The sequence below is a fragment of the Wolbachia endosymbiont (group A) of Eristalinus aeneus genome (genome assembly GCF_964026915.1).
Classification (GTDB): domain Bacteria; phylum Pseudomonadota; class Alphaproteobacteria; order Rickettsiales; family Anaplasmataceae; genus Wolbachia; species Wolbachia pipientis.
Genome location: NZ_OZ034712.1, coordinates 288,357 through 346,027, shown reverse-complemented (window position 1 = coordinate 346,027; position 57,671 = coordinate 288,357). Strand labels below are relative to the sequence as shown.

The following is a 57,671-nucleotide window of genomic DNA, read 5'->3' as shown; positions in this document are numbered from 1 at the left end:
GTATTACTTCACTATAGCTTTTCCATATAATTTATCTATCACATTAGTGAAATATTTCAGCTCTTTATACCCTCCATGTTTAACTTTATTATGCTCTATATATGATTTATCATCGTTAAGCTTGATGAAAAATATTGGAGTGGCTGTGATACCAAGTTTATTAATTGCCAGTGATTTATCATTTACGATTTTATCCATTATTTTCTTATCATTAATGCATTGGTTAAATGCATCTTGCTTTAAGTTGCTTAGTGCAGCAATTCTTTGTAGTAAAGTCAAATCACTTAAATTGTAGTAATTCCACGAATCTATTGAGTTAAAAACAGCTTTGTTAAAATTAAAGTAGTCTTCTTGTTTTTCGTAGCAATGACTTAGCATTGCAGCCTTTAGCCCTCTGTAATCCAAAGGAAAATGACGAAATATATATAACATCTTACCTGTGTCTATATATTTCTCTTTAATTTTAGGAAAAACATTCCTATGAAAAAGAGAGCAGTGATAACAAGTTAATGAAGCATATTCTATCATTAGAATTGGTGCTTTTGGATCTCCTAATAATTTATCATTAGGTAATGGCGATAATAGCTCATTTGATGTTATTTCATTGGGTTTTTTTTGAATGTATTGGTTATCGGATAAATCTTGCTTAACAACTGCATAAGAATTAACACTTATGAAAATTAATAAAAACAATAGTCTAAAAATCATTACAATATAAACACTTAACTTACTAAAAAAAATTATACATTTATATTAATAATGTCAAGATAACTTTTGTTTAGCAAGGCTTTCAGCCCTATCTTTAAATGCAGCAATTATTTTACTTTGTGTATACTTATATACTGAGTTTAATAAAGTGGAAAATGAGTTGGACTTAAACTTAAACTCTATATAAAACTTTACCATAGTTTTATTTTCATCTATGGGAATGAATTGCCATTCATTGTATAGATGTTTAAATATTCCATTTGATGATACAGCTTTTATCCAACCTTCATTTGTTCCACTTGGAGAAAGAGAAGTAACTTCTGATGTATATCTACCTTTAATTCCATGAAAAGCTGCGAGGAGATCCACAACCATTTGGTTGTTAATTTTTTCTTTTATATAAACGGCTTTGCACCAAGGAACAAAATCAGGATACCTTTCAACATCAATTACAATTTGGAATACTTCATTAGGCAAACATAGGAAAACACCCTGTTCTTTGTATTGATGAAGCATAAATGTTAAACCAATCAAAATAGGATCCGTATCTACCGTCAGCCTTAGTAGATTCCTGAGACTAAAGTTAAGGTGGGCATCGCGTATCAATTTCAACGAAATTAACAGAGGCAATTCCCTTGACTAGAAATTATCGCTCGGGAAATTTAACTTAACTCATAACGCATAGAACAGACCCTTAATTAATTGTAGATGATTTATACAAGGTGTGTCTATAGATATATTAAAGCTAGCGATTATTATTTAATCTTTATTAAACTTTGCATTCTAAGTATCATAGCTAATAAATATATCTTATGAACATTACTAAAGTTTTAACTATCATTGTTTTTATTGTAATTTCTTCAAGTGCTTACACTAATTGTACAGATCACAAAATTTTTGTGCATACTATGAAGCAACAAGTGGATGGTATATCTACAAAGGAGAATAAAAAAAACCGGGAATGTGTGCAAAAAAAGCTTCAGGAGGTCATTCAAAACAATGTTAACCTCAAAGGAATATCGCAATTCGTCATAGGAAAACATTGGGCTTTAGTTAAACAAAAAGAAAAAGAAGATTTTTTAAGAGAGTATGAAGTGTATCTTACGCGTTTGTGCGTTAAAATTTTATATAAATACATGCATGATAGTGAAATGATCATAATGAGTACAAAAGCAGTTGACGATGAAACTTGCTTAATTGGTACAAGATTTTCTTACGGTGATGAAGAATTTACAAATATTGATTTTAAAGTTACTAAAAATAACAGTTCTTTCTTGATAAGTGATGTTGTAATGAGTGGAATAAGTATTGCTATTAATCAACGTTATCAATTTAGTGAAAAAATCGACACGCATGGCATAGCAAGCGTTATAGCTGAATTAAAATGCAATAACAATCCATGATATATATGCCTCATTGGCCTAAGCCACTTGGTAGCAGGCCGAATGATTTTTCTCTTGATCGCATAAAAGGCTTTCTTAGCAAACTAGATAACCCCGAGAAAAAAGTGCCTCCCGTAATTCATATAGCTGGAACTAATGGGAAAGGCTCAACACTAGCATTTATAAGATATATAATGCAAGCAGCAGGGTATAAGGTACACGCATACACTTCTCCACATTTAGTGAGTTTTAATGAGAGGATAGTGATAGCCGGCAGCTATATCGACGATAATGAATTATATAGCTTATTAGAAGAATGTCGTGCAGTAATTGCAGAACAACCTATCACTCTGTTTGAAGCTGCAACTATTGCAGCTTTTTTAGCTTTTTCTCGTCATAAAGCCGATATAACTTTAGTTGAAGTGGGTATGGGTGGAAGGCTTGATGCAACAAATGTTATAGATAATCCGATTTTAACAATAATTACTTCCATTGCACTTGATCATACGGAATATCTTGGCCCTACTGTAGAAATTATAGCAGGTGAAAAGGCTGGAATAATGAAACCTAATGTTCCTTGCGTAATAGCACCGCAAGAAAAATCTATAGTGAACACGCTAGAACACCACGCAATAAATAAGAAATCTCCCTTGTATAGAGGAGGTCTTGAATGGAATTGCAAAAAAAAGAACAACAAAATGGTTTTTCAATCAGCTATTCAATCAATAGAATTTCCTTTGCCATCTTTAAAGGGTGATCATCAGGTGATTAATGCAGGCAATGCTATTGCAGCATGTAGTATTTTAAGTGGAAAGTATGAATTTGATATTGGAGAAGAGGATATCACTTCAGGTTTACAGTGCACTTATTGGCCTGCACGGCTAGAGTCTATAAAAGAAGGTAATTTAATTTTCCTACTACCGAAAGATTGGCAATTATTTTTAGATGGTGCACACAATAATGATGGTGCTAGAGTACTATCTCAGTGGGTAAAAGATAATTTTGCTGAAGGTATTTATATGGTTTTTGGCGTTACTAGTAACAGAAATGTGGAAGAGTTCTTAGAGCACTTAAAGCCATATATCAAGCTACTATGTGCGGTTTGTGTTAAGTCTGAACCTAAAGCAACAAATACAAATTTGATTAGGGAAAAAGCCAATAACATAGGAATAAAAGCAGTTGAATGTGAATCAATTGGCGATGCAATATCAAATCACATATTAAAAGCCTCTACCCAAAACGTCAAAACCATACTAATCTGTGGCTCATTGTTCCTAGCTAGAGACTTCGCTATGGAGAATAGCTAACTTTGATGATATTAACTGACCGATGGGGAAATAACTTTGATTGCTCATAGTACTGCTTGGCTTTTCGTTATCGACTTCTATAAACTGATCATCACCTTTAAATTGCTCCTCAATTGAATTTATAGCTGTCTTTTTGAGAATATAATTACTTGCAGCATTTAAAATAGGTGAAGTAACAATTAAAAGCGTGAATGGTAATGAAAGTAATAAGCCGGATAACATCATAGAGTTAGTTATACCAAAGCCGTTGGCAACTAAATCTAATCCCACACCGAAAAACATTAAAGATGTACAGATTGTGTTGCTCAAAATAACTGAATTTTTTAGCCACTTTAATTTAGTCCTATCACTCTTTGAAAAATTTTCGCATTCTTGGTCAAAGTTAAACAATAATAAAATATTAGTCTGATGATTAAACTCTTTCCCATTTCTAGTATAAATGCTCTTAACAGCTAGACTCAAAATAGATCCTGCTAACAAGGGAGCAAGAAAACCTACTGCTATTGGTACATTAGAAGAAATTGTAAGTTAAAAACGTGATATAAAAGAGATAAGAGAGAAAGATAACCCTGCTCACTAGGAATAGCGGGCGTGCGCGACCGAAAGGAAATTGGTATTACAACCGTTGGTATCAAGGTACGCTAGCCCTATCTCTCGATACGTTTGAATAGTTGCTTGGGACATATATATGCACCCGTTTACAATCTTAAATTAACTAAAACTATCGAGGTTTATTATGGTTACATCTTATCAAAATTTTATTGGCATTGACATCGGAAAATTTAAAAATGTCGTTGCAATTCACAAACAGAAGAATGCTGTCGAATTTGATAATAATGCTTCTGGTTGGCAACAATTATTTCAAGAGTTTTCAGATATTCTACCTAATGCTTTAGTGACTTTAGAAAATACAGGGAAATATGAGCTTGGCTTATCACATTTTCTTACCGACAAAAATATTGCCGTGCATCGAGCTAATACTCGTAAAGTAAAAAGCTTTATTTTATCTCACGGAACTTTAGCAAAGTCTAGATGCAAGAGCTCTTGCTCAATATGGATTTGAACGCCATAGAACTATCTCTCTATTTGTACCTACCTCTACAGAACAATCAACTTTGGCTGCACTTTGTCAACGTCGTGATGATATTACGCAAATGAGAACTCAAGAAAAATGCAGACTTGAAGCACCGGAAAATGATCATATAAAAGAAAGCTGTCAAAAGACCATTGAGTTTTTCGATAGTCAAATAAACGAACTCAATGATACTATACAAAAGATTATTGATGAAAGCCGCGAATTACAACAACGCCAAAAAATTCTTAAAACAGTTCCTGGAATAGGTAAAAAGTTATCACAAGATTTTTTGTGTTTAATGCCAGAGCTTGGTTACTTAAACAGAAAAGAAGTAGCAAGTCTTGCCGGAGTTGCACCGCATCCAAAAGAAAGTGGTAAAGCTGTTGGTTACCGAAGGATTACAGGTGGTAGAAGTAACGTTCGTTCAAAGCTCTTTACAGCCGCTATGGCTGCTACAAGGTCGAAATCTATACTTGGCGCCTTTTATTCTAAGCTTGTTGAAAGTGGTAAGAAGAAGATGGTGGCTATAACAGCCCTAATGCGTAAAATTATAGTAATTGCTAATACAAGACTTAAAGAAGCAATTAATTTGCATACTTAAAAATCTTCACAACGGTAACTGAAATTGGCTAATGAATATGTGCGTCCACACAGACTTAAAGCACATATTCATTAGCTTAAGCAGAAATTGCTGTGGTAGCTGTTTGATATAAAATTCTATTTCTATGACAAACGGGTTTTTATTGCCCATATAATTTGCAAAATTACACAAATAAAAAAATTTTTAAAAAACATAGTTGATAGCACTGACAGAAAATATCGTGGCTATGAGCAAACGAGAAAATTGCACGTAATGTTGAATATAAACAACAAAAAAGCCATAGCTGTAAAATACAGTAACGGCTGATCACTATGGAGCTTGTGATTTGCTAAAAGAAGTTGATTTTCAGCATGCCATAAAAGCACTATATGCAGATAGAGCATGTGATAGGCACAAGTTTTATAAGTTGTGTAACGAATATGATATAAAGACAAAAATTCCACCAATAAACAATGCGGCAGAACATCCAGAAATAGATTATATGTCTAACAGGAATGCTGCTATTAGGTTAATAAAATTATACGGTGAAGATGGCATGAAAGAATGGAAAAAAGAAGTAAATTATGGGAAAAGATCTTATATTGAAGGGTTTTTCTCAAGATTAAAGCAAATATTCGGATTTAGTTTTAGGAATAAATCTGAGATAAATCGAGAAAAAGAACTGCTAATCAAATGCTATTTGCTTAATAAATTCACTGATATTGGTATGGCTAAATTTGAGATAGTTACATGAATTTACCATAAATCACCATCTCATAAAGTGTGATGCAACAAAGCCATCCCAGTGTCTGGGCACTGGGATGACAAGAAGAGAGCACTGGAATGACAGGAGAAGGAGGGCTACTACCGTCATAAAGGAACCAGTGTCAGTTACTCGGATGATACCTTTTTCTACTTAATTTGGGTTATGCAAGAAGTCTATTCGCGGTATAGATTCCGCTAACAAGTAGCGGGATGACGGTTGTCGGTAAATCTAAGTCAGTTTAGCTATATGCTTTTAATTCCCCCAAAAGGAGAATTAAATATGTGAAGTTCTAGTTGATATGACTTAATGAATGGTTAGTTTAAATTACTAATTTATTTAAGAGATTTTGATAATATTTAACCCACTCGCTTTTCTATTTTCCATATCACGATGTGCTTGAATTATTTCATCAAATTTATATTTTTTATTGATCCGTACAGTTAAAAGTTTTTTTCTTATCATCTCGAAGATTTCCATTGTGGTAAGCACTAATGTGAATCTATCATGCTTATAATGGTATATTGAGGTTCCAGTTGCAAATAACGAACGTGAACTAAGTAAAGAAAAACTAATAGGAGCGTTACCTGATATCTGCCCATAGGAAACGTATATGCCGAACCTGCCTAAAGATTCAAAAGAGAGCTTGCTTGTAGCGTAACCTATGGGGTCATATACTGTACCTACTCCTCTGTTTTGCGTAATCTCCATAATTTTAGAAACGAAGTCTTTATCATTGTAGTTTATTGCGTATGTGCAGCCACTTTGTAAAGCTATCTTCATTTTTTCATCAGAGCTTACAGAACCTATCACTACACCTTTTTTATCCTTTGCCCATTGGCATATTATTTGTCCTAAGCCACCATTAGCCCCATGAACTAGCACGAAAGCACCAGGCCTGATTTTATAAGATTGATTAACTAAATAGTGAGCTGTCATACCTTTAAACAGCACTGCAGCAGCAACTTCATCAGATATGTCATCTGGAATTTTTATCAGATATTTCTGGTGTATAATGCGCTTTTCACAATATGCCCCTGGAGGAGCTGTGCAATATCCAACTCTATCTCCGACCTTCAACCCATCACTGATTTTTTTACCAAGCTTTTCAATAACTCCCACTGCTTCCACTCCAAGCACTGATGGTAAATTTTTAATTTTGCGTGTACCTTTTCTGTGCTCTAAATCATAACGATTTAAGCCGATAGTTGTGTGACGCACTAAGACTTCCTCGCCTTTTGGCTCACCTATGCTCTTATCTACAAATTCTAATACTTCTGGTCCCCCAGTTTTTTTAATTTGTATAGCTCTAACCATGATGAATATTAAGACAAAAACTTTGATTATGTTATCTAACAATTAATATTTTGCAAAGTTATTGTTTTCACAATCAATAGACTTCTTGCGTTACCTCCTGTCATTCCAGTGTCAGCTACTTGGATGACACCCTATTGATTACTGAAATGACATGGTTTGCAAACATTCTGTTACTTAAGCTTAAAAAACGTGTATGACAGTGTTATTTCGCTCAAATCTTTTGTATTGTTATCAAGCATTATCTCAGGATCTATATAAAAAGATACGGGCATAGCTGCTTTTTGTTTTGGTAGCAACATTTGTTCTTCAAAACAAAAGCATGCAATTTTATTGAAATACTTACCTGCTTTGAAAGGCGTAACGTTATACACCGCCATTCCAAATGAAGGCTGATCAGATAGATTTTTTGCGTAATAAAACGCTAAACTTTGTTCTCCTATGTTTACGTCAACGTAGTTAGTTTCTGATTTAAACTCCCAAGGTAGATCGGACATTATATCAGCATTGAAATGGACCCTGATCTTTTGGTTAGTTATATTTGTTGTTGTGTTAGTTACTTTTCTTATTGTGCCACCATACCCAGTAGCTTTACAGAAAATGCTATATAGAGGTACCGATGCATATGCAAGACATATCATCGACACAACTAAAGATACTAAAAAGAAAACTATAGAATTCTTACTGCCTTTCCTTAAAAAGGAAAACATCTAATCCCTATTGTTGAACAAGTTAAGTAACCTGAGTAGATTGAGAAACATATTAATAAAGTCAAAATAAAGATTAGTTGCACCGAGTATTGCCAATTTAGTAGTAGCAACTTCTGATCCGTCATTATGTTTATAATAAACGTCCTTGATTCTTTGAGCATCATACGCAGTCATTAAGGTAAAGACTATTACTGATATGAACGATATTGCAAAGTGGAGAGGACTACTTCCAAGAAATAAATTTACTATAGACGCAATGATTAACCCCCAAACTCCCATAATCAAGAAAGAGCCCATACTTGTAAGATCTCTTTTTGTAGTATTGCCATATAAAGCCATAGAGCCAAACATGATTGATGTAATGAAAAACGCCCTTGCTATATTTTCTGCAGTATAAACTATAAAAACATAAGATAAGGAAAGCCCCATTAACACTGAGAACGAGAAAAATATAGTAACGGCAGACTGAGCACTTAGGTGTTGAATTCTATAAGACATGTAGAACACCAATGCAACCGGAGATAACATTACCACAAGCGATAGAACGGGATTAGAATAAATTACTTGAAAAAGACCAGAAAATACTGTTAAAAATGCAACAAGCCCTGTGACGCCCAAAGCTAAAGCCATGTAATTGTATACTTTAGTTAGGTAACTTCTAAGCCCAGCGCTATAGTAAACGCCTTGAGAGCGAATATCCTGTTCATTTCTCATATAAGACATAATATAACTCCTTTTGTCCATTATTTAACACATTATAATATAAAACCACATTTTTATCAAGTGTTTTTATTATAAACAGCTATGCGCTGGCATTTGTTTTAATATAAATAGAATATAGGCCTATTGCTGCTGCATTTGAAACATTTAAGCTGTCAATTACGTTTGATATTGGGATCTTTAAAAGATAATCACAATTTTCTTTAACTAACCTCCGCATTCCTTTCTCTTCAGAACCAAAAATAATTACTCTTTTTTTCTCAAGACTCTTTATTTCATCTATATTTTCTTTAGCATTGCAATCAAACCCGTAACACCAGTAGCCGACCTTTTTTAAATACTGCATAGTTTTTACTATATTTGTAACGTATATTAGCGGAACAATATCTAAAGCCCCACTTGCTGCTTTTGCAATAGATGCATTTTCACTCGGTGAATGGTTATGTGGTAAAACCAATGCGTCGACATTAAAACAAGCTGAAGTTCTTAAAATTGACCCAATATTGTGCGTGTCAGTGACTTGATCTAAAATGACTATAGTAGAGCTGTCGTTTGAGCTTTCAGCTACCTCTTCGATGCTTAAGTTATAAAGAATAGGGGCAACATTTAAAGCAATTCCTTGATGGTTAGCACCTTTAGATAAAACGTCATTAAGTATTTTGTTTTCTACTAATCGAACTTTAATGCCCTTACTATTTACACATTGCCTAATTTCTTTTTCATGTTCTCTATAGAAATTTTCTGTTACTAACAGTTCTATACACCGCCTATTTTTATTCTTCAGTGCTGACATGCAGGTGTGCTTTCCATACAGCCAAAAATTCTCATTAGTTTTTGACGATTTCATCGTATTATCGAAAATCGGGTTTTTATAGAATAAGCAACATTTTACTATGTTTGGATATTGTTGTAAAATTATACAATTCGATTAATGCGTTTATGTCGGACGATGAGTTAGATTGGCAAAAAAATGTTAAGCCAATAGAATGTGGAAAAGTTACTTTGAAAGTTGATCATAAAGTAAATATAAAGTCTATGGTTGATAAAGGTACCTCCGACTTACAAAGGAATTTTCTTAATACCAATAATGGTCACTCATCATTTTGTCTTGACAAAAACACAAAATCAAAAGTTGATAGGGGTAAATATTTTATAAGCGATAAGCTCGATTTGCACGGCTATAGTATAGAGGATGCTTACTGTAAATTGATAGATTTTATTATCAAAAATTATCGAGCAGGAAATAGATGTTTATTGGTAATTACGGGATACGGCAGTGCAACAAATAAAACAGACACTATAAAGAGTAACTTAAATAAATGGTTAAATGACACTAAAATCCAGCATATGGTTCTATACTACCAACAAGCTACGAAAAAACATGGTGGTAAAGGGGCTTTTTATGTTTTATTAAGAAGGCTTAGGCCCTATTAGCTGCTTAAGTTTCCTTTTAAGCCTTAATTTTTCTTGTATAACCATACAGTGTTCGGCAGCGCGTGACGCACAACTGTGCGAACATTGTGATTTGGGTCTACCAGGAAGGATGTCTCCCAGTACCTCTTTTCCCGTCATCCCGCTACGTGTTAGCGGGATCTCATTTCACTTTATGAGGGTGTCATCCGAATAGCTTGACTACTTGGATCCAGATTGGATACTGAGTTGGTGAGTATAAAAGTATAGCTTCTACGTCATACCGCCGCGGTATCTCAGCCGCTAACAAGTAGCGGGGTGACGAGTTACTATACCGCTGCGAACCGTCATACCGCGATTTATTCCATAGCTGTACGAACATTCATTTTTGAAGGTAAACTGCACAGCAAATGGTGTCATTCCAGTGCTTGACACTGGAATCCAGCCGGCTTTGTTGCATCGCTAGCTATGATGGATTAAAGATAAAAAAGGTGGAGAATATCAGTAGCTTATTATTCTGGTATTTATAACAAGAACGGTCAGTGAATACCTAAATTTGAGTAAAAGAAATTTCACTACCACTCACTAATCCGGCTAAAATTCAAGAATTTCAATGCTTTAGCTATTTTCAATAGAATTAAATTTATTAATATAAATAACAAATTACTATTCTTAAATTTGATCAGATTGATTGCAAAAAAACAAGATTTTCAATAAGTTGCTTATAATCCTAATTATAGTTAGCCTTTCATAAGTAGCGATGCAACAAAGCCATTCCAGCGTCACGCGCTGCCATGTGATATACAATTTCCTTCGAATTACAACGTACGTGCGCTCTATATGCACTTGATTGACAAATGCTCTCTTATCAAAATCTCAAGAATCTGCACTATATTTAATGCTGCGCCTTTGCGCAGGTTGTCAGCCACTATCCACATATTTAATCCGTGCTCAACAGTATTGTCTCTTCTAATACGCGATACATATACAGCATTCTCCTGTACAACATCAATTTGAGTTATGTATTCACTATCTTCACGCCTGTTGTACACTAAAACTCCACTATCTTCGGCTTCACTTAGCACTTCACGAGCTTGTTCTTCAGTGATATGTTGATCAAATTCCACATTTACTGCCATAGCGTGACCGATAAAGACGGGTACCCTTACACAAGTTGCAGTAACTTTTATATCTTCCTCTAAAATTTTTTTTGTCTCCTCTTGCATTTTCCATTCCTCTTCTGTAGAGCCATTTTCCATGAATTCTCCTACATGGGGAATGCAATTGAATGCTATTTGCTTAGAGAATATCTTGGGTTTTTTAGCTTCGTTCATAAAGATTTTTTTTGTCTGGTCATAGAGCTCATCCATTGCTGCTTTGCCTGCACCAGAAGTTGATTGATAAGTTGAAGCAACGATTCTCTTTATTTTTGCTTTTTGGTGTAATAGATGTAGTACTAGCAGCATCTGTATTGTAGTACAGTTTGGATTGGATATTATGTTGTGGTTTTTATATTCCATAATTTTTTCTTTATTAATCTCTGGAATAATGAGTGGCACACCCTCTTTCATTCTAAAATGGGAACTGTTATCTATCACGATGCATCCAGCCTGTGTTGCAATTGGTACATACTCTTCAGAAACATGAGATCCAGCACAGAAAATGGCTACATTAGTTCCAACGAAGTCATAATCCTCAAGGCATAAAACTGTTAACTCTTTGTCACCAAAGCTCACCTTCTTCCCTTCTGATTTTTTCGATGCAAGTGCAATAACGCAATCTATCGCCTCATCTTGAAATTCAGCAAGCGTGCTTAATACCTCACGCCCTACTCTTCCGGTTGCTCCAATAACAGCAATTTTGTATCTCATATAGATGAACCTCTAATTTTAAAGTTCTATTATATTTTTACTGACAAAATTTACAATTGTTTTAATATTTTACCTTGCAATTAATTGTAATTTAGCTATTATTATGCAATATTAGTAATATTACATAATGAAATGAAAGATGAGTAAGGAATACGATGAAACTAAGGTTAAACCTGCAATGTCTACACCTCAAGGGCCTGAAGGAACCAATGGATCAAAGGCCCAAAGTGTTCTTTCGAATAAAAGAAAGCCTACAATAAATTTTGATGATAAAAAGTATGGTGTAAAAACCTCTAAAATAGACCAACAGTCTCTAAACAAAAGACAAGAATCTTCAAAGCTAAGAGATCTCTTAAGGTCAATACCAATAATAAGGAGATTTTTAGCAAGGATTTTCACACCTGAAAAAATAGAAATCATCAGTAACCCTATATATGACAACATGGAAGCATATAAAAAATCGCAGGAAGATTACCCTAGTAAGATAAAAGATGAAACTAGTATAGATGATGAACACACAAAAGAAGTAGATAGTAAACTTGAGAAGGGTAATGTTGAACAAGTGGACAACAAGAAAAGTCGTAGTTCATAAATATCAATCATTTAAAAATTATCTCTAGTTATAACATTGTATCTGTTCAGATGCATGGCTCATGTACAAATATTGAAACAAAAATTCCAGTGCTCCTTTCTCGTCATCCCAGTGCGTGACACTTGTATCTTTATGATGTGAGGCATTAGAGCTAAAATACCTCACAGGGAGGGTGAAGCTGATGCGACACTAATGCCATTAAGCCAGATTTTGCTTCCCTCCCATAGAGTTAAAGACTGAACAGTATCTTTTGGAATTATATCCCGTATTACAAGGTTAGTCTAAACTCTCAGTTTATTTATAGTCTTGGAGGCAATTTTATGCAAGTAAATGCTATTTTGGGTGTGGATATTTCAAAAAAGAAATTTGATGTTTGTTTGTTAGTGGACAGTAAAAAACGACACAAAGTCTTTCAAAATAATCAAGATGGTTTTGCAAAACTTGTAGTTTGGTGCAATGGCCATGGAGCAAATCTTACTCATTTATGTCTTGAAGCAACTAGTTGGTATGGAGAAGATTTGGCTACTTTTATGCACGATTTAGGACATAATGTCAGTATAGTAAACCCAGAAAGCTTTTGGCAAAAGTGAGCTGCTCAGAGGTTGTCCGGAAATAAGTAAAAGGCTATAATATCTGAAATTTTAGTACGGGGTAAAGATGAGAAAAAAGTATCCAACAGATCTAAGCGAAAGGGAATGGGCAAGAATAGAAAAACACTTCAGAGTATCATACAAGAAAGGAGGAAGGCCGCCAAAGTATAGCAAAAGAGAAATATTAGAAGCAATTTTCTATGTATTGCGTACAGGGTGTCAATGGCGGTATTTACCAAATGATTTTCCGCTATGGAAGACTGTGTATGAGCAGTTCAGGCAATGGAAGAAGCAGGGAATTTTTGAGAAAATGAATTATGAAATTACAAAATATAGTAGAAGAAAAATAGGAAGGAATGAGCAGCCGAGTGCCTGTATAGTAGATAGTCAATCTGTAAAGACTACAGAAAAGGGGGGATCAAAGGCTATGATGGAAGTAAAAAAGTAAAGGGTAGAAAAAGGCATATAATTACAGACACTCAGGGTTTTATACTAGGTTGTTACGTAGGCGCTGCTAACGAAAATGATAGAGATGGTATTAAAATAGCATTAAACAATATGAGAACAAAATATACTAAAGTTAAAAAAATGTGGGCTGACATGGGATACCAAGGAAGAAATTTAAAGAATCACATAAAGGAAGAATATGACATAGATATTGAAATTGTTAAAAGGCCTCCATGTAGATTTTGGGTGCACAAAGATACGCCACCTGAGCTACTACCAACAAGAGAACAAGGGTTTAAAGTACAGCCAAGAAGATGGGTTGTAGAAAGGACTTTTGCTTGGGTTAATAGGAATAGAAGGCTATCGAAGGAGTATGATTTACTCACAACATCCACTGAGAATTTCATATACCTAGCTATGAGTAGGGTTATGTTAAAGAGGGAATATGCTTGAATTTACTAGTTTCCGGACAACCTCTATCATGCGCCATGGATGCACTACGGGATAAATGGTAGAGAATTTGTTAATGGTTTAACGAGAGAACGATCCTTTAAGCCTGGTGAATTGCATAATGATCAAAAATCCATGCTACAAAATTGGGCAATTTCTATTGTTAATGAGCAAGGTAGCTATACATATGGGCAAGTCTGGAAAGATATAAACAATCCTGATATTACCAGAGGGGAATTCTTAGATGGTACAGTAAGCACAAAATTAGTATTCACAGAAGCAACACAGAAGGATATTCCAACTCTTAAAAACAGTATCTCTTGGACTAGCTATATTAATCAATCTGAAAAAGGAACTCCAAAGGTATTTAAGCAACTGAGATTATTTCAAATTGACTTTTTAGTCAAAGATAAGAGATCAGAAGAAACAGGATGGGTTGCAGGTACGTTTATTTATGATTGTACCATAAATAATAAAAATCCATGGTTGAATATGAAGTTAATGGGTATTGCTTGGGGTAACGACACTAATTATTTTACGGCAGATTATATAATCGGAAAAAGGTTATTAGAATGTTGGATAAATCCCGATGTGATGAAAAGTTCTTTAGGATATTTAGGTAGACTTAATGGTCCAATAGATAATAAAAAATCTTCATGTTTGTCATGCCATAGTACAGCACAACATCCTGAGAAATCTTCATCAGTACCACCAAAGCATGCAAAGGAACAAGAAATAAAACATTGGTTTAGGAATCTAAAGGAAGAATCATTTGATGATGGAGCATTTAATTTTGATTATTCCAAGCAGTTGAGCCATGGCATTAGAAACTACTATAGTGCTAAAAAAGAAAATGATCCTATTGGGTGTAATGCCTTTAATTATAAAGATATCACTCAAACTCCAATCAACTAATACAGTTTATGGCTTATTTATAATGGTCTTTTAAACGTGTGAGGGTGAAACTGTCAGATGGAAAACACAACAAGGCAATATCTTCTTGTGGATAGAATACCTTTGAAAGAAACACCTAACTTTAGCGTCACAAAAAATTTCATTATTTACTTTCTTCAAAAACACGAAAAAAGTACGTATATTTGTGAGAACAATTTAAACAAAAGCGGCGTTGTGAAAATAAAAACATAAAATTACTGCAACAAAGCTAGGCAAATTAATTCGTATATAAATGTGGCTAAAGTAGGCTAATATAGCTGGTTTTACGATATAGTAGAATTATTATATAGAAAAGTTCGCACGTATTGAGTGATAGACCAACGCACCCCAAAACAAAAAGTTCTCACGGTTATTATTTTTAATTAAACAAAAGCGACCATATTATTAATTTAATGACAAAAATATTGAAATAATGTTATTAGTTATAAAAAGATAACTTTACTTTGTTGATTTTTTCAACTATAGTACTTCCCAGAGTAAATGATAAAGGTATAATAAGCTATTTGAGTTATAATGGCGTATAGTGTGGATTTAAGGGAAAGGGCAGTATCGATGATAGAAAAAGGGAAGTCAAAGGTTGAGGTGGCAGAGCTTTTGGAGATAGGAATAGCAACTCTGTACCGCTGGTTAAGAAAGAAAGCCGCTGGTGAAAGCCTAAGGCCATCGAAAAACGGCAGCTTTATTCGAAAAATAGACCCAAAAATACTCGAAGAATATGTTAGAGGTTGTCCGGAAATAAGTAAAAGGCTATAATATCTGAAATTTTAGTACGGGGTAAAGATGAGAAAAAAGTATCCAACAGATCTAAGCGAAAGGGAATGGGCAAGAATAGAAAGACACTTCAGAGTATCATACAAGAAAGGAGGAAGGCCGCCAAAGTATAGCAAAAGAGAAATATTAGAAGCAATTTTCTATGTATTGCGTACAGGGTGTCAATGGCGGTATTTACCAAATGATTTTCCGCTATGGAAGACTGTGTATGAGCAGTTCAGGCAATGGAAGAAGCAGGGAATTTTTGAGAAAATGAATTATGAAATTACAAAATATAGTAGAAGAAAAATAGGAAGGAATGAGCAGCCGAGTGCCTGTATAGTAGATAGTCAATCTGTAAAGACTACAGAAAAGGGAGGATCAAAGGCTATGATGGAAGTAAAAAAGTAAAGGGTAGAAAAAGGCATATAATTACAGACACTCAGGGTTTTATACTAGGTTGTTACGTAGGCGCTGCTAACGAAAATGATAGAGATGGTATTAAAATAGCATTAAACAATATGAGAACAAAATATACTAAAGTTAAAAAAATGTGGGCTGACATGGGATACCAAGGAAGAAATTTAAAGAATCACATAAAGGAAGAATATGACATAGATATTGAAATTGTTAAAAGGCCTCCATGTAGATTTTGGGTGCACAAAGATACGCCACCTGAGCTACTACCAACAAGAGAACAAGGGTTTAAAGTACAGCCAAGAAGATGGGTTGTAGAAAGGACTTTTGCTTGGGTTAATAGGAATAGAAGGCTATCGAAGGAGTATGATTTACTCACAACATCCACTGAGAATTTCATATACCTAGCTATGAGTAGGGTTATGTTAAAGAGGGAATATGCTTGAATTTACTAGTTTCCGGACAACCTCTAATAGTAAGAGCACTCTAGAAAAGTCAGATTTTGTTACTAGAGAACCTATTTCCATTTTCAGTGGGATAAAAAATGCAAAGAATGAAGAGGAAAAAAAGAAGCTTAATCAACTTTTAGAGACACTAAGGAAGAAATTGCCTGAGGGCTTTAAGATAGGAGCTGCTATAGGTGAAGGGGATTGTTTCTTTGATTCCATAGCTCAAGGATTGAACGAGCTAAAAGATAAAGGTCTGATTGCAGGTAGTAAAGGATTTAGTGTAAAGTCTTTGCGGGAAAATTGTAAGCAATATGCACAACAAGTTAATCAATCAAAAAAAGGTTCATGGTTGGGTAGTGCTTTAAAAGGAGAAGGTGAAAAACTTTGTGAATATATTCCGCGTATTGAATTTACTGCAGAAGACATTGAAAATACAAGCTCTGATTCAGAAATAAAAATTCTAAAGTTGGAAAACGCTATATGGGGAAGACCTGAAGTTGAAGGAAAAATGATATGCGAAAAGTATGGCGTGAAAGTTAGGACTATAGAATTGAGAGATAAAGAGATAGATGGATTACATGTTACTAAAGGTAAGGTAGGTACAGGTAATAATATTATTTACATAGTGAATTACAGGAACCATTTTGTACCACTTCTTAGTAATATTGAAAAAGATATAAAGAGAAGCATAAAAGTTTCTAGAGAGGAAGCTTACGGTAATGTGGTAGGTTCAAATTCAAACAATATTTCTCAATCTTACATTTCTACACCATTACAAGATATAGAAAACTCCTCGCATAAACAAGGTAGTCATTCAAGGGGTCCAGGTAAGAAAAATCATAAAACAAGTAGAAAACGTGGGCGTTCTGTTATGGATAAAGATAATAAAGCACCAAAAAGGGCGCGCATGGATGTAAATGTTGCTAGTAATGAAGATTTAGAATCTCCTAGTGATTTACAAGATGAACCTAGACAGAATGAATTAGATAATACTTGTCAAACTAAGCAATACATTCCTCATCATTTGATAGGGCTTATGTATCGATTAGACTTGTCAGTGCTTTGCTCACTTAGAAAGTCTACGTATGAACATAAATATCCTTCATTGTCATTAGCGTTTGAAGATTCTGAAATTGATATTTTTAGTAATATTGTTCTTCGTTACGAAAAGAAGTCTATTCATATACGAATTGAAAATGTAGACGAATATTATATAGATAATGATATTAGCTATGCTAAATTATTTACTAAAGAAAGACGAAGTTCTTCTATTAATAGTTACTTTGGTAGTTTTGTTAAACATCTAATCTCTAAATCAGATAGTTTATCAAATAATGTAGAATATCTTATTGTCTATACTAATTCAGGCTTGGATCTTACAGAAAAAAAGGAATTAAAAAAAGGACAGTTGAGAAATTTTTATCCTTTTAAATTTGATAGCATAAATACAGAGGAATGTGACATTTTAAAAGACTTTTTGTTTACAAATGATAATACGCAAGGGAGTGGTTTTTATCAGTTTTTGCAGGATGATGCAACAAGAGAAGAACTTTTAGGACAATTAGAATTTTCTCCTGCTATGCAAAAAGCAATAAAAGGGAGAAAACTTTCTCAAGAGTTTGAAAAAGAAACAAAAAAAGCATTTTTAGATAAATTAGTACTTGCAGTTAATCAGCCTAATAGAGAAGAACTGAACAACATCGTTAAAAACGAAATAAAAAAAAATAGTAAAGTTCAAGACGATTATATAGCATTACAAGAAAGAATATTGTGTGATTTAACAGCTCCAGAAAAGGATAAAAAACTTAAGAATTATATATCTGGAGTTATATATGAATTCAATTTATTAATACTCTTCTTGCATGAAATGTTCTTGAATAAAAACATGCTTTCCATAAGTTTTGAGGAAAGAAGCTATGATACATCTAATAATATTACTATTAATTATAAAGATAGAGTTACTTATGTAAAAGCTCATAATGCAGATAGTAATATTGGTTATGATCAGTTATTTCCCTCCAAAAGACAGGAAAGAAAGAATACGTTTTCTATTAATAAATATTTTACTCTTTTCATTGAAAAATTAGAAAATGATAAGGATATAAAATATTTTATTATCTATACTGATGCAGATCTAGACCTTACAGAAGAAAAAAAATTAAAAAAAGGGCAATCTAAAGATTCTTATCCTTTAAAATTTGATAGTATAGATATTCGAGAAAAAAGATATAAAATTTTAAGAAATTGTTCGTGTATAAATGGGAATGGTCTTTATCAATTTGTGCAAGAAGGAACAACAAGAGAGAAACTTTTAAGTCTATTAAAGCTTCCACCTTCTTTGCAGAAAGAAGAAGAGAAAGGAAGACTCTCTGATGAGAATGAAATAGAAATAAAAGAGAAATTTTTAGATAAACTAATACTTGCAGTTAACCAACCTAATAGGGAAAATTTGAATAGTGTTATTAGAAATGAGATAGGTAAGTCTGATATTCCATATAATTACGAGAAATTACATGAAGTAGCGTTACGTTGGTCAGAATCTCATGAATTTGGCCCTATTACGAAAGGAATAATGGAAAAGCTTTTGGAAGATATAAAAAATAATAGATCTAGTTATCAGAAAATTCAAAATAAAAACATTGATGAAGAAATTAAATTTGCTAAAAGTGTGGTTGGTAAAAAAGGAACACCTGCATTTAATCAGTTCTTAAGTTTTTTAATTAAAGGAGAAGGAAAAAAATATCTGAAAGTCATGAAAAAAGAAGGAATAAGCTTAACTAATGTGTCCAGTATCTTAGGCGGAGCGAGAGGTAAAGCTCCTACAGCATTTAAAGGCTTATATCGTCTATGGTTTGATAAAGAGGGAAACAAAACTCAATATTTAAAAACCCTAGAAAAAGAGGGAATAAATCTAGCTAATATATCTAGTATTTTGAATAGAGCAAGAGGTAAAGCCCCCACAGCGTTTAAAGACTTATATGATCTGTGGTTTGATGAAGAAGGAAATAAAACTCAATATTTAAAAACTCTAGAAAGAAAAGGAGTAAATTTGGCTAGCACGTCTAGTATTTTAAGTGGAGCAAGAGCTAAAGCTTCTACGGCATTTAAAGACTTACATGATCTATGGTTTGATAAAGATGGGAATGAAACTCAATATTTAAAAACTCTAGGAGAAGAAAAAATAAATTTAACTAATATGTCCAGTATTTTAAGTGGGGCTGGGGCTAATGCTGCAACAGCATTTAAAGGCTTGTATGATCTGTGGTTTGATGAAGATGGGAATAAAACTCAATATTTAAAAACTCTAGGAGAAGAAAAAATAAATTTAACTAATATGTCCAGTATTTTAAGTGGGGCTGGGGCTAATGCTGCAACAGCATTTAAAGGCTTATATGATCTGTGGTTTGATGAAGATGGGAATAAAACTCAATATCTGAAAACTCTAGAAGAGGAAGGAATAGATCTAACTAATATGTCCAGTATTTTGCATGGAGTAGGAGCTAATGCTACAAAAGCATTTAAAGACTTATATGATCTGTGGTTTGATGAAGGTGGAAATAAAACTCAATATCTAAAAACTCTAGAAGAGGAAGGAATAGATCTAACTAATATGTCCAGTATTTTGCATGGAGTAGGAGCTAATGCTACAAAAGCATTTAAAGGCTTATATGATCTGTGGTTTGATGAAGGTGGAAATAAAACTCAATATCTAAAAACTCTAGAAGAGGAAGGAATAGATCTAACTAATATGTCCAATATCTTGCATGGAGTAGGAACTAATGCTGCAACAGCTTTTAAAAACTTATATAATCTATGGTTTGACGTGAAAGGAAATAAAACTCAACATCTGAAAATTCTGGAAGAAAAAGGAATAGATCTAACTAATATGTCCAGTATTTTAGGTGGATCAGGAACTAATATTGCAACAGCTTTCAAAGACTTATATGACCTTTGGCTTGATGAAGAAGGAAATAAAACTCAATGTTTAAAAACTCTAGACAAAGAAGGAGTAAGTCTAACTAATATGTCCAGTATTTTAGGCGGAGCAGGAGCTAATGCTGCAACAGCTTTTAAAAATCTATATTACCTATGGTTTGGTGAAGAAGGAAATAAAACTCAATATTTAAAAACCCTAGAAAAAGAGGGAATAAATCTAGCTAATATATCCAGTATTTTGCATGGAGTAGGGACTAATGCTGTAACAGCTTTCAAAGACTTATATGGTCTGTGGTTTGATGAAGAAGGAAATAAAACTCAATACTTAAAAACTCTAGAAGAAAAAGGGATAAACCTAACTAATATGTCTAGTATTTTGAATGGAGCAGGAGTTAATGCTGCAGCAGCTTTCAAAAGCTTGTATGATCTGTGGTTTGATGAAGAAGGAAATAAAACTCAATATTTAAAAATTTTAGAAAAAGACGGAATGAGTCTAACTAATATATCCAGTATTTTGCATGGAGCAGGAGCTAATGTTTCTAAAGCTTTTAAAGAACTATTTGATACTTTTTTTGATGAGCAAGGAAATAGAAAACAGCATTTAAAGCACTTTTTTATTGAGGAAAAAGGTGGAGAAAAAAGCTTTAAGCCAAGTAACTTATCCAGTATTTTAAGTAAAGCAGGAACTAGAGCTAGATATGCTTTTGAAAAATTGCATAATGTCTGTTTTAATGATGAAGGAAAAAGAACAAAACTTTTAGATGATTTCTATAAAGCAGGCTTTAGGCCAAGTAACTTATCCTCTGCATTATGTGGAACAGGAGCTCGTGCTTCTTCTATCTTAAAAAGATTGCATATTGTTTGCTTTAATGAGAAAAGAGAAATAACAAAACTTTTAGATGATTTCTGTAAGGTAGGTTTTAGGCCGGGTAATTTATGTAGTATGTTGAGTGGAGCAAAGAATAATCTAGAAAAGAGTCTGAAGAGGTTTCATGATTTTTGTTTTATAGGAGACACAAAAAGATACTTAAATCGTTTCTTAAGCGAGGAAGAAAGTTTTACGCTGAGTAACTTATCTAAGATATTGCATGGAGCAGGAGCTAATATTTGCCCTGCTTTAAAAAATTTTCATGATGTTTGTTTTGATGAGAAAGGAAACGAAACACAGCTTTTAGGTGACTTTCGTAAGGCAGGTTTTACGCCAAGTGATTTATCTAATATATTATCCATGTCGGGAAATAATGCCACTTTTATTTTAAGAAACTTTCATAAAGTTTGTTTTAATGAAGAAAATTATTTAAATCACTTCTTGGCCGAGAAAAAGCTTTTTACGCCGAAAGATTTATCTAGAATACTACATGGAGTAGGAATTGATGTTTGTTCTATTTTTGAAAGATTGCATGACCTTTGTTTTGATAAAGAGGGAAACAAAACAAAATATTTAAACAATCTCATCAAAAATGGTCGTTATAAGATATCTGATATATTACATGAACAAGTTAAAAAAGCTTCTCCTATTTTTTTAGATAAACAGAATATTAGTAAAGGAGACAAAGTAACTAATGCATCGAGTAATTCATCCGGTAAAACGGAGCAAGAACAAAACTTGGGTAGTTTACAACAAGGTGATTCTAAAATTAAGAGAAAAACCCGGAAGAGTACCGTAAACTGGAGCGAAAACGGGCAAGAAACTGATGACGTAATAGATGATAACCCTGAAACTTATTTAAGTGATACAACAATAGATAATCAATTAATAAGATCACCAAGTTTTTAGAGGTTGTCCGGAAATAAGTAAAAGGCTATAATATCTGAAATTTTAGTACGGGGTAAAGATGAGAAAAAAGTATCCAACAGATCTAAGCGAAAGGGAATGGGCAAGAATAGAAAAACACTTCAGAGTATCATACAAGAAAGGAGGAAGGCCGCCAAAGTATAGCAAAAGAGAAATATTAGAAGCAATTTTCTATGTATTGCGTACAGGGTGTCAATGGCGGTATTTACCAAATGATTTTCCGCTATGGAAGACTGTGTATGAGCAGTTCAGGCAATGGAAGAAGCAGGGAATTTTTGAGAAAATGAATTATGAAATTACAAAATATAGTAGAAGAAAAATAGGAAGGAATGAGCAGCCGAGTGCCTGTATAGTAGATAGTCAATCTGTAAAGACTACAGAAAAGGGAGGATCAAAGGCTATGATGGAAGTAAAAAAGTAAAGGGTAGAAAAAGGCATATAATTACAGACACTCAGGGTTTTATACTAGGTTGTTACGTAGGCGCTGCTAACGAAAATGATAGAGATGGTATTAAAATAGCATTAAACAATATGAGAACAAAATATACTAAAGTTAAAAAAATGTGGGCTGACATGGGATACCAAGGAAGAAATTTAAAGAATCACATAAAGGAAGAATATGACATAGATATTGAAATTGTTAAAAGGCCTCCATGTAGATTTTGGGTGCACAAAGATACGCCACCTGAGCTACTACCAACAAGAGAACAAGGGTTTAAAGTACAGCCAAGAAGATGGGTTGTAGAAAGGACTTTTGCTTGGGTTAATAGGAATAGAAGGCTATCGAAGGAGTATGATTTACTCACAACATCCACTGAGAATTTCATATACCTAGCTATGAGTAGGGTTATGTTAAAGAGGGAATATGCTTGAATTTACTAGTTTCCGGACAACCTCTAGTGATTGACTCAAATGTATCTTTGTCTTTTACACGCATGCTAAATAACAAGTGTCCTGGAGTGCCGCCAAATTTTACTAGCATGAATATATGAAATATACATGGTATCATTAAAAATAAAGAAAATACAATCGTGGTGATTACAATTATTGCACCCATGATCCCTTGTATTGCGTGTGTAAGTGAGAAACCCACCGCCATTAAACCAAATGGTATTGCGATAAATAAAATACAATCAACTATAAATGCTAGAGTACGTCTTGTCATCGTTGAGTAGTTTACTTTTTTATCCATGTACTACCTATAAAGAAAAATATCAACTAGATTTATAGTCTATCACTACTGTTTTTGCAATTTTATCGTAAAAAGTCTGTTTGCGTTGATCAAATACTGCAAACAAAAATAAAATTAGCACAATTAAAAGATATAGAAAAGTATAACCATGATAATGCAGATGAAGCAAAAAGCGAAAAATAATCCAGATGCTTCCCTTAGAAATACATCTTATTGTTGCTTGCATAAGGGTAACATTTGTAAATGTATTAGCATCTTTAATATGCATACCACACAATAGTTTTCCTGGGGTACCACCAAGTTTTGTTACCATTAATATTTTGGATATTGTTAGTACTAATGTTGCGACCACTGTAGAAACTATAAATGGTATTTCTGTTGCTAGTTGTGCAAGTTCCTGAAAAGAGTCTTTATCTTTATCTTGATCTTGTAATGATACGATGAATACACCATAGATAAAACCGAAGATAAAATGAGGGGAAAATATGATGAGGTCAAGTATTTCTGCTACAATACGCCTTGTAAATCCTACATAATTTACTTTAACATTTATTTCAGTATTCATAACCCCACCTATATTTCATAATATCATCATATGATATAAAAATACGTTATTAAATAACCGTAAATATACTAACTTGGGTAATATTAGCTACTTGTGCCACTCTATTATTTAAATTAATATTAAATCATTTATAACTAGGGAAGTTATGTCAACACTAATCACAGTTGCATATGGCGACGGTATCGGACCAGAAATCATGGAAGCGGTGCTGTCGATATTGCGCGAAGCAGAAGCGGAAATCTCAATAGATATTATTGAAATAGGGGAGCGTGTTTACAGTAAAGAATGGTCTCACGGAATTTCTCCAAGTGGTTGGGAATCAATTGAAAGGACAAAAATATTATTAAAATCTCCGACAACAACTCCTCAAGGTAAAGGGCACAAAAGCTTAAACGTTGCACTCAGAAAAAATCTAGGGTTGTATGCAAATATCAGACCATGCATTTCATATCATCCTGTTATAGAAAATAAATTCGATAAGTTTGATATCGTAGTGATACGTGAAAATGAAGAGGACGTTTACACCGGAATAGAGCATAGGCTCACTGGTGACTCTTACCAATGCACTAAAATTATTACTAGATCTGGCTCAGAGAAGATATGCAGGTACGCTTTTGAATATGCAAAAAAACACAACAGAAAAAAAGTAACTTGCCTGACTAAAGATAACATCATGAAAATGACTGACGGAACTTTCCATGCCGCGTTTGATCGCATTGCAAAGGAATACCCAGATATAAAGGCAGAACATTATATAGTTGATATTGGAATGGCGCGTGTTGCAACAGAACCGGAGAATTTTGATGTTATAGTAACCGAGAACTTATATGGCGACATATTATCAGATATAGTCGCACAAACCTCTGGATCTGTGGGGCTTGCCGGAAGTAGCAACATCGGGAATGAATACGCAATGTTTGAAGCAGTGCACGGTTCTGCCCCTGATATTGCAGGAAAAAACATAGCCAATCCTTCTGGTCTTTTAAATGCTGCAGTGCATATGCTAATTTACATAGGTCAAGTGGGTACTGCAAAACTAATCTACGATGCATGGCTCAAGACTTTGGAGGATGGAATACACACTGCCGATTTATATAAGGAGAAAAGAAGTAAACAGAAAGTTGGTACCAAAGAATTTGCAGAAGCTGTTATAGATAATTTAGGAAAGAAACCTGCTGAGCTTATAATTGGCAGTGGTTCGGATAGTAAAATAAATTTGGATAGTAAAATAAATAAAGTACAAGACAATTACGAACAAGATTACAAAGTTAAAAAGCTAGTGGGTAGTGATATAACTCTCGCTTGGGACAAATCCAGTAATGTTGATCAAATAGTAGGATTATTTGAATCAAGTAATCTGCAAATGATAGCAATATACTCAAAAGGACTTGCGATTTGGCCAGGAAACTCAAAACCTTCAAGTGACCAAATAACCTATAGGTTTATCGCAAATAATGAAAAGCAAGCTATTACAAATAGTGATGTAAATAACTTGCTAATCAAACTCGAAGAACACAATTTTGACGTGGTGAGAATGGACAAATTGTATTTGTATGATGGGAAAGAGGGGTTTTTCTCTTAATGATCGTTTGACATTCTTATGATTGCATAAAACATTTAAATAGATTATACTAGAGATATAATTTATTTATGTGAGATGTAGTAATGGGTCAACATTTTAAGTTAACTGGTCAGGAGTTTTGTGATAATGCTGATCTGTTCAACGTATTGGAAATAGAAGCTAAGCAAGTTATAGGTAAGGATCATCAAGAGCTTAGTAGCGTTTTAAAAAAACAATATAGAAAATTGATTCTTGTACACCACCCTGATAAAGGTGGAAATGAAGAAAGATTTAAAAATCTTGACAAAGCTTATAAAGAATTAAATGCATATATTGAACCTTTAAAGTCAGGGGACCCTTGTGTTAAAATTAGCGTTGATGCTGAAAGTGATGGGCATTTAACAGCGCGTGAATTCCATTATAGGAAGAAATTATTTGAAAAATTGAATATCACTGAAGAGGAAGTTAGAGGAAGGAATTTTGCTGAGCTTGCTTCTATACTTGAAAAAAAAAGCAGCTCGCTAATACAGGATCTGCAACACCAAAATAAATTAATCCATTATATAAATTCTTGGCCAAGATATAGCTCACTTTTCGATGATAAAGTCAAAGAGCTGAGAAATGAGCTTGACGAACACTTGCTTAAACCTAACATACAATTATTTAGTTATATCGCCCCTTTAACAAAGAATGGAAGTTTAATAAGGGAAGACAAACAAGCGCTAATGCAAAAGTTTATAAAGCGTAGAGACGATTTGCTATCTAGTACTTTAAAGAAAAAAGTAAATACTTTACTTTTTTTAGCTTTTGCTGAAGCAATTTATTGCTATTGTTTCTTGCCTACTTGGTTAATTGCCAGTGATACCTTGATGTGTTTATGCTTGCCACTAGTAGCATTAAATCTTATTATGACAGAGATTTTATCTGCTTTAACACAACATTACGAAAAAAAATACAAAAACTCTGAAATTTCTACTGATCAATATGTGAATAGAATAAATTGTATTTACTTATGCTATAAGCTTTTTGTTTTTTACCCTTTGCCTGTCTTTTTTACTTCTTTAATGATAGAGGGTTTTATCTCTGGCAGTTTTTATGTTGATGTGACAATATTTGGTACTTTGTCATTGTTAGCACTGCTAGCTACTGAGATATTTAGTCCTACATTTTCAAAGGCTTGTGAAATATACACTGAAAAACACATGAAAGATTTACTTGAGGAAGATCTAAGAGATAGAGTGCAAAAGGAAACTGATCTGTTAGGACGGTATGATCCACGAAGGCTATTAATGCCAATAATTATGCCTCTTGTTAGAAAGTGTTTTACAGAGGTGGCAAGCGAATTTGCTGAGAGGAATTTCGATGAAGTGAACACTAATATGTCTGATGTTAACACTGAACAGCCACCTAGACCTCAAGCGGTTGAATTTGCATAGTAGAATATTACGGTATAGTATAAACTTTTAGCTCTATGCATGGACTCAAAAAAAGTAGAACTAATATTTGAAAAGTTTCAACAATCAAATCCTGCGCCAAAAATAGAGCTAAATTATACCAATCATTTTACGTTACTGGTTGCGATAGTTTTATCAGCGCGGACAACTGATGTAAGCGTTAATAAAATTACAAGAGAACTATTTAATATCGCTGATACGCCAGAAAAAATGCTGAGCTTTGGGCAGAGTGAGCTGAAAAAATGCATAAGCAGTATTGGTTTATATAATTCCAAAGCAAAAAATATAATCGGGCTTAGTAAAATATTGGTAGAACGATACAACAGCAAAGTACCTACTAATTTTGATGATTTGGTGTCTTTGCCTGGAGTGGGGAGAAAGAGCGCTAATGTGTTCTTAAATTCAGGGCTTGGCATTTCAACATTGGCAGTTGATACTCACGTTTTTAGAGTGAGCAATAGAATTGGGCTTGTGAAAGAAAAAGATGTGTTTAAAACAGAGCAATCTCTTTTAAATGTGGTTCCCAAAAAATACCTGCTTTATGCTCATCATTGGCTAGTTTTGCATGGTAGATATGTTTGCAAAGCACAGAAACCTTCGTGTGAAACGTGCATAATTCATGATTTATGTGAATTTGAGTGCAAAAGGTATAAAGTCTAGTATTTCTTCTTTTGTCATCCAAGTATAGTATTTTCTAAAATGAATGATAAATTTCCATTATGGTATTACCAACCAAAAGTTGTAAGTCTGTATATTTATGCATTAAAGGTCTGAGGCGGCTTTTGATGGTATTCCAACAATGCTCTATAGGGTTCAAATCTGGTGAATATGTTGGTAGATAGAGCAAACGGCATCTAGCATTATCTATTAACTCCTTTGTTTTGGGAGTTTTATGGAATGTGGCATTGTCCATAACTATTGTAGTACCATGTGGCAATTTAGGTAATAACATCTTCTCTAACCATGTATTGAATACCTCTTTGTCACACCCACCTTTGAAAGTCATTGGTGCAATAAATCTCTTTCCAATCCACCCGCCTATTATACTGATTCTCTCTCGTTTTCTTCCTGGAATATCTGCATAAATTTTCTTTCCTATTGGAGCACGTCCATACTCTCGGTATAACCTATTATCAACTCCTGCTTCATCTATATATAAGATGCTGGAATGGTCTATTTTTGAGATTTTATCGGTAAATCGCTGCCTATCTTCTTGATTGCGCTCTTGATATAGTGTAACTTTTTTTTAAAGTAATTCTTAGCTGTTTCAGCCTATACCAAATTGAATTTATTCCAAATCCAAGATTTTGTTTCATCTCTGCCAGCGTATGATCTGGATTCTTTTTAACATATTCTTCGAGTATTTTTGGGTCTATTTTTCGAATAAAGCTGCCGTTTTTCGATGGCCTTAGGCTTTCACCAGCGGCTTTCTTTCTTAACCAGCGGTACAGAGTTGCTATTCCTATCTCCAAAAGCTCTGCCACCTCAACCTTTGACTTCCCTTTTTCTATCATCGATACTGCCCTTTCCCTTAAATCCACACTATACGCCATTATAACTCAAATAGCTTATTATACCTTTATCATTTACTTTGGGAAGTACTATATGAGGTTGTCCGGAAACTAGTAAATTCAAGCATATTCCCTCTTTAACATAACCCTACTCATAGCTAGGTATATGAAATTCTCAGTGGATGTTGTGAGTAAATCATACTCCTTCGATAGCCTTCTATTCCTATTAACCCAAGCAAAAGTCCTTTCTACAACCCATCTTCTTGGCTGTACTTTAAACCCTTGTTCTCTTGTTGGTAGTAGCTCAGGTGGCGTATCTTTGTGCACCCAAAATCTACATGGAGGCCTTTTAACAATTTCAATATCTATGTCATATTCTTCCTTTATGTGATTCTTTAAATTTCTTCCTTGGTATCCCATGTCAGCCCACATTTTTTTAACTTTAGTATATTTTGTTCTCATATTGTTTAATGCTATTTTAATACCATCTCTATCATTTTCGTTAGCAGCGCCTACGTAACAACCTAGTATAAAACCCTGAGTGTCTGTAATTATATGCCTTTTTCTACCCTTTACTTTTTTACTTCCATCATAGCCTTTGATCCTCCCTTTTCTGTAGTCTTTACAGATTGACTATCTACTATACAGGCACTCGGCTGCTCATTCCTTCCTATTTTTCTTCTACTATATTTTGTAATTTCATAATTCATTTTCTCAAAAATTCCCTGCTTCTTCCATTGCCTGAACTGCTCATACACAGTCTTCCATAGCGGAAAATCATTTGGTAAATACCGCCATTGACACCCTGTACGCAATACATAGAAAATTGCTTCTAATATTTCTCTTTTGCTATACTTTGGCGGCCTTCCTCCTTTCTTGTATGATACTCTGAAGTGTTTTTCTATTCTTGCCCATTCCCTTTCGCTTAGATCTGTTGGATACTTTTTTCTCATCTTTACCCCGTACTAAAATTTCAGATATTATAGCCTTTTACTTATTTCCGGACAACCTCTAACTTACGCTGCAAATGTTTAAGAAATTTACTAAGCAGAAAAAAAGACAAAGAATCCCCGAGTTAGCTAGTCTTTTACTATCTCTGTCGAGTATTGGCATTTTTTGATGTCTTGTAACGCTTTATAAGCGCGTTCAGCTTATTTAGATAAAAATCTAGATGTAGATGAAGTTTTGTAAAGACATACAATATCTATATACTGCAAAAAATTGAACATAAGACGCCGATACATTAAGTAATCCTTACCTTTTAATCTGCAGATTGGCGAAAGCAAATACAATAGCTTCACTATCATGATAAGGGAGCTGGCGGAGTTTGTCAAGTAAGTTTTTGTATTTTAATTTTAGAATTTTATAGGCTTTTGTTCTCATGAAAATTATGTTCTCATGAGTAAATTAATGTTATCCTTTTTTGTTGATCTAAAGTTTCTTATGTTCATACACTTACGTGTTCATAGTGTTTATTCGCTGCTTGAAAGCTCGGTTAAAATTGAGGAGCTGATCGGCCTTTGTTTGCGAAATAAAATGCCAGCGGTTGCAATTACTGATTCAGGTAACTTGTTTGGTTCACTTGAGTTTGCAGAATATGCAGCAAGTAGAGGAATACAGCTAATAATAGGATGCAATATTATAGTTAAACATTCAGAACAAAATTTACCTATATTATTGCTTGCAAAAAATGAGCAAGGGTACACTAATTTAGTCACTTTGGTGAGTGAGTCTTTTAGAAAGCGCAAGAATAATAGCGATATTCCTTACGTTGATTTTGATGAGCTATTAAATTTAAGTGTAGGTCTGATCGCTTTAACCGGTGGATGTTTGGCTCAACTATTGTTGGGGCAAGATAAAGAAACGGTTGAAAAACTGCTTTCAGCATTTAATGGTCATTTATATGTTGAATTGCAGCGTCATGGGCTGAATAAAGAGCTAGAGCTTGAAGAAGCTTTGATAGACTTTGCTTATCAGCGCAATATACCACTAGTTGCAACGAACGATGTGTTTTTTCCAAATAGGTCTGACTATGAGGCTTATGATATATTAACGTGTATATCGGAGGGGAGTTATGCCCTGGAGAATAACAGAAAGAAGTTAACTACCGAGCATTACTTCAAGTCTGTGGCAGAAATGGAGGAGCTGTTCAGCGACATTCCCGAAGCAATTCATAACACTTTAGTGATAGCTAAGCGGTGCTCTTACATGCCAAGAAGCAGGCAGCCTATTTTGCCTAAATTTCCTTGTCGAGAAAATAAAACTGAGAATGAAGAACTGAGGGAGCAGGCAGTTGCAGGATTAGAATTCCGTATTGCGAATGAGACAGACATAGACCTTAAACAATACTACGATCGGCTGAATTACGAACTGAGTGTGATAACTTCGATGAACTACGCTGGCTACTTTTTGATAGTTTCTGATTTCATTCGTTGGAGCAAAGCAAATGGCATTCCAGTTGGTCCAGGAAGAGGCTCTGGTGCAGGCTCAATTGTTGCTTGGGGCTTACAGATTACAGACCTTGATCCAATAAAGTTTGGCCTAATATTTGAAAGATTTTTGAATCCTGATCGTATATCGATGCCTGACTTTGATATTGATTTTTGCCAGGAAAAAAGAGACCTGGTTATTGATTATGTTCAGAAAAAGTACGGTTATGTTGCTCAAATAATCACTTTTGGAAAATTGCAGGCAAGGGCAGTATTGCGTGATGTTGGGAGGGTATTACAAATGCCTTACTCTCAAGTGGATAAAATATCTAAAATGGTTCCATTTAATCCAGTAAATCCTGTAACTTTATCGCAAGCGATAGAGTTTGATCAAAATCTGCAGAAAGAACGGGATAGTGATGAGGTAATTGCAAAGCTTCTTGATATATCTCTTAAGCTTGAAGGAATATATCGTCACGTTTCAACCCATGCTGCTGGAATTGTAATATGTGATCAAAAGTTGGAAAATTTTGTTCCTGTGTATTATGATCCAAATTCAGCTTTGCCAATCACTCAATACAGCATGAAATATGTGGAGAAAGCTGGGCTAATAAAATTTGATTTTCTTGGGCTTGGTACGCTAACGCTAATAGATCATGTGTGTCGTTTAATTAATCGTGATAGACAAAAGATCGATATTTCTTCAGTTCCTTTAGATGACCAAAAAACCTATGAGATGCTCTCAAGCGGTGATTCAATTGGAGTGTTCCAGCTTGAAAGTTCGGGAATGAGAGAAGCTTTAATTAAACTAAAACCGGACTGCATTGAGGACATCATCGCTTTAATCTCTCTTTATCGTCCAGGACCTATGGATAACATTCCAACTTATGTTGCAAGAAAACATGGACTTGAAAAGCCAGATTATATTCATCCATTACTTGAGGGAATATTAAAAGAAACGTTTGGGGTAATAATCTACCAAGAACAGGTGATGGAAATAGCGCGTATTCTCTCTGGATATAGTCTCGCAGAAGCAGATTTGCTAAGACGTGCCATGGGTAAGAAAATCAAGGAAGAGATGGATAAACAACGTGAACTTTTCATCCAAGGGGCAACGAAGAATGGCGTTGATTATGACAGGGCAAGTTATATTTTTGACCTTGTTGCAAAATTTGCTGGTTATGGGTTCAATAAATCTCATGCTGCAGCATATGCGGTTATATCTTATCAAACGGCTTACCTTAAAGCTAATTATCCATTAGAATTTTTTACAGCACTAATGAATCTGAATATTGATGATAGAGATAAACTGAATTTATTTTATCATGCAGCAAAGTTTAGTGGCGTTACCGTTCTTTCACCTGATATAAACAAGTCTCAAGCTGAATTCTCAATAGAGGATGAACGCATACGTTATGGTATTGCTGCCTTGAGGAATGTTGGTTTTTCTATAGCGGAAGGAATAGTGAACGTACGTTCAAGCGCTTGTAAGGACATATGGGAATTCATTCAAAATTCAGGTCATATAATAAATAAGAGAGCGCTAGAAAGCCTGATTAAATCCGGAGCATTCGATAGCGTGCATAAGAACAGAAAGCAGCTATATGAGTCAATGGACATGCTGATTTACTTTGCAAATAAAAACAAACAGGATAGAGAATCAAGTCAAGCTGCTTTGTTTGGTAGTCTTGATGTCCTCAAACCGAAACTTGAGAATGTGGAAGATTTTGATGAGGAGGAAAAATTAGAACATGAGTTATTTTCACTAGGATTTTATTTAACTAATCATCCACTTGAAAAATTTAGAACTCTTCTGGAAAAGTTAAATATTGGGTTTATCGGAGAAAATAGAACAGCAAAAACTGCTGGGGTAATATTAAATGCACGTATGAGAACTTCAGAGCGTGGAAGGTTTGTTATCCTTACACTTTCTGATCCCCATAACGTTTCTGAAATAGCATTCTATAATAATGAAATAATAGAAGAAAAAAGAGATTTATTTTCACCAGGAACATTTGTGATAATTGATCTTGAAGCTTCGGAAAATACGACAAGATTAGCAGGCAAGGATATATCTGAGTTTACAAAAAGAGTCACTTCTATAATAAAAGAATTAGTTCTCACCACTGAGTGCACGGATTCGCAAAAAGCCGCTATGGAATTAAACACAATATTGAAAGATGAAGGCAGAACCAAAATAATGCTAAAACTTCTTCTCGAAAAACATAAAGTGAGCATCTTATTACCAGGTGCATACTCAATTGCTCCTCAAGTTATTTATGAAATATCTAACTTAAGCTGGATTAAAGGCGTAGAAATTAATACAAATAACTTGCTTATATAAAAAAGCTTTATATAATGAAATATTTAATCGGTATTAAAGGAAGATATAGTGAATCTTTATGAATTTACTTTTATAGCACAACAAGGATTGTTACAGCAAGAAGTAGAGGAGATGGTCCAAGAGCTAGCTGTTTCATTGAAAAATATTAAAGCAGATGTTATGTTCCAGCAAATCAGGGATATTCTGAAAAAAGGAAATGACAAGCTTACAACACAAGAGTTAGAAGTGCGTGCTGAAAACATTAAAGAAGGTCTAGTTGCTTACTCTGATTTCTTGGAAGATCTTACAAAAATTTTATGGGTTGAATTGGAAGAAGATCTTTCAAATTTGAAAGAAGTGAAGTCAAAAATCGATAAAGAGTTGAAAGATGACCTAAAAGATTTAGGAATAATGCAAGATTTTACAAAATTTCTAGGAGGCAGTACTAAAAGTGCGTTTATCCATAACGCAGTAAATGCTTTGAAGAGAAATATTTCAGAACATCTAATAAAGATTTTTCAAGATATTTTGAAAGATTTTAGAATAAACGGTCCAACTCAATCGAGCAAAGCGTTGGAAATGCTTTTGAAAAACATTGAAGCATCAGGATTAATCAAGTATGAACATTGGGGTCTTTTGGATTTTGCATATCACAAAAATAAAATGAAGAGCGGTCATTATTGTATAATGTGCATAAGTTCTACTGCAAGCATTCTGGATGAATTTATGCGTAGAATGAAACTTAATGAGAACGTTATTCGCCACTTTCCTGTGCAGGTTGATAAAATTTTTGAAGGTAAATCTCATATGATGAATAAACAAATTGAGGAGCAAAGCGCATAATGATGAAAAGACGAAATAGTTTTAATAATTCTTACGTATCTGTAAATAATAGGACTGGCTTTAGGCGTTCTAAAGTTTGCCCTCTTGCTGCGTCTAAAGATGAAGACATAGATTATAAGAATATAGATTTATTATCCAAGTTTACCTCTGACTATGGTAGGATATTACCTAGAAGATTAACAGGCGTATGTGCAAAAAAACAAAGGAAGTTACGCTTAGCGATTATAAGGGCACGTTTTTTAGCTCTTATTCCTTACTGTACTAAAAAAGTTTAGGTAATTTATGTTGATAATTTTAAAGGAAAATATAAGGACTTTAGGTAAGCTTGGTGAAGTTGTCAAAGTTAAACCAGGTTATGCACGTAATTTTCTTTTTCCACAAAGAAAAGCGGTGAAAGCTACCAAGGAAAATTTAACAAAGCTAGAGGAGCAACGTTTATTACTGGAAGAAGAGAATATAAAAAGATTAAATGTAGCAAAAGAGCTTGCGTTGTCACTACATGATAAGTTTGTGGTATTAATAAAGCAAGCTTCAGAGGATGGTAAAATTTTTGGTTCTGTAACAACACGTGAAATTGCGAAAATTTTACTACAAGAAGGACATGTGATAGATCACCGTAGTTTATCTTTTGGTGGAATAAGCATCAAAAACTTGGGTGAATACCAAGTAAACGTAGAATTACATAGTGAAGTAGTAGTACCAATTACTATATACGTCGTGAAATCCGAAACAGATGCAAATGAGCTAAGGCAAGTAAAATTGCAAAATCAGAAATCTGAGCAACAAGAGGCAGAGCAAGATGCGAATAAAGAAGCTGCTGATGGTGATGATAGCTGATCCCTTGTTATAGCCGAAAAGAAATGTCTGCCATGGCTAAGCTGGTGTCATCCCAGTGCTCCCCTCCTGTCATCCCAGTGCGTGACACTGGGATCCAGTTTATTTCATCATGGACATTATTTTATGCTTCTAGAATCCGTTGTCCATTGAATAATTTGCAAATACTTTTATATCTGGATTCCAGTGTCACGCACTGGAATGACACCATTATTGGAATAAATCAAAAATGATTCCCCGCTATAGCAGAAAAGAAATGTCTTCCATTTGGGAGGAAAATAATAAATTTAATATATGGCTTAAAATAGAAAAATTAGCGTGTGAAGCTCAAGCAAAGTTAGGAGTGATTCCGAATAATATTGCTGAGAACCTCTCTGGTGCTATTGAATTTGATGTTGAATGTATCAACGAAATTGAATCCATTGTAAAACATGATGTTATAGCTTTTCTGACATATGTTGCTGAAAAAGCGGGAGTTGATGTTCGTTATCTCCACTATGGAATGACAAGTTCTGATGTTTTGGATACATGCCTTGCGGTGCAACTGAAAGAGTCCTGTGATATTTTGCTCGAGAATCTAAAAAATTTACTTGCAGCATTGAAAAAAAAAGCTGAGGACTATAAAGATATTGTTTGTGTTGGACGCAGTCACGGAATGCATGCAGAACCAACAACTCTTGGAATAAAATTTGCCAGATTTTATGCTGAATTTAAACGCAATTATCAGAGATTAATTAGCGCGCAAAAAGAAATCTCAATTTGTAAAATATCAGGTGCGGTAGGCAATTTTGCAAATGTTGATCCGTTTGTTGAAGAGTATGTAGCGAAAGAAATGGGACTCATACCTGAAACCATATCATCTCAAATCATTCCTCGTGATAGACATGCCATGTTCTTTTCAGTTTTGGGAGTGATTGCAAGCTCAATGGAAAATATTGCAATTGAAATTCGTCATTTGCAAAGAACTGAAATCGGCGAAATTTCTGAGCATTTTTCCACTGGGCAAAAGGGGAGTTCTGCTATGCCGCATAAGTGTAATCCTATTTTAAGTGAAAATTTAACTGGGCTCTCACGTTTAATACGCAGCTATGTGTTTCCTGCGTTAGAAAATGTTGCATTGTGGCACGAACGTGATATATCACACTCGTCTGTGGAAAGATGCATTGCTCCTGATGCTTGTATAACAATGGATTTTGCTTTAGTGCGATTAACAGATTTGATAGATAAATTGGTGATCAATAAGGAAAACATTGAAAAGAACTTAAATTCTTCAAAAGGTTTAGTTTTCTCACAGCGTGTATTGCTTGAGTTAGTAAATAGTGGTTTGGCGAGGGAAGAGGCGTATAAAATTGTTCAGAGCAATGCAATGAAAGTGAAACAAAACAACAGTGATTTTCTGGCCGAATTGAAACAAGATAAACTCTTACTTAAGGTTATTAACTCGGAAAAACTTGAATCTTTGTTTGATTTGAAATACTATACAAAACATGTAGGTCACATGTATAGCAAGGTTTTCAATTAGGCTGAGTAGCTCAGTTGGTAGAGCAGGAGGATCATAATCTCTTGGTCGGGGGTTCGAGTCCCTCCTCAGCCACTCGCACTAAACTATGTTTAGCAAGATAGTGCTATTGGTGAAACCCAGTGTCAACTACTTGGAGTGAGTTGTGTATCCACTCAGGTGAAGAGACAATGGATAAGAAATTGTGAAAAGGGTTTAGCTTTTGGCCTATGATCTCTTTAAATGACAGAATTTCACTACAAAACTTAACTTTCTTCTATGCAGTTAGCTAAGTCAAGAAAGGTGAATCTATCTCTTGTTGTAAACGCAAGATCGACCACTTTACAATATTGTTCTTTATTCCAACTGAGGTGCTCTGGTAAGTGTGGAATTGATAGATCTTCAAATATTTTTTGCAGGTGTTTTGCAGGTAGTAAATTTTGCTTAATTAAACTGGAAATATTATGCCATTCTTTACAAATAATCTCTTGGATTTTTTGCTGCATAATTTGCTTCTGTTCAAAAGTTCTTACAAATTCGATATTATCAAAGCACTGAGTTATATGTTTTACATCTAAAGTGGTCGGTTTGATAATCGGGTTTTGTATTGATAATATCTTTTCCTGCAAATTAGCCATGGTAATCGTCGTAACAGCAATTTTTTCGCCATGTAGTAAGGAATGATCTCTTGTTACCATTTCCATTGCGTGAGCTATCATATGCTCTCCTTGGCTTGCAGAATAGCTGCCTTTTGATATTACCATTCCAAGTCCTGAAATTAGTAGAACTTCCATAAGTAATAGGACCACTTTTCTACTTCTTTTAGTAAGCGCCGTATACTCTCTTAGCAAAATTTGCTCCAAATCGCGAACAAGTGTAAAAGGTAATTCATTGTATTCTGTGCCAAGCAACAAATGAGATAGTAGCCAGTCAGCCTGAACTGTTGAACGACAAATGAAATCTGCAAATCCGCTTAATGTGAGACGCAGTGGTGCATTGGCAAGTATGTCTATATCTATATATACTGCTCTTGGAAGATGTGCTTTGAACGATTTTTTATATCCATTTACTAATATTGAAGCATTTGCAGAGGTATATCCATTCATAGAAGCGGCTGTTGGGAACGATATATAATCTTTTTTCTCGAGGTAGCTTGCATATTTGCAGATATCGTTAACAGTGCCGCTACCAAATGCAACTATTAAGTCACTGTCTTTTGCTTTGTTTCTAACTAGATTTACGGTTTCAAGAGAGGCAGCTCTGCTTGGTGTCATTTCTCCACCTGGTGTCATTCCAGCGCGTGACACTGGAATGACAGGTGGGGCTGGAATAATTAAATGAGAAATTTTATTAAATACGTTTTTGTTTAAAAGTTTTGCTGTATTTTCATCTGCAACTAGAAAGATGTCATTTCCGTGTCGTGTGCATATTTCATAGATATCATCAGCAAGGTGGTAATCTGTTATTACTTCCCTTAGAAAAGTTTGTTCGGCTTGATGTAATATTTGTTTTAAATAGTGCATAGAGTGTTTACAATATAGCAATATAAGTATTTTAAGATTGACATGAAAATTGACCCTGTAGAGCTAACTAAGAAATTGATCTCTTTTGAGAGTATAACACCAAGGGACGGCGGGGCAATAGAGTATATAGCAACAATCTTCAAGAAGAGTGGCTTTGATTGTGAAATTTTAGAGTTTGGTGATAAAGTTAAAAATCTTTATGCGAAATATATAAATGGAGTACCAAATTTGTGCTTTGCTGGGCATGTTGATGTTGTACCACCGGGTCAGTTAAAAGATTGGGCATTTGGTCCATTTAATCCAGAAGTGAGGGATGGTATATTATATGGAAGAGGGGCGGCTGATATGAAAAGCGGAGTAGCTGCGTTTATTGCTGCTATGGTAAATTTGATTGCAGAGAAGTTTCAATTTAATGGTTCGATAAGTGCATTGATTACCAGTGCTGAAGAAAGCACGGAAGAATATGGAACAAAGGCAGTTTTGGAATGGATGAAAAGTAAGCAAAAAAAGGTGGATTTCTGTGTGGTTGCTGAACCAACCAGTAGTGAGAAATTAGGTGATACCATAAAAATAGGCAGAAGAGGTTCTGTAACATTTGAATTAATTTGCCATGGAAAACAAGGGCACGTTGCCTATCCAGACCTAGCAGATAATCCAATATATAAGGTAATATCGATATTGAGTAAGGTAAAAAATACTACTTTTGATCATGGTAATAAATATTTTCAGCCTTCACATTGCGAAGTTACTACTATCGATGTTGGAAATAATACTAGCAATCTAATACCTGGTTCAGCAACTACACGTTTTAACATTCGATATAACAATGAACAAACACCGGGTGGCTTATATAAGCTGATTGATGAAATATGCTCCAGTGTAACTAACGATTATAAACTTTCTGTGCATAGCAGCAGGGACGTTTTCCTCTCTACTCCCGATAGAAATACTGATATTATGCTTGATGCGATAAATAAAGTTACCAGTATTGATGCTGCGCTGAGCACAAGTGGTGGCACATCTGACGCTGCGTTTATCAAAGATGTTTGTCCAGTGATTGAATTTGGTATAATCAACAAAACCGCACATCAGATAAACGAATGCGTATTAGTAAACGATATACACAAGTTAACAGCTATATATAAGGAATTTATAGAAAATTATTTCAATCCCACTAATAAAATATTAAATCAGGTCAACGTGATTAGTAATATATCTAGTGGTCCATTGTTAGCTTAGATGTAATCAGATCTCTTGCATAACTGTTGTTTGAATAATAACTTGTATCATTCCAGCAAAATGTGTCAAGTAAGTTTTTTCGTTTCTATAGCTATAGTACTTCCCAAAGTAAATGATAAAGGTATAATAAGCTATTTGAGTTATAATGGCGTATAGTGTGGATTTAAGGGAAAGGGCAGTATCGATGATAGAAAAAGGGAAGTCAAAGGTTGAGGTGGCAGAGCTTTTGGAGATAGGAATAGCAACTCTGTACCGCTGGTTAAGAAAGAAAGCCGCTGGTGAAAGCCTAAGGCCATCGAAAAACGGCAGCTTTATTCGAAAAATAGACCCAAAAATACTCGAAGAATATGTTAAAAAGAATCCAGATCATACGCTGGCAGAGATGAAACAAAATCTTGGATTTGGAATAAATTCAATTTGGTATAGGCTGAAACAGCTAAGAATTACTTTAAAAAAAAGTTACACTATATCAAGAGCGCAATCAAGAAGATAGGCAGCGATTTACCGATAAAATCTCAAAAATAGACCATTCCAGCATCTTATATATAGATGAAGCAGGAGTTGATAATAGGTTATACCGAGAGTATGGACGTGCTCCAATAGGAAAGAAAATTTATGCAGATATTCCAGGAAGAAAACGAGAGAGAATCAGTATAATAGGCGGGTGGATTGGAAAGAGATTTATTGCACCAATGACTTTCAAAGGTGGGTGTGACAAAGAGGTATTCAATACATGGTTAGAGAAGATGTTATTACCTAAATTGCCACATGGTACTACAATAGTTATGGACAATGCCACATTCCATAAAACTCCCAAAACAAAGGAGTTAATAGATAATGCTAGATGCCGTTTGCTCTATCTACCAACATATTCACCAGATTTGAACCCTATAGAGCATTGTTGGAATACCATCAAAAGCCGCCTCAGACCTTTAATGCATAAATATACAGACTTACAACTTTTGGTTGGTAATACCATAATGGAAATTTATCATTCATTTTAGAAAATACTATAGTTGCAATTAAAAGCGGCTGAATCTCGCTTGTCAAGCGTTTAAAACATAAAAAACGCCAATATTTTAAAGCGGATAATAACCACGGGGCTTCTTTTGCCTTTTTTTTCATTTGGTAAATTTCTTAATGTTTATGGCTAAACGACAACCGTCATCCCGCTAGCGGGATCTCTTGTTAGCGGCTGAGATACCGCGAATGAATCGCGGTATGACGTAGGGATTGCATTAGCTATAATTCTTTAGTTTTCACTTTTCTTTTAACCTTGCAATGATATTTTCTTTGCCGATAAAAATTAATAATTTAGCGAGCTCTGGTCCTGTTTCTGTTCCTGTTAAAGCTGAACGCAACTGCGTAAATAGGTTTTTTGCCTTTATATCCACTGTTTGTCGAATAGTTTTGACCCATTCTGACAACGTGTTTTCATTACAATCACCTTGGGGCAATGCATTGAACGCAATTTTTATAAGCTCCTTATCAAGAATCACAGGCTCTATATCGGATTTGCATATTTTCCACCACTTGGCCACCTCAGAAAACCTTTCTATATTGTTCTTTATAAAATACCAAAACTCTGAGGAGTCCACTCCAATTTGATTTAAACGTTCTTGTATAATTTCAAATGGCATTTGTTGCAGCACTTTGCTATTTAGCTTGTATGCTTCACTCAAGCTAAATTGCGTACATGCTGAGCTAAATTTTTTAATGTCAAATGAATCAATCAAAGATTGCATACAGGCGCAAGCTTCAATTGGATTGGATGTTCCAAGCTTCACTAAATAACTAACTAGTGCCATCGGTTCAATTTCATCTTCTTTTATAGATTTAATGTCCAGCACGCCGGTTCGCTTGGATATTTTGCTATCATCAAAATGTAGCAGAGAAAGGTGAGCAAATGTAGGGATTTTCGCTTTTAATGCTTTAATCATTTGGATTTGCACTGCGGTATTAGTTACATGATCTTCCCCGCGTACAATATGAGTTACATTAAAGTCAACATCATCAGTAACAGAAGGTAACATGTATGTGTAAATTCCATCTTCTCTTTTTACCACAGGATCGCTGATGTGACTTGTTGCAATATTTATTTCACCTTTAACTTCATCATTCCATTTAACAACTTCATTTCTATCCAACTTAAATCTAAAATGTGGTCTTCTTCCTTCTTGCTCATAACTAATTTTCTCTTGCTCAGTTAGAAGTAACGCGCTTCTGTCATATACAGGGGGAAGTCCTTGTTTTAACTGCAATTTTCGTTTAATGTCTAACTCTTCTCTTGTTTCATAGCATGCATAAATATGCCCTTCTTTTATTAACTGCAAAAACACCTCATTGTAACGCTCAAAGCGCTCTGATTGCTTGAAATTTGCATCCCAATTGATACCAATCCATTTCAAATCTTGTATGATATCATTTATATATTTGACATCTGAACGCTGAAGGTCAGTATCATCAAAACGGAGTAAAAATTTTCCATTTTGATTGCGTGTGTACATCCAACAAACCAAGGCAGTTCGTACGTTTCCTACGTGGAGGTAGCCAGTTGGGCTTGGAGCGAATCTTGTTAGCATTTAAACAGCAATATTGTTTACTCTAATTTATTTTAATTTTATATAAATGTACGGCTAAAGCAAGCGAGATCTGCTAATACAATTGAGCAAAAGAAGAATAAGTATGGCTATAGCATTGTGGCACCTTTGATGTTTGAGACCATATGATGAATTCAAGAAAATTCATGGCTTGACGACAAAGGCTAATGTAGCATTATATTGGTATCATGACTAACTTAGAAAAGATGAGAGAAAAACTGCAAGATCAAATAAATTATCATAATGTTTTGTATCACCAAAAAAATAAGCCAGAAATAAGTGATGCTGAATATGATGAACTGAAGAAAAAGTTAGCTGAAATAGAGCCAGAAATTTATGCAACACAAGATAGTGTTGGTGCTCCACCTGATGAGAGGTTTTCTAAGGTGGAACATCAAGAACCTATGCTTTCCCTTGAGAATGCTTATGATGAACAAGGTGTAGAGAAATTTTTGTCTAAAATAAAGAGGTTTTTAATTGAGGACAAAATAGAGATATTATGTGAACCAAAAATTGATGGGTTGTCGTTTTCTGCAATTTATGAGGATGGAAGATTTGTTAAAGCTGCAACTCGAGGTGACGGTTTTGTAGGAGAAGATGTCACTCACAATGTTGCAACAATAAAAGGCTTTCCTAAGTTTTTGCAAGGTGTGCAAGGAAGACTAGAAGTAAGAGGTGAAATATACATCAGTAACAGCGACTTTTTAAAGTTAAATGAAAACGATGAATTTGCCAATCCTCGAAATGCAGCCGCTGGTTCTCTAAAGCAATTGGATGCAAACATTACAGCAAGCAGACCTCTTAGATATTTTGCTTATTCTTTGATTGGTGGAGCAGAGAAAAGTCAAAGTGAGGTACTAAATAAGCTTGAGGCACTTGGTTTTTGCGTAAATGAGCATCAGTCCTTAACGAGTAGTTTAGATGGAATGCTGAAGTTCTATAATGAAGTCTATAACTGTCGCTATAACTTGGATTATGATATTGATGGAATAGTCTATAAAGTAAATGATTTGGTACTACAAAATCGTCTAGGGAATACTCACAAAGCACCGCGCTCAGCACTTGCATACAAGTTTTCTGCGGTTTATGCAAAAACAAAGTTAAACAAGATATTTATACAGGTGGGCAGAACAGGGGTTTTAACTCCAGTTGCAGATTTAGTGCCAGTCAATGTTGGTGGGGTGCTAGTTAGTAGAGCAAGTCTGCATAACCAAGATGAGATAAAACGTAAAGACATAAGAGAGGGAGATATTGTAACAATCAAAAGGGCAGGGGATGTAATTCCCCAGATCGTTGAAGTAAGCAGAGATTCTCGTCTTCCAAATACACCTGAATTTGTGTTTCCTGAAGTATGCCCTGAATGTGGTAGTAAAGTACGTCAGGTTGAGGGAGAGGCTGCAGTAAGATGTCCTGAGGAATTTGCCTGTAAAGCTCAAATAATAGAAAAACTAAAGCATTTTGTATCGAAAGATGCATTTGACATTGTTGGCCTTGGTGATAAGCAGATAGAGTTTTTTTACGACCTTGGTCTGATAAAACAAATTCCCGATATTTTTACTTTAGAAGAAAGATTGGATGAATTTAATCTGGAAGAACAGTCTGGTTGGGGCAAGAAATCAATAGCTCATTTATTAAATGCTATACAAAGCAGAAGGGTAATAACTCTAGATAGGTTTATATTTTCTTTAGGTATTAGATTTATTGGTCAAGTTGCAGCAGAATTGCTTGCAGATTATTATGTTTCTTATAATAACTGGTATAATTCGATGATTGAACTGTCATCAGATAATACTGAGCTAGTCAGTATAGACGGCATAGGAAAAAAAGTGGCTGAATCTTTGGAATCATTTTTTTCTAAGGAACATAACATCAAAATGTTAAATGATCTTACTGCTTGTCTTCAAATTCTTCCTGTGAGCTCCAACTCTAGTAACTCTGTTTTAAATAATAAAATTATAGTGTTTACTGGTAAGCTACTTGCTATGAGTAGAGGAGAGGCAAAAGTAAGAGCCAAAACTCTAGGAGCAAAGGTCAGCTCACATCTTTCTGCTAAAACTGACTACCTAATTGCAGGAGAAAAACCAGGATCCAAATATAAAAAGGCAGTGGAATTAGGTGTAGAAATTTTAGATGAAGACCAGTGGCATAAAGTGATAAGTTTGGGAGTGTTCAAATGAAACTTGGATTGTATATTAAATCAAAGTTGCAAGACTATTTAGAGAGTAGCCAATTCTTTCCATCCAAGAATCATTTTATTGACTTGCCTCAATTTTTCAACAGAAGGCAAGTCTTCTGTGCTGAGTGGTAGGCGGACAGTTTGATGTTCTATGAGCCCAATATCATGCAAAAGTGCTTTAGTGGGTATTGGGTTGCTGGCAATAAATAACGCTTCGCAAGCCTGTTGCCAGATATCTGCCTGAGGGTTCCTGCCATTGAGGCACTTCTTAACATATTCATGCGCTATGCGTGGCCAAACATTGGCAGCAACGGAAACCAGGCCAGCCGCACCATAAGCGGCCATATCAGATATCATATTATCATCTCCGCAAAAGACCTCAATATTTGGTGCAACTTTCTTATACTGAGTTAAAGTATCAACAGTGCCACTTGAATCTTTGATAGCCCAAAATTTTTCGTGACTGGATAAGTTGCGTACAGTTTCAGCATGAAGACTCACTCCTGCTCTCGATGGAATATTGTAAAACATAGCCGGCACATGTGCTTTTTCAAGTAGCTTTTCAAACCATAAAGTCTGCCCCATAATTCCGGGCTTTGCATAAATGGGAGTTGTCATTAGATAGCCATGAATAGGCATACCCTTGCAAAAATCAAGCCATTCAAGAGTCTGATATAGATTCACTCCTGGTACGCCAATTATAATTTTCGTATTTAATTTTAGCTTACATACGAATTCAACTAATGTACGCTTTTCAGAATCAGTAAGCGATAGGCTCTCACCTGTGCTACCTAGCAACACTACGCCATTTTCAGCTTTAACTTGCATTGTCAGTAAACGCTGCAAACTGCTATAATCTATGCTATCTCCATTGCAATTAAAAGGAGTAATACAAGCAGTCCATAAAAATGTAGATTTCAATTTAAATTGTTAAAATGGTATTTCATCATCGAGTAGTTCATCTTTTATATCGTTGTCAAAACTTTCGTGTTTATCTTTTTGTCCTGTTTCACCTTGTTTGTATTCACTTGGCTTGTAATCAGGATTTGGCGCACTATTTCGTGAATCCAAGAGAGTAAGAGCGCTATTAAAATTATATAGAACCACCTCTGTTGTGTATCTTTCACCACCGTTTTGGTCAGTCCATTTTCTAGTTCTCAAAGAACCTTCAACATAAACTTTACTGCCTTTGCGTGCAAAATCTTTGACGATTTTTACTAATCCTTCACTAAAAATTACGATATTATGCCACTCTGTCTTTTCAGAGCGCATACCGGAAAGTTTGTCAGTCCAACTTTCAGACGTGGCTATTGAAAAACTTGCCATTTCTTTTCCATTTTGTGTAGTCCTAATTTCAGGATCTTTTCCTAAATTACCAACTAGTATGACTTTGTTTATGGTACCACCAGACATAATTATGCTCTAAATAAATCCTTTTATTATCTTATGTGAAAATACTATTGTCAAATTTAATTAAAAGTGCGCTTGGAGGGATTCGAACCCACGGCCTTTGCCTCCGGAGGGCAACGCTCTATCCAACTGAGCTACAAGCGCATATATATTTAAGTTATTTAATAGATAAGCCATCCAAGTCAAATTTTTGTTTTGGATAAAGCGTAAACATAATACTCCCATATCCAAAATATACATTTTGAGAATCATTCGCATGCTTTTTTATTGCTTTTTGATCTACGGTCCATACAAAAGTTACATAATTTTCAGTGACTGAGTGCACTTTTAAATCCTTGGTATTTATAAACAGTTTTCCATTTACCCATATTTTCCATGTATCGGGAGAAAGATATAAAATTGAGTCTAAACTCACTACCTTACCGTTGAAATTATCTGATACCTCCTCTTTTGCAGCTCTTGAAGATCGTAAATTGAACTTTTCCATTTCATTGACCATTCTATTAACTGGCTCTTCATCAAAAAAAATGCTTTTTACGTTACTATATTGTGACAAAACGTCAAAGTCACTTTCCACTGCTTCTCTTATTATATCGTCCCGATCTGTATAGCTTAGTTTTTGATTGTTGATAAAGAAACACTCTTTTGCACGCAAATTTGCTATATCAATAAAATCGTCGATTTCTTGATTGCCAACTTTAAGAATACTTTCAAAATATCTTTTTTCTATCATCATTCCATACTGAGAATGATGACAAACCATTTCATCATTACCTTGTTTTTCTATATATACGCATAAATTTCCACTATTTAATCCTAATATTTTATGCTCAATAAAATCTTCATTGCCAATATATTGTCGGCAAGAATACTCCTTACAAATTTCTATGCTTTCTATGATATCTTCACAACTGCAATATGCATTAACATTGGAAATGAGTAGCGTAAAAATAAAAAACAGCTTTATGTTCATCACCTTATCTACTTAATATAGTATACCAATCAAAGACTATATTAGCTCTCACTATCTCTATCATATTACCATTCAAAATCTGATTCATAGTTGCAGCATCAATATTTCTCTGCTTATTTAAAATAAGAGATTTGATCATAACATAACCGGGCAGATTTGGAATAGACTGTAGAAATAAAAAAATATGCTTATCGCTGATTGAGCTTAAATTTAGGACCACTTCACTTTTTATTACTTTTGTGCGTTCACTTTTGTTGTGGAGCTCAACTTCTTCGGGTATAGAAATTGATATTTCAGGTTCTAATATATAGTGCTTTTTATATAACTTGCTAAGCTCGAAATTTAAATTTGCAATGTATCTGCTACTATGTAAATTTGAAGAAGAAATTTTTTTCCATAAATCTAGGTTTTTATTTAGAACAACTTCCTTTTTTTGAATTCCAGTAATCTGTAAATTAATAGAACGTATTTTATCAATCGCAATTTGGTTTTTATTATAAATCTTTTCGTTATAGATAACAACATATGTTAATAACCCTATTAATCCAACAGATAATAACAAATACGATATAAACTGAATTGTAGCTTTTCTTTTTAATTGAGAGATAGTCATTAATCTACATTGCCTCTCCTATTTCAACATCAATAGATAGATTTTGCTCTTTAGCAGCAGGTAAGCTAGAAATATTAATGTCATAGGTACGAAAATTATCGTTTAAATTTTTTCGTAGTTTCTCGTGTTGATGAGAAATATTTTTACCGGATTGAAAATTAAACTTTAAAGTTGTGGTAATATAACTTTTTGCCTCATTATAATTCCATTCAAATGATCGAAGCTCTATACCTGGTATTTTTAACTTTTCTACATACTTAACTTGTGTAAGAGGAGAGTATTCTATTTTTGATAAAATATTATTGATATTAATAAAATCATAAATTTCATCTATTTTTTTTACATTATAGCTTTGGCTAAGTTTTGTTAATTGGTTATTTAAGGTGTTCTGCTTTGCTGATAAATTATCAGCGACATTGAAATTTGAATACAAATTTAGCAAACAAAGGGTGTTTGTTATAACTAAAACCAGGGCGAAGTATAGAAAAATTCGAGGAGAGTTTAAATAAAGGTAATTGAATAGATAAAATTCTTTAGTTTCCTTTGTATTAAAAATAGCTGCTAATTTATTCTTAAAGCTATGAAACAAAATTATGGTATCGCAAAAGTTATCTTTTTCACTTATAGCTAGTTCTGCTCCTAATAGTTTGCCTAACTCATATGGAGTTAATATGTTCACACTGTTCTCTGAAAAATTTATGACTGATAAACTAGCTTTGATATCTTCTGACACTATGATACAAAGGTCGATAGGGTTATTTTTTTCAAACCCAAACTTAGTTAAGGATCGAATAGTATCTTGCACTTCCTGATATATTCCACCAGCGATAATTCCTGGTAAATTATCATTAGTAAATGATGTTAAGCGCGTAAATACCATTTTATTCTCTTTAAGAACCACTTGTCTATAGCCTCCCGTTTTAGTTGCAGCAACTATAATTTTCCAATTATTAGGATCTTTATGTAGAATCTTTTTTGTTATATTACTTATTTCTATAGGAAACATTAATATTCCCTTAAAGTTGGAGCCTATCTCAATAAACACATTCAACCAATATTCTACTAAATGCTTTGCTTTTGATGAAACAAGAAGATAGCACCAGTTTTGATTGAATTTGTTTGGCTTCTCAACCAAAAAAACTGAACTTATGTCATTATTACGAGAAAAATGCTCCATCTTTGTTTTTGCTGATAGATAGGCACTAATCTTGTTTGCCCTTGTAATAAACTGTAGCGAGTAATTTTGATCTGCATGATTAAGCACCAGGTATAAAGGTGCTTTTTTATCTGACGAAAGACATGAAATTAAATCGGAAACTGCTTTATCGTTTTTGCCCTTAACAAAATACCTTTTATTTAAAGTATTATTTTTAAAATATAGTAACATTATGCCTTCTTCTCCAATAGAAAGCATAAACTTACTTTTGGATTTTGAACTAAACATATTAACAAAGCATATACTTATCTAGAATTAAAAAGGCAATTTATTGAAATTCATTAAACGTTAGAGGGAAATATTGTTATAAATTTTCGCAGCAACATTATTTATATTATAATTTTTTTATAAAATTACCACTAATATTAAGTTATTTAGATAACAAATTAAGAAAATTCATTAAGACGAATTTGTTGTTTTTCAAATTGTAGGTAAACCTAAGCCACTTTAGCTATATCTGCCGATTGACTTTAATTAATAAGAGTTATTAATCTATTTACTATTCTTGTAATATTATTTCTAATGGTAAAGAAATATATATTTTTCTGGAACAGTTGTTATTTCAGATACAGAATTTATTGTAAGTAAACTAACCATTTGCTGAAGAGCGCTCATCTTCTGTGGTACTTGATGATGGAGCAACTAATTTGCTCAAAATCTCATCTTTTGGTCCCATAGCGTAAATGACACCATCTGACATGAGGATCACCTTATCAACTACGGACAATAACGGTAGCTTGTGAGTGATGATAACAGTAGTAGTATTTTGTTTTCTTGCAATGCCAATTGCATTAATTAAGCATGCCTCTCCATTGCTATCTAAGTTAGCGTTTGGTTCATCAAGTACTAAAAGTTTTGTGTGACCATAAAAAGCTCTGGCAAGTCCAAGAAGCTGTTTTTGGCCGCCAGAGAGCGTTACTCCTCCAGGACCTCCTATTGTTGTATCATATCCATTTGGTAAGCTTAGTATTAGTTCATGTATTCCTGCAATTTTTGCTGCTTTGATTATTTCTTCAGGATTTGGATCTGGCCTCATGCGAGCAATATTAGCTTTGACACTAGTGTTAAATAACTCAATATCCTGAGGTAAGTAGCCAACATAATTACCAAAATTTTCTCGATTCCAAGTATATACATCAGCGCCATCTAGTCTGACTACACCAGATATTGGCTTCCATACACCAACAGTTAATTTTGCGATAGTGGATTTACCAGAAGCACTTGCACCAATAACACCAACTACATCTCCAGGATCTATAATGAATGATATTCCTTTTACTGTCGGCTTATTGCTTCCATAAGGAGTAAAAAATACTCTATCAAATTCCAATTTTCCTTCAGGTTCTGGTAGAGCCATCGTTTGCTCTCTTTTTGGCGATGTTAATATAAGTCTTTGTAGCCTTCCATATGACATTCTAGCCTGATTTAAAAACTTCCAAGTATGAACCGCAGCATCAAATGGTGCTAATACTCTACCCATTAAAATTGAAGCAGCGATGATGCTACCGGCAGTCTTATGAGCTGTGATTGCAAGTAATGCACCTGTTCCAATCACTGATATTTGCAGAGTTGAGCGCAAAAATTTAGTGATTCCAGTAATTACATTAGAGCGATTTTGTGCTTTAATTTGCATTGCTCGATTCTGATCATTTCGTTTACACCAATCAGAGACTATGAATTCTGACATGCCCATAGCTTCAACCACTTCTGCATTTCTTGTTGCAACATCTATAGCATTGATATTCCGTATAGTTTCTTCGTTGGTTTCTTGTAATATTCGTTTAGTGGCAAGTTCATTCCATATTGCCATAGAGACTAATATAATAATTCCAGTAATAGCTATAAACCCCGTGGAGGTATGTATCATGAAAATCACAACAAGGTAAATTAACGACCATGGAGTATCAAACAGTGAGAATATACCATTTCCTGTAATGAAATTTTTTATCACTCCGAGATCTCGTATTGCTTCACCACTTGAAGTTGAGCTCTGCACTGACGTTAGCCTGATTGACCTTACTATCAGATCTGGTGTTGCAGTTTTATCGATCCAATCACCTATTTTTGCCATGGCTAAATATCGACAAGTTTCAAGCATTGCAGAACATGCAAATGCAGATAAAGTGATAATTGTCAGCATAGTTAGTGTTGATACACTTTCGCTCGATATCACCCGATCAAGCACTTGAGAGGTATAAAGTGGTAGGAATAACATTAATAAATTGATTCCCGCACTAAACCAAAAGATAAACCAAAATGCACTTTTGCATTTTTCTAGGCAAACATATAGAGTACTTTGCTTCAATTCTTTTTTTATTGATGGCGTAATTTCCACAATCTTCCTCTTAATTTGATTACATGCACCATATACAATTTTTATTACAAAAATATTAATAACGGTAGTTAGCTTACTTTAAGTGAGTAAAATATTAATATATGTGAATAGGAAATATAAACAATGGTAAAAAGAAGTATAGTTAATATTTCCTTCATTGCCTATAGCGAAGCTACGTCATACCGCGATTCATTCCATAGCTGTACGAACATTCATTTTTGAAGGTAAACTGCACAGCAAATGGTGTCATGAAAGTATAGTATTTTCTAAAATGAATGATAAATTTCCATTATGGTATTACCAACCAAAAGTTGTAAGTCTGTATATTTATGCATTAAAGGTCTGAGGCGGCTTTTGATGGTATTCCAACAATGCTCTATAGGGTTCAAATCTGGTGAATATGTTGGTAGATAGAGCAAACGGCATCTAGCATTATCTATAGTATTTTCTAAAATGAATGATAAATTTCCATTATGGTATTACCAACCAAAAGTTGTAAGTCTGTATATTTATGCATTAAAGGTCTGAGGCGGCTTTTGATGGTATTCCAACAATGCTCTATAGGGTTCAAATCTGGTGAATATGTTGGTAGATAGAGCAAACGGCATCTAGCATTATCTATTAACTCCTTTGTTTTGGGAGTTTTATGGAATGTGGCATTGTCCATAACTATTGTAGTACCATGTGGCAATTTAGGTAATAACATCTTCTCTAACCATGTATTGAATACCTCTTTGTCACACCCACCTTTGAAAGTCATTGGTGCAATAAATCTCTTTCCAATCCACCCGCCTATTATACTGATTCTCTCTCGTTTTCTTCCTGGAATATCTGCATAAATTTTCTTTCCTATTGGAGCACGTCCATACTCTCGGTATAACCTATTATCAACTCCTGCTTCATCTATATATAAGATGCTGGAATGGTCTATTTTTGAGATTTTATCGGTAAATCGCTGCCTATCTTCTTGATTGCGCTCTTGATATAGTGTAACTTTTTTTTAAAGTAATTCTTAGCTGTTTCAGCCTATACCAAATTGAATTTATTCCAAATCCAAGATTTTGTTTCATCTCTGCCAGCGTATGATCTGGATTCTTTTTAACATATTCTTCGAGTATTTTTGGGTCTATTTTTCGAATAAAGCTGCCGTTTTTCGATGGCCTTAGGCTTTCACCAGCGGCTTTCTTTCTTAACCAGCGGTACAGAGTTGCTATTCCTATCTCCAAAAGCTCTGCCACCTCAACCTTTGACTTCCCTTTTTCTATCATCGATACTGCCCTTTCCCTTAAATCCACACTATACGCCATTATAACTCAAATAGCTTATTATACCTTTATCATTTACTTTGGGAAGTACTATATTAACTCCTTTGTTTTGGGAGTTTTATGGAATGTGGCATTGTCCATAACTATTGTAGTACCATGTGGCAATTTAGGTAATAACATCTTCTCTAACCATGTATTGAATACCTCTTTGTCACACCCACCTTTGAAAGTCATTGGTGCAATAAATCTCTTTCCAATCCACCCGCCTATTATACTGATTCTCTCTCGTTTTCTTCCTGGAATATCTGCATAAATTTTCTTTCCTATTGGAGCACGTCCATACTCTCGGTATAACCTATTATCAACTCCTGCTTCATCTATATATAAGATGCTGGAATGGTCTATTTTTGAGATTTTATCGGTAAATCGCTGCCTATCTTCTTGATTGCGCTCTTGATATAGTGTAACTTTTTTTTAAAGTAATTCTTAGCTGTTTCAGCCTATACCAAATTGAATTTATTCCAAATCCAAGATTTTGTTTCATCTCTGCCAGCGTATGATCTGGATTCTTTTTAACATATTCTTCGAGTATTTTTGGGTCTATTTTTCGAATAAAGCTGCCGTTTTTCGATGGCCTTAGGCTTTCACCAGCGGCTTTCTTTCTTAACCAGCGGTACAGAGTTGCTATTCCTATCTCCAAAAGCTCTGCCACCTCAACCTTTGACTTCCCTTTTTCTATCATCGATACTGCCCTTTCCCTTAAATCCACACTATACGCCATTATAACTCAAATAGCTTATTATACCTTTATCATTTACTTTGGGAAGTACTATAGCTGACACTGGGATGGCTTTGTTGCATCGCTACTTATGAAAGGCTAACTATAATTAGGATTATAAGCAACTTATTGAAAATCTTGTTTTTTTGCAATCAATCTGATCAAATTTAAGAATAGTAATTTGTTATTTATATTAATAAATTTAATTCTATTGAAAATAGCTAAAGCATTGAAATTCTTGAATTTTAGCCGGATTAGTGAGTGGTAGTGAAATTTCTTTTACTCAAATTTAGGTATTCACTGACCGTTCTTGTTGTAAATACCAGAATAATAAGCTACTGATATTCTCCACCTTTTTTATCTTTAATCCATCATAGCTAGCGATGCAACAAAGCCCACCGATTCATTCTACTGCAACGCAGAAAATTCGTACAATTGTGCATAATATGGGGCTTCTGGCTACATTTTTCTATTGAACTCACCTTTTCTCTATGTGACAGATTTCGTATTAAATTTTAAATTTAATGCGCCTAGATATACAAGCATTCCTAGCAAAACCATAGGTATAGAAAGCAACTGCCCCATAGTTAAATCAAGCCACAAATAGCCAATTTGATAGTCTGGTTCGCGAAAAAACTCAACGAAAAAACGTGCTATTCCATACCACATAACTGCAATACCAGTTAACGCACCGTGATACAGTCTTATTCTAGTTAAGAAAAACAGTGAATTTGCAACTGCAAAAAGTAGCAGTCCTTCAAAAAGTGCCTCATAAAGCTGGCTTGGATGACGCAGCAAATTATCACCACTCTCTGGAAATACCATACCCCATGGCATAGTTGTAACTCTGCCAAATAACTCTCCGTTTATAAAATTGCCTATGCGACCTAAAAATAAACCTATGGGAACTCCGCAAGAAACTAGGTCCAGTGCATAAAATATAGGAATGTTATGTCTTCTGCAGGAGATTATTACTGCAAGCAAAACTCCTATAGCACCACCATGAAATGACATCCCTCCTTCCCAGGTCTTCAATATCTCAATAGGGTTGCTTATATAAAGAACTGGATCATATATCAATACGTAGCCAAGTCTACCTCCAAGGATAATACCTACAATAGTGGCTGTTAATAACGAATCGTAAAAATTCTTAGTAAATATTTTTTGGTCATCTAGCTTATGTAAATACCAATATGCAAACACTATACCCAAAACGTAGGCTAAGGAATACCAATATATAGAAACAGGACCGATGCTGAAAATTACTGGATTTAAAGACATATTTTGCTATAAATTATTCTTAGACAATCTACTTTTTTCACGATCCCACTCTCTCTGTTTTATGGTTGCTCTCTTATCGTAGAGTTTTTTTCCTTTTACAATGGCAATTTTAGTTTTTGCAAATCCTTTATCGTTAAAATAGACCGAAAGCGGCACAACAGTTATCCCAGCAGTCTTGATTTGACCAATTAGTTTATTTATCTCCTTTTTATGCAAGAGTAATTTACGTTCCCTTTTTGGTTTATGATTTTTTCGGTTCGCAGCTTTATATTCTGCAATATGCATATTGTGCAGCCATACTTCGCTATTCTTTTCAACAACGTAGGCGTCGGAAATATTTACTTTTCTTTCTCTTAGCGATTTAACTTCACTGCTTAATAAGACCATACCCGCTTCAAATTCTTCTAAGATGAAATATTCAAACCTTGCTTTCCTATTTTCTGCAATAACTTCCATATCTAAAGATATCTTTAAGCTTCAATATATTACAGAGTTTTTGACTTAATTCATAATAAAACAGTTATCCCAATAAATATAAGGTGCCAGGCTAGTCTGATAGCAACAGGATAACAAAAATCAAGTAAGTGCTTTTTCTGTCTCTCTAGGCACAAGTTCCTTTACTTCTTTCATTTCAGTTTTAGGCTTTGACATTATATATTGACCAGCACCAACTATGAGCGCAGATCCTGCAGCTAGTCCAATTATTGCTGGTACAGATAGGGCAGTAGCAAATGCAAGTGCAACACCAACTATCACTGCAGTTACAAAACACACAATAACACCTTTTACAATTGCATTTTTTGCAGATTGTTCTTTTTCTTTCACAATTGCATTTTTTCCAATTTGTTTTTCTTCCTTTTTCTCTGGAAGCTGCATTACATCTTTATTTTCAGTAAGATCCTTTGGCGTTTTTTTATTCTCATTTTTTAACGTTTGCTTTTTTTCCGCTTCCTCTAAAAGCTGAATTATACCTTGATATTTAGTAAGGTCTCTTGGCGTTTTTCCATCAACATCTTTTAATGAAGGGTCTGCTTCAGTGTGTAGCAGAACTTCCACCACTTTTATTTTGCCATTTTCAGCAGCAAGATGTAAAGGAGTACGTCTATCACCATTTTTTGCATTAACCTTTGCTCCTTTTGCGATTAGAGTTTTTACTATATCTTCGTGGCCATTTTCAGCAGCAACATGCAAAGGAGTCCATCTATCAGCATCCTTTATATTAACATCTGCTTTCTCAACTAGAATTTTTACTACCTCTATGTGGTTATTTTCAGCAGCAAGATCTAAAGCAGTACATCTATCATCATTTTCTGCATTAACCTTTGCTCCTTTTTTGATTAGAATGTCTACTACATCTTTATGGCCCTTTTTGGCAGCAAGATGTAAAGGAGTCTTGTCCTTAATACCTTTTGCATTAACATCTGCTTTCTCAACTAGAATTTTTACTACCTCTATGCGGTTCTCTTTAGCAGCAATATGTAAAGGAGTATATCTTTTATTATTTTGTGCATTAACCTTTGCTCCTTTTTTGATTAGAATGTCTACTACATCTTTATGGCCCTCTCTGGCTGCAAGATGTAAAGGAGTCTCGTCCACAATACCTTCTGCATTAACATTTGCTCCTTTTGCAATGAGAGTTTTTACTACATCTTCGCAGCCCTCTCTGGCAGCAAGATGTAAAGGAGTACATCCATCATCATCTTTTGCATTAACGTTTACTCCTTTATTTAATAGGTTTTTCACCTCCTCCTCCTCATTATTATGTTTAACAGCTGAATGCAAAGCTTTGATGTTCTCTTGTGCCTTTAATAGAGCTCCTTTTACCACTTCATGGCCTTTTTGAGAAGCAAATGTTAAAGGAGTCCATTTATAATGATCTTTCGCATTAACATCTGCTCCTTTTTCAATTAGAGTTTCTACTATATCTTCGCGGCCATTTGCAGCAGCAAGATGTAAAGGAGTCCACCCATCACTATTTTTTGCATCAACGTTGATTCCTTCTGCTTTTGATAGAACTTGTACTATCTCTTTGTGGCCATTTGTAATAGCAAGATGTAAAGGAGCCCATCCTTTATCATTTTCTGCATTAACCTTTGCTCCTTTTCCAATTAGAGTGTTTACTACATTTTCGTGGTTCTTTTCAACAGCAAAATGTAAAGAAGTCCATCCATCACCATTTTTTGCATCAACAATTACTCCTTTTCCAGTTAGAATGGTTACTACATCTTCGTGGCCATAGTGAGCAGCAATATGTAAAGGAGTAATTTTATTATCATGTTCTGCATTAATATCTGCCCCGTTTTCAATCAGAGCTTTTGCTACATTTGCACAGTTCCAATAAGAAGCAAGATGTAACAATTTGACTTCCTTAGAATTTTGACCACGAGATATAGTAAATATGTAATTTATGCCAGATCCACTATCATTGTCAGGTTTACTCTTTTCCCACTCTTGACATAAATCTGGATCTTCTTCTTGTAACTTAGCTTTTATTTTTTCAACTATATTGTCCTTGCTCAAATCTGAAAGGTCATTTATTTTTTTTAATATTTCCATAAATTTATCATATTCCATAACTTCCTCACTTAAAATACATAACTTAGTTGTTATATCTTTTAACATAGAAGTCAAGAACCTAAATATTCGTTATTATCTTTCCTTAAAGAGTCATTTTAGTTATATTACAGACTATGAAAAACCTCAACTTTAGGAAGGAAATCAAGTTTTTTTCTCTGTCATTTATAATTTTATTTGTTCTATGGACTGTATTGTCTGGTTATTTTGAGCCGTTTTTTATTTTTTGTGGAGTGTTTTCCTGTATATTCACATCGTTTATCTTTAGAAGGTTGATAAACGCTGAAAGAGCTCTTAGCCAGATTTTAAATAGTACGAGTAGACTGTCGTTTTATAAGTTAGTAAGTTATATACCATGGTTAATATACCAAATCATTTTATCAAGTGTTTATGTAACAAAAAAGGTGCTACAACTCAAATCTAAGCTTGAACCGATTATTATCCTAAGAAAATGCAAAGGGCATAATGACGAAAGCATTGCGTTATTTGCCAATTCAGTCACAATCACTCCCGGAACTTTAACTATCAATGTTGAAAGTAAGCAGAAAACATATTTCTCTACCATGTATTTGATAGATAAAGATCTTGAAAGCGGCATTTCTGAAATAGAAAATAAAATCTTAAAAATACTACGTTCAGTTAAGTAATTGCTTTAAATAAGTTAACAGCATCCTTATATTCCCTTACAAGACTTTCAAGCATTTCTTTTGGAAGGCTATTGTTAACAATAGAACATAAATAATTATACAAATCTTCTAACCTTAATACGTTATTTCTCTTCTTGCTGTTGAATTTATACGGAAAAATACCTTCCATAACTTCAATAGTAGTAGCCTTGTTTAAAAATACATTTTCACTTGTCACGCTTATTCTTGCTAAAACAGTGTTAATTTCAGGTTCGTCACTCGTATAAAAATCTGATAGCTGAGTTATTCTAATAACGTACAAAGTTACTATTTTTGACAAGCAATTATCAGCATATTCACAATTTTTTATTACCTCCCACTGAGTAACCTGAGATTTACCTATTTTTGCATTGTTCGGTAATTTACTCATTGAACTTTCTCCATTTAATCCAGTGTAATAAATTATACTAATACTTTGTTAAATAAATAATAACGCGATTACAAAAATATATACTTATAGTAGTATATTATACAAAAATAGCACAATATCTAAGCATTAAAGCTAGTTTTAGCTGGGTACATGGGGCTATTCGTTATTTTGTGTTGTCCAGTGAGGTCCAAAATTAGAGGTC

At 34.3% G+C, this 57,671-nt stretch carries 54 protein-coding genes, 2 tRNA genes, 1 other RNA gene and 2 pseudogenes; 27 read left to right on the top strand and 32 right to left on the bottom strand.

All coding sequences use genetic code 11. From position 1 onward, the window contains the following. Window positions 1-3 precede the first annotated feature (3 nt). The 3 genes from AAGD62_RS01780 to ssrS form a co-directional block, all read right to left on the bottom strand. The gene (locus AAGD62_RS01780; RefSeq protein ID WP_038199341.1) at window positions 4-708 is read right to left on the bottom strand and encodes a DsbA family protein; all 705 of its coding nucleotides are present in this window, start codon (window positions 706-708) and stop codon (window positions 4-6) included. A gap of 54 nt (window positions 709-762) precedes the next feature. After that, the gene (locus AAGD62_RS01775) at window positions 763-1,224 is read right to left on the bottom strand and encodes a type II toxin-antitoxin system RatA family toxin (RefSeq protein WP_010963012.1); all 462 of its coding nucleotides are present in this window, start codon (window positions 1,222-1,224) and stop codon (window positions 763-765) included. Window positions 1,225-1,243: 19 nt separating this feature from the next. Next, window positions 1,244-1,404: non-coding RNA, 6S RNA (gene ssrS / locus AAGD62_RS01770), on the bottom strand. A gap of 116 nt (window positions 1,405-1,520) precedes the next feature. Here ssrS and AAGD62_RS01765 point away from each other — a divergent pair. Together AAGD62_RS01765 and AAGD62_RS01760 are read left to right on the top strand one after the other, a co-directional pair. Next, window positions 1,521-2,111, top strand: a complete 591-nt coding sequence (locus tag AAGD62_RS01765) for a phospholipid-binding protein MlaC (protein ID WP_010963011.1) — start codon at window positions 1,521-1,523, stop codon at window positions 2,109-2,111. Then, the gene (locus AAGD62_RS01760; protein WP_022626401.1) at window positions 2,108-3,397 is read left to right on the top strand and encodes a bifunctional folylpolyglutamate synthase/dihydrofolate synthase; all 1,290 of its coding nucleotides are present in this window, start codon (window positions 2,108-2,110) and stop codon (window positions 3,395-3,397) included. The genes AAGD62_RS01765 and AAGD62_RS01760 overlap by 4 nt, the downstream gene beginning before the upstream one ends. On the opposite strand, the gene AAGD62_RS01755 is transcribed toward AAGD62_RS01760, so the two are convergent. Further along, the gene (locus AAGD62_RS01755; protein ID WP_231115854.1) at window positions 3,365-3,859 is read right to left on the bottom strand and encodes a hypothetical protein; all 495 of its coding nucleotides are present in this window, start codon (window positions 3,857-3,859) and stop codon (window positions 3,365-3,367) included. The two genes, AAGD62_RS01760 and AAGD62_RS01755, sit on opposite strands and share 33 nt — an antisense overlap. A gap of 274 nt (window positions 3,860-4,133) precedes the next feature. On the opposite strand from AAGD62_RS01755, the pseudogene AAGD62_RS01750 reads away from it, so the two are divergent. Both AAGD62_RS01750 and AAGD62_RS01745 read left to right on the top strand, forming a co-directional pair. Beyond that, window positions 4,134-5,073 (top strand): annotated as a pseudogene (locus tag AAGD62_RS01750) (IS110 family transposase). A 325-nt stretch (window positions 5,074-5,398) separates the two neighbouring features. Further along, window positions 5,399-5,806, top strand: coding sequence for a transposase (locus AAGD62_RS01745; protein WP_196770142.1), 408 nt, complete (start codon window positions 5,399-5,401; stop codon window positions 5,804-5,806). A 348-nt stretch (window positions 5,807-6,154) separates the two neighbouring features. Here the strand turns inward: AAGD62_RS01745 and AAGD62_RS01740 are convergent, their stop codons facing one another. The 4 genes from AAGD62_RS01740 to rlmB form a co-directional block, all read right to left on the bottom strand. Next, on the bottom strand, window positions 6,155-7,132 hold the full coding sequence (locus AAGD62_RS01740; RefSeq protein WP_155969331.1) for a quinone oxidoreductase family protein: 978 nt from the start codon (window positions 7,130-7,132) through the stop codon (window positions 6,155-6,157). Window positions 7,133-7,302: 170 nt separating this feature from the next. Then, window positions 7,303-7,839, bottom strand: coding sequence for a cytochrome c oxidase assembly protein (locus AAGD62_RS01735; protein WP_006279376.1), 537 nt, complete (start codon window positions 7,837-7,839; stop codon window positions 7,303-7,305). After that, window positions 7,840-8,562 (bottom strand): Bax inhibitor-1/YccA family protein, encoded by a 723-nt coding sequence (locus AAGD62_RS01730; protein WP_155969329.1) that lies wholly within the window; start codon window positions 8,560-8,562, stop codon window positions 7,840-7,842. Window positions 8,563-8,641: 79 nt separating this feature from the next. Next, window positions 8,642-9,406 carry a 23S rRNA (guanosine(2251)-2'-O)-methyltransferase RlmB gene (gene rlmB / locus AAGD62_RS01725; protein WP_155969327.1) on the bottom strand — a complete coding sequence of 255 codons (765 nt, stop codon included), beginning with the start codon at window positions 9,404-9,406 and terminating at the stop codon, window positions 8,642-8,644. 92 nt (window positions 9,407-9,498) lie between these two features. Between rlmB and AAGD62_RS01720 the strand changes: the two genes are divergently transcribed. Continuing rightward, window positions 9,499-9,993, top strand: coding sequence for a Smr/MutS family protein (locus AAGD62_RS01720; RefSeq protein WP_155969325.1), 495 nt, complete (start codon window positions 9,499-9,501; stop codon window positions 9,991-9,993). A gap of 812 nt (window positions 9,994-10,805) precedes the next feature. Here the strand turns inward: AAGD62_RS01720 and AAGD62_RS01715 are convergent. Then, entirely contained in the window at window positions 10,806-11,840 is a 1,035-nt protein-coding gene (locus AAGD62_RS01715) for an aspartate-semialdehyde dehydrogenase (RefSeq protein ID WP_010962945.1), read from the bottom strand. 139 nt (window positions 11,841-11,979) lie between these two features. Here AAGD62_RS01715 and AAGD62_RS01710 point away from each other — a divergent pair, with 139 nt between their 5' ends. The 8 genes from AAGD62_RS01710 to AAGD62_RS01675 all read left to right on the top strand — a co-directional run bounded on the left by AAGD62_RS01710 (window position 11,980) and on the right by AAGD62_RS01675 (window position 23,093). Continuing rightward, window positions 11,980-12,432, top strand: coding sequence for a hypothetical protein (locus AAGD62_RS01710; protein WP_015589289.1), 453 nt, complete (start codon window positions 11,980-11,982; stop codon window positions 12,430-12,432). A 320-nt stretch (window positions 12,433-12,752) separates the two neighbouring features. After that, the gene (locus AAGD62_RS01705; protein WP_007552972.1) at window positions 12,753-13,022 is read left to right on the top strand and encodes an IS110 family transposase; all 270 of its coding nucleotides are present in this window, start codon (window positions 12,753-12,755) and stop codon (window positions 13,020-13,022) included. Window positions 13,023-13,089: 67 nt separating this feature from the next. After that, window positions 13,090-13,922 (top strand): IS5-like element ISWpi1 family transposase gene (locus tag AAGD62_RS01700; RefSeq protein ID WP_094189578.1). Its coding sequence is split into 2 segments (ribosomal slippage): window positions 13,090-13,459 and window positions 13,459-13,922, totalling 834 coding nucleotides; the frame shifts between segments, so codons are not numbered across the junction. A gap of 39 nt (window positions 13,923-13,961) precedes the next feature. Beyond that, on the top strand, window positions 13,962-14,834 hold the full coding sequence (locus tag AAGD62_RS01695) for a hypothetical protein (RefSeq protein WP_341812727.1): 873 nt from the start codon (window positions 13,962-13,964) through the stop codon (window positions 14,832-14,834). A 552-nt stretch (window positions 14,835-15,386) separates the two neighbouring features. Next, window positions 15,387-15,626 carry an IS630 transposase-related protein gene (locus AAGD62_RS01690; RefSeq protein WP_341812726.1) on the top strand — a complete coding sequence of 80 codons (240 nt, stop codon included), beginning with the start codon at window positions 15,387-15,389 and terminating at the stop codon, window positions 15,624-15,626. Window positions 15,627-15,653: 27 nt separating this feature from the next. After that, window positions 15,654-16,486 (top strand): IS5-like element ISWpi1 family transposase gene (locus tag AAGD62_RS01685; protein ID WP_341812725.1). Its coding sequence is split into 2 segments (ribosomal slippage): window positions 15,654-16,023 and window positions 16,023-16,486, totalling 834 coding nucleotides; the frame shifts between segments, so codons are not numbered across the junction. Then, entirely contained in the window at window positions 16,479-22,202 is a 5,724-nt protein-coding gene (locus AAGD62_RS01680) for a hypothetical protein (RefSeq protein WP_341812724.1), read from the top strand. The genes AAGD62_RS01685 and AAGD62_RS01680 overlap by 8 nt, the downstream gene beginning before the upstream one ends. 58 nt (window positions 22,203-22,260) lie before the next feature. Further along, window positions 22,261-23,093 (top strand): IS5-like element ISWpi1 family transposase gene (locus tag AAGD62_RS01675; protein WP_094189578.1). Its coding sequence is split into 2 segments (ribosomal slippage): window positions 22,261-22,630 and window positions 22,630-23,093, totalling 834 coding nucleotides; the frame shifts between segments, so codons are not numbered across the junction. Here AAGD62_RS01675 and AAGD62_RS01670 read toward each other — a convergent pair. Then, window positions 23,068-23,412 (bottom strand): RDD family protein, encoded by a 345-nt coding sequence (locus AAGD62_RS01670; RefSeq protein ID WP_231115828.1) that lies wholly within the window; start codon window positions 23,410-23,412, stop codon window positions 23,068-23,070. The genes AAGD62_RS01675 and AAGD62_RS01670 overlap by 26 nt on opposite strands. Before the next feature lie 22 nt (window positions 23,413-23,434). Beyond that, window positions 23,435-23,977: an RDD family protein gene (locus AAGD62_RS01665; protein ID WP_155969099.1), complete on the bottom strand. Its 543-nt coding sequence runs from the start codon at window positions 23,975-23,977 to the stop codon at window positions 23,435-23,437. 145 nt (window positions 23,978-24,122) lie between these two features. Between AAGD62_RS01665 and icd the strand changes: the two genes are divergently transcribed. The 3 genes from icd to nth all read left to right on the top strand — a co-directional run bounded on the left by icd (window position 24,123) and on the right by nth (window position 27,652). Next, on the top strand, window positions 24,123-25,559 hold the full coding sequence (gene icd, locus AAGD62_RS01660) for an isocitrate dehydrogenase (RefSeq protein ID WP_155969097.1): 1,437 nt from the start codon (window positions 24,123-24,125) through the stop codon (window positions 25,557-25,559). An 83-nt stretch (window positions 25,560-25,642) separates the two neighbouring features. After that, the gene (locus tag AAGD62_RS01655) at window positions 25,643-26,974 is read left to right on the top strand and encodes a DnaJ domain-containing protein (protein ID WP_155969095.1); all 1,332 of its coding nucleotides are present in this window, start codon (window positions 25,643-25,645) and stop codon (window positions 26,972-26,974) included. 39 nt (window positions 26,975-27,013) lie between these two features. Next, window positions 27,014-27,652, top strand: a complete 639-nt coding sequence (nth, locus tag AAGD62_RS01650) for an endonuclease III (RefSeq protein WP_155969093.1) — start codon at window positions 27,014-27,016, stop codon at window positions 27,650-27,652. 34 nt (window positions 27,653-27,686) lie between these two features. Here the strand turns inward: nth and AAGD62_RS01645 are convergent, their stop codons facing one another. From AAGD62_RS01645 to AAGD62_RS01635, 3 genes and pseudogenes are all read right to left on the bottom strand, one after another. Further along, window positions 27,687-28,169: an IS630 family transposase gene (locus AAGD62_RS01645; protein ID WP_231115908.1), complete on the bottom strand. Its 483-nt coding sequence runs from the start codon at window positions 28,167-28,169 to the stop codon at window positions 27,687-27,689. Window positions 28,170-28,197: 28 nt separating this feature from the next. After that, window positions 28,198-28,545 (bottom strand): IS630 transposase-related protein, encoded by a 348-nt coding sequence (locus AAGD62_RS01640; RefSeq protein WP_155968342.1) that lies wholly within the window; start codon window positions 28,543-28,545, stop codon window positions 28,198-28,200. A gap of 78 nt (window positions 28,546-28,623) precedes the next feature. Next, window positions 28,624-29,456: pseudogene (locus tag AAGD62_RS01635) on the bottom strand (IS5 family transposase). Between the two features lie 490 nt (window positions 29,457-29,946). Here AAGD62_RS01635 and dnaE point away from each other — a divergent pair. From dnaE to AAGD62_RS01605, 6 genes are all read left to right on the top strand, one after another. Beyond that, complete coding sequence (dnaE, locus tag AAGD62_RS01630) at window positions 29,947-33,276, top strand: DNA polymerase III subunit alpha (protein WP_155969603.1); 3,330 nt, start codon at window positions 29,947-29,949, stop codon at window positions 33,274-33,276. Window positions 33,277-33,324: 48 nt separating this feature from the next. Then, complete coding sequence (locus AAGD62_RS01625) at window positions 33,325-34,098, top strand: 30S ribosomal protein S6 (RefSeq protein WP_155969085.1); 774 nt, start codon at window positions 33,325-33,327, stop codon at window positions 34,096-34,098. After that, entirely contained in the window at window positions 34,098-34,373 is a 276-nt protein-coding gene (gene rpsR, locus AAGD62_RS01620; RefSeq protein ID WP_007548890.1) for a 30S ribosomal protein S18, read from the top strand. Before AAGD62_RS01625 ends, rpsR begins: the two co-directional genes overlap by 1 nt. Window positions 34,374-34,380: 7 nt before the next feature. Then, a complete protein-coding gene (rplI, locus tag AAGD62_RS01615; RefSeq protein ID WP_007548891.1) occupies window positions 34,381-34,935 on the top strand; it encodes a 50S ribosomal protein L9 in 555 nt (184 codons plus the stop codon). A gap of 226 nt (window positions 34,936-35,161) precedes the next feature. Continuing rightward, window positions 35,162-36,454, top strand: coding sequence for an adenylosuccinate lyase (gene purB / locus AAGD62_RS01610; protein ID WP_155969087.1), 1,293 nt, complete (start codon window positions 35,162-35,164; stop codon window positions 36,452-36,454). Continuing rightward, window positions 36,454-36,526: transfer RNA gene (locus tag AAGD62_RS01605), tRNA-Met, on the top strand. The genes purB and AAGD62_RS01605 overlap by 1 nt, the downstream gene beginning before the upstream one ends. A 170-nt stretch (window positions 36,527-36,696) precedes the next feature. Here AAGD62_RS01605 and AAGD62_RS01600 read toward each other — a convergent pair. Continuing rightward, a complete protein-coding gene (locus AAGD62_RS01600; protein ID WP_155969089.1) occupies window positions 36,697-37,953 on the bottom strand; it encodes an iron-containing alcohol dehydrogenase in 1,257 nt (418 codons plus the stop codon). A gap of 42 nt (window positions 37,954-37,995) precedes the next feature. Between AAGD62_RS01600 and dapE the strand changes: the two genes are divergently transcribed. From dapE to AAGD62_RS01585, 3 genes are all read left to right on the top strand, one after another. Further along, window positions 37,996-39,192, top strand: coding sequence for a succinyl-diaminopimelate desuccinylase (dapE, locus tag AAGD62_RS01595; protein ID WP_155969091.1), 1,197 nt, complete (start codon window positions 37,996-37,998; stop codon window positions 39,190-39,192). 145 nt (window positions 39,193-39,337) lie between these two features. After that, the gene (locus AAGD62_RS01590) at window positions 39,338-39,685 is read left to right on the top strand and encodes an IS630 transposase-related protein (RefSeq protein WP_155968342.1); all 348 of its coding nucleotides are present in this window, start codon (window positions 39,338-39,340) and stop codon (window positions 39,683-39,685) included. A gap of 19 nt (window positions 39,686-39,704) precedes the next feature. After that, the gene (locus AAGD62_RS01585) at window positions 39,705-40,196 is read left to right on the top strand and encodes an IS630 family transposase (RefSeq protein ID WP_155968340.1); all 492 of its coding nucleotides are present in this window, start codon (window positions 39,705-39,707) and stop codon (window positions 40,194-40,196) included. 255 nt (window positions 40,197-40,451) lie between these two features. Here the strand turns inward: AAGD62_RS01585 and gltX are convergent, their stop codons facing one another. After that, window positions 40,452-41,774, bottom strand: coding sequence for a glutamate--tRNA ligase (gene gltX, locus AAGD62_RS01580; RefSeq protein WP_155969083.1), 1,323 nt, complete (start codon window positions 41,772-41,774; stop codon window positions 40,452-40,454). A 206-nt stretch (window positions 41,775-41,980) separates the two neighbouring features. Here gltX and ligA point away from each other — a divergent pair, with 206 nt between their 5' ends. After that, window positions 41,981-43,969 (top strand): NAD-dependent DNA ligase LigA, encoded by a 1,989-nt coding sequence (gene ligA, locus AAGD62_RS01575; RefSeq protein ID WP_155969081.1) that lies wholly within the window; start codon window positions 41,981-41,983, stop codon window positions 43,967-43,969. A gap of 38 nt (window positions 43,970-44,007) precedes the next feature. On the opposite strand, the gene dapA is transcribed toward ligA, so the two are convergent. From dapA to AAGD62_RS01500, 15 genes are all read right to left on the bottom strand, one after another. Further along, on the bottom strand, window positions 44,008-44,889 hold the full coding sequence (dapA, locus tag AAGD62_RS01570) for a 4-hydroxy-tetrahydrodipicolinate synthase (protein ID WP_155969079.1): 882 nt from the start codon (window positions 44,887-44,889) through the stop codon (window positions 44,008-44,010). A gap of 9 nt (window positions 44,890-44,898) precedes the next feature. Further along, window positions 44,899-45,381 carry a single-stranded DNA-binding protein gene (ssb, locus tag AAGD62_RS01565; RefSeq protein WP_155969077.1) on the bottom strand — a complete coding sequence of 161 codons (483 nt, stop codon included), beginning with the start codon at window positions 45,379-45,381 and terminating at the stop codon, window positions 44,899-44,901. Window positions 45,382-45,448: 67 nt separating this feature from the next. Further along, window positions 45,449-45,522: transfer RNA gene (locus tag AAGD62_RS01560), tRNA-Arg, on the bottom strand. Between the two features lie 13 nt (window positions 45,523-45,535). Next, on the bottom strand, window positions 45,536-46,351 hold the full coding sequence (locus AAGD62_RS01555; protein ID WP_010082449.1) for a hypothetical protein: 816 nt from the start codon (window positions 46,349-46,351) through the stop codon (window positions 45,536-45,538). Between the two features lie 4 nt (window positions 46,352-46,355). Beyond that, on the bottom strand, window positions 46,356-46,964 hold the full coding sequence (locus AAGD62_RS01550; RefSeq protein ID WP_015589194.1) for a hypothetical protein: 609 nt from the start codon (window positions 46,962-46,964) through the stop codon (window positions 46,356-46,358). Window positions 46,965-46,968: 4 nt separating this feature from the next. Further along, window positions 46,969-48,408 carry a hypothetical protein gene (locus tag AAGD62_RS01545; RefSeq protein ID WP_196770124.1) on the bottom strand — a complete coding sequence of 480 codons (1,440 nt, stop codon included), beginning with the start codon at window positions 48,406-48,408 and terminating at the stop codon, window positions 46,969-46,971. A 361-nt stretch (window positions 48,409-48,769) separates the two neighbouring features. Further along, window positions 48,770-50,515, bottom strand: coding sequence for a type I secretion system permease/ATPase (locus AAGD62_RS01540; RefSeq protein WP_015589192.1), 1,746 nt, complete (start codon window positions 50,513-50,515; stop codon window positions 48,770-48,772). A gap of 266 nt (window positions 50,516-50,781) precedes the next feature. Next, window positions 50,782-50,934: a transposase gene (locus AAGD62_RS01535; RefSeq protein ID WP_341812687.1), complete on the bottom strand. Its 153-nt coding sequence runs from the start codon at window positions 50,932-50,934 to the stop codon at window positions 50,782-50,784. 29 nt (window positions 50,935-50,963) lie between these two features. Next, window positions 50,964-51,446 carry an IS630 family transposase gene (locus tag AAGD62_RS01530; protein ID WP_231115908.1) on the bottom strand — a complete coding sequence of 161 codons (483 nt, stop codon included), beginning with the start codon at window positions 51,444-51,446 and terminating at the stop codon, window positions 50,964-50,966. A gap of 28 nt (window positions 51,447-51,474) precedes the next feature. After that, complete coding sequence (locus AAGD62_RS01525; RefSeq protein ID WP_155968342.1) at window positions 51,475-51,822, bottom strand: IS630 transposase-related protein; 348 nt, start codon at window positions 51,820-51,822, stop codon at window positions 51,475-51,477. A gap of 48 nt (window positions 51,823-51,870) precedes the next feature. After that, window positions 51,871-52,161 (bottom strand): transposase, encoded by a 291-nt coding sequence (locus AAGD62_RS01520; protein ID WP_341812785.1) that lies wholly within the window; start codon window positions 52,159-52,161, stop codon window positions 51,871-51,873. A gap of 52 nt (window positions 52,162-52,213) precedes the next feature. Next, window positions 52,214-52,561, bottom strand: coding sequence for an IS630 transposase-related protein (locus AAGD62_RS01515; protein WP_155968342.1), 348 nt, complete (start codon window positions 52,559-52,561; stop codon window positions 52,214-52,216). Window positions 52,562-53,047: 486 nt separating this feature from the next. Then, window positions 53,048-53,839 carry a prolipoprotein diacylglyceryl transferase gene (gene lgt / locus AAGD62_RS01510; RefSeq protein WP_155969071.1) on the bottom strand — a complete coding sequence of 264 codons (792 nt, stop codon included), beginning with the start codon at window positions 53,837-53,839 and terminating at the stop codon, window positions 53,048-53,050. A 6-nt stretch (window positions 53,840-53,845) separates the two neighbouring features. Next, entirely contained in the window at window positions 53,846-54,295 is a 450-nt protein-coding gene (gene smpB / locus AAGD62_RS01505; protein ID WP_007548863.1) for an SsrA-binding protein SmpB, read from the bottom strand. A gap of 120 nt (window positions 54,296-54,415) precedes the next feature. After that, window positions 54,416-56,461 (bottom strand): ankyrin repeat domain-containing protein, encoded by a 2,046-nt coding sequence (locus AAGD62_RS01500; RefSeq protein WP_213863593.1) that lies wholly within the window; start codon window positions 56,459-56,461, stop codon window positions 54,416-54,418. A gap of 68 nt (window positions 56,462-56,529) precedes the next feature. On the opposite strand from AAGD62_RS01500, the gene AAGD62_RS01495 reads away from it, so the two are divergent. Beyond that, the gene (locus AAGD62_RS01495; protein WP_155969067.1) at window positions 56,530-57,060 is read left to right on the top strand and encodes a Na+/H+ antiporter subunit E; all 531 of its coding nucleotides are present in this window, start codon (window positions 56,530-56,532) and stop codon (window positions 57,058-57,060) included. Here the strand turns inward: AAGD62_RS01495 and AAGD62_RS01490 are convergent. After that, window positions 57,053-57,469, bottom strand: a complete 417-nt coding sequence (locus AAGD62_RS01490) for a hypothetical protein (protein ID WP_010082489.1) — start codon at window positions 57,467-57,469, stop codon at window positions 57,053-57,055. The two genes, AAGD62_RS01495 and AAGD62_RS01490, sit on opposite strands and share 8 nt — an antisense overlap. Between the last annotated feature and the right edge of the window lie 202 nt (window positions 57,470-57,671).

Bases quoted from the DNA above. Each gene is read 5' to 3' on its own strand.
- icd (WP_155969097.1), top strand. From the start codon at position 24,123: ATGTCAACACTAATCACAGTTGCATATGGCGACGGTATCGGACCAGAA.
- rpsR (WP_007548890.1), top strand. From the start codon at position 34,098: ATGATGAAAAGACGAAATAGTTTTAATAATTCTTACGTATCTGTAAAT.
- AAGD62_RS01545 (WP_196770124.1), bottom strand. From the start codon at position 48,408: ATGTTTAGTTCAAAATCCAAAAGTAAGTTTATGCTTTCTATTGGAGAA.
- AAGD62_RS01515 (WP_155968342.1), bottom strand. From the start codon at position 52,561: ATGGCGTATAGTGTGGATTTAAGGGAAAGGGCAGTATCGATGATAGAA.
- smpB (WP_007548863.1), bottom strand. From the start codon at position 54,295: ATGGAAGTTATTGCAGAAAATAGGAAAGCAAGGTTTGAATATTTCATC.
- AAGD62_RS01555 (WP_010082449.1), bottom strand. From the start codon at position 46,351: ATGAACATAAAGCTGTTTTTTATTTTTACGCTACTCATTTCCAATGTT.
- AAGD62_RS01665 (WP_155969099.1), bottom strand. From the start codon at position 23,977: ATGAATACTGAAATAAATGTTAAAGTAAATTATGTAGGATTTACAAGG.
- AAGD62_RS01590 (WP_155968342.1), top strand. From the start codon at position 39,338: ATGGCGTATAGTGTGGATTTAAGGGAAAGGGCAGTATCGATGATAGAA.
- AAGD62_RS01495 (WP_155969067.1), top strand. From the start codon at position 56,530: ATGAAAAACCTCAACTTTAGGAAGGAAATCAAGTTTTTTTCTCTGTCA.
- AAGD62_RS01705 (WP_007552972.1), top strand. From the start codon at position 12,753: ATGCAAGTAAATGCTATTTTGGGTGTGGATATTTCAAAAAAGAAATTT.
- AAGD62_RS01735 (WP_006279376.1), bottom strand. From the start codon at position 7,839: ATGTTTTCCTTTTTAAGGAAAGGCAGTAAGAATTCTATAGTTTTCTTT.
- rplI (WP_007548891.1), top strand. From the start codon at position 34,381: ATGTTGATAATTTTAAAGGAAAATATAAGGACTTTAGGTAAGCTTGGT.
- ssb (WP_155969077.1), bottom strand. From the start codon at position 45,381: ATGTCTGGTGGTACCATAAACAAAGTCATACTAGTTGGTAATTTAGGA.
- dapE (WP_155969091.1), top strand. From the start codon at position 37,996: ATGAAAATTGACCCTGTAGAGCTAACTAAGAAATTGATCTCTTTTGAG.
- nth (WP_155969093.1), top strand. From the start codon at position 27,014: ATGGACTCAAAAAAAGTAGAACTAATATTTGAAAAGTTTCAACAATCA.
- lgt (WP_155969071.1), bottom strand. From the start codon at position 53,839: ATGTCTTTAAATCCAGTAATTTTCAGCATCGGTCCTGTTTCTATATAT.
- gltX (WP_155969083.1), bottom strand. From the start codon at position 41,774: ATGCTAACAAGATTCGCTCCAAGCCCAACTGGCTACCTCCACGTAGGA.
- AAGD62_RS01695 (WP_341812727.1), top strand. From the start codon at position 13,962: ATGCACTACGGGATAAATGGTAGAGAATTTGTTAATGGTTTAACGAGA.
- AAGD62_RS01740 (WP_155969331.1), bottom strand. From the start codon at position 7,132: ATGGTTAGAGCTATACAAATTAAAAAAACTGGGGGACCAGAAGTATTA.
- AAGD62_RS01760 (WP_022626401.1), top strand. From the start codon at position 2,108: ATGATATATATGCCTCATTGGCCTAAGCCACTTGGTAGCAGGCCGAAT.
- AAGD62_RS01775 (WP_010963012.1), bottom strand. From the start codon at position 1,224: ATGCTTCATCAATACAAAGAACAGGGTGTTTTCCTATGTTTGCCTAAT.
- AAGD62_RS01655 (WP_155969095.1), top strand. From the start codon at position 25,643: ATGGGTCAACATTTTAAGTTAACTGGTCAGGAGTTTTGTGATAATGCT.
- AAGD62_RS01710 (WP_015589289.1), top strand. From the start codon at position 11,980: ATGAGTAAGGAATACGATGAAACTAAGGTTAAACCTGCAATGTCTACA.
- AAGD62_RS01730 (WP_155969329.1), bottom strand. From the start codon at position 8,562: ATGTCTTATATGAGAAATGAACAGGATATTCGCTCTCAAGGCGTTTAC.
- AAGD62_RS01550 (WP_015589194.1), bottom strand. From the start codon at position 46,964: ATGACTATCTCTCAATTAAAAAGAAAAGCTACAATTCAGTTTATATCG.
- AAGD62_RS01525 (WP_155968342.1), bottom strand. From the start codon at position 51,822: ATGGCGTATAGTGTGGATTTAAGGGAAAGGGCAGTATCGATGATAGAA.
- AAGD62_RS01670 (WP_231115828.1), bottom strand. From the start codon at position 23,412: ATGGATAAAAAAGTAAACTACTCAACGATGACAAGACGTACTCTAGCA.
- AAGD62_RS01715 (WP_010962945.1), bottom strand. From the start codon at position 11,840: ATGAGATACAAAATTGCTGTTATTGGAGCAACCGGAAGAGTAGGGCGT.
- AAGD62_RS01720 (WP_155969325.1), top strand. From the start codon at position 9,499: ATGTCGGACGATGAGTTAGATTGGCAAAAAAATGTTAAGCCAATAGAA.
- AAGD62_RS01680 (WP_341812724.1), top strand. From the start codon at position 16,479: ATGCTTGAATTTACTAGTTTCCGGACAACCTCTAATAGTAAGAGCACT.
- AAGD62_RS01640 (WP_155968342.1), bottom strand. From the start codon at position 28,545: ATGGCGTATAGTGTGGATTTAAGGGAAAGGGCAGTATCGATGATAGAA.
- ligA (WP_155969081.1), top strand. From the start codon at position 41,981: ATGACTAACTTAGAAAAGATGAGAGAAAAACTGCAAGATCAAATAAAT.
- AAGD62_RS01780 (WP_038199341.1), bottom strand. From the start codon at position 708: ATGATTTTTAGACTATTGTTTTTATTAATTTTCATAAGTGTTAATTCT.
- purB (WP_155969087.1), top strand. From the start codon at position 35,162: ATGATTCCCCGCTATAGCAGAAAAGAAATGTCTTCCATTTGGGAGGAA.
- AAGD62_RS01490 (WP_010082489.1), bottom strand. From the start codon at position 57,469: ATGAGTAAATTACCGAACAATGCAAAAATAGGTAAATCTCAGGTTACT.
- AAGD62_RS01690 (WP_341812726.1), top strand. From the start codon at position 15,387: ATGGCGTATAGTGTGGATTTAAGGGAAAGGGCAGTATCGATGATAGAA.
- dnaE (WP_155969603.1), top strand. From the start codon at position 29,947: ATGTTCATACACTTACGTGTTCATAGTGTTTATTCGCTGCTTGAAAGC.
- rlmB (WP_155969327.1), bottom strand. From the start codon at position 9,406: ATGAAATCGTCAAAAACTAATGAGAATTTTTGGCTGTATGGAAAGCAC.
- AAGD62_RS01765 (WP_010963011.1), top strand. From the start codon at position 1,521: ATGAACATTACTAAAGTTTTAACTATCATTGTTTTTATTGTAATTTCT.
- AAGD62_RS01500 (WP_213863593.1), bottom strand. From the start codon at position 56,461: ATGTTAAAAGATATAACAACTAAGTTATGTATTTTAAGTGAGGAAGTT.
- AAGD62_RS01600 (WP_155969089.1), bottom strand. From the start codon at position 37,953: ATGCACTATTTAAAACAAATATTACATCAAGCCGAACAAACTTTTCTA.